Below are 56,042 nucleotides of genomic sequence, written 5' to 3'. Positions count from 1 at the left end.
TACAAGGAAACCTTGCAGCTGGCCGGAGCCTTCGAGACGCTCGTGAACAAACGCTGGTACTGGCGCGAATTCATCGAGATCAGTGACTGGGCGGTGAAAGCCGCCGAAGCGGACCGGGACGCGAAACCCGCGCAGCTCGCGCGGGCACTGATGATGCGGGGCAAGGCCCGCTACATGGCTCGCTGGTTCCCCGCCGCGCTGGAGGATCTCGACAGGGCGGCGACGACCCTGTCCGGCCCGGCGGCGGGGTTCGCGGAGAACAGATGGCGCAAGCTCCAGGCGTCGCTGGCGGAGTTCCGGGGGCGTTTCCACGAAGAGCGCGCGGATCTGCTCGTCCACCGGCGAGCCGGTGAAGCGGAAATCAAGCGAGAACTCGCCGAGGCCGCACGTCAGCTCCGTCTCGCGTGCGCCCTCAGCACGGAACTCGCCGACGGCCCCGCTCTGGCCATCCACCCCCGGATGCTCGCGAACGTCCTGATCAAACTCGGTGAACCGGCCGAGGCGATCGCGGTCCTCGCCGCGATGATCGCCGCCGGACGCAATCAGGCCAGGGTCGAGATGGTCTACGCCAACGCGTATCTGGCGCTCGGCGAACTCGCCGAGGCGCGGGTGCGGTTCGACTCCGCGTGGCATCAGATGGCCGCCCAGAGAGCCACTCAATACGTCTGGGAACTCAGGGAACTCCAGGCGCGGCTCATGACCGCCGAAGGTGACCCCGGCGCGATCGACGTATGGGGACAGCTGGCTTACGACGCCACCCAGATCGGCCACCCGCGGGCCGACCGGTACTTCAGCGCACTCGAATCGTGACCGCCCGATCGCCGACCTCGAGCAGTTCGGTCGGCGACAACCGGCCGAGGTAGGCGAGGGAAGCGGCGATCAGCGGGTCGATCGATCGGACTGCCAGCGTCAGTTCCCGCTGGACACCGTCGCGGGTACGGACCAGGCAGGTGCTCCTGCCGACCGTCGCCGCGGCCACCATGGCGTCCGGCCACTGCCGGAGGATTTCCTCCGACCACCGGGGAAAGCGTTCGCTGTCCTGCTCCTCCAGTCCGATGTAGACGATCGCGGCACTGGACAGCTGCCGCACCGTCGCCCGGGTTTCGTGCGCCACCAGGTGTTTGCCCGCCAGATCGTGCCGTCGGCCGGTGCTCGGGAACCGCACGATCTTCACGGCGGGCCCGGTCTCCTCCGCGCCGACGACGAAGGCGGCGACGTCCTGCGGTTCGACGTCGGGCACCTCGTGGGGCGGGAACGTGGCTTCGGTGGCGGGTTCGGAAAGATCCATCAGCCGGTACAGCTGTGGCCGCAGCAGTCCTGCCGACATGTCCGCGGCGCCGACGGCCTGTTTGACGACGGCCGCGTGGTCACCGGGGGTGTGCCGTCGGATCGCGAGATCGATCTGGGGACCCAGCGCGTCGCCCGGATCGAGCCGCGCGGTCTGCGCGGCGAGCGCTTCGATGGGGGAACCGGGGACCATGGTCTCACCGCCGTCGCCGATGAGGAGCAATGGCCGGTCCACCGCGGCGGCGTACAGCGCCAGCGAACCGAAGTCCGAGATGACACACGAAGCGGCGGTGAGCGCGGCCTGCCAGCCTGCTTCGGGAGAAAGCACCTGGAGCCCCGCTTGCCGTGCCTCGGAGAGCCAGGCGTCGACCTGCCAAGGGCTGTGGGCCGCGGTGATCCCCGGATGGAGCACGGCACAGCAGCGATAACCGTCGTACTCCAGTTCGGACACCAGCCGCAGCGGGAGATCGGGCACGGTCCCCAGCAGGGAACCGGGGCCCCACGTGGAGGCGATGACGACCAGGGTGTGGCCGGGATCCCCGAAGGCCGCGCGGTAGGCGGAGGCACGGTGCATCCCCGCCCGCAGGCGGTCGTGGCACGGATCCCCGACCATCACCGCGCGGGCCGCCGCTTCGGGACCCGCTTCCCGCAGGTGGGCGCGCTGCTCGGCGTGGGAGAGCGCGACCATGGCGGGAACCACCCGGCCGTCGTGCACGAGCCGGGCCGGGTTCATCCCGGCGACCGTCCGGCTCCGCGGGTAGTACTTCTGGTAGCCGATTCCGTGGGGTACCAGGACGATCGGCGCGTCGAAGAGGTGGAGGTCGTCGTTCTCGCTCGCCGCGATCACCAGATCGAAGCGGCTTTCGAGGGCCTGCCGCCACGAAACGACCGAGGCGCGAAGTGTGCCGAGGAATTCGGGCACACCGGCGCTGAAGATCGCGGTGCTGTCCGCGTCGTAGGTGAAGACCAGCTGGATGCGGCGATCGCTTTCGATCAACGACAGGATGTCCAGGAGCCTGGTCAGCGTCGTGACCGTGCGGACGACCACCAGGACCTTGCGTTCGATTCCGATGGTGAGCCACTGATCGAACTCGGGGTCAACCGGGACTTTCGCCCAAAACGACGGGGGGGGGTACCTTTTTCGCGCACTACCTGTCCCGGCGTGCGATCCACGCCGCGGCCTGCGTTCGCCGCTGCATGCCCAGCTTCGCGAGGACGGACGTCACGTAGTTCTTCACCGTCTTCTCGGCGAGGAACAGGCGTTCCGCGATCTCGCGGTTGGACATGCCCTGCCCGATCAGGTCCAGTACTTCGCGCTCGCGTTCGGTGAGCGACCCGAGTTCGTCCTCGGGCGGATGCCGCAGCTTGTCCAGCACCCGCGCCGTCGACAGCGGGTCGAGCAACGACCGGCCCGCGGCGACCTCGCGGACCGCGTTGACGACGTCCTGACCGCGGACCTGTTTCAGCAGATACCCGGCCGCGCCCGCCATGATCGCACCGACCATGGCCTCCTCGTCGTCGAACGCGGTCAGCATCAGGCACTGCGGCGGGTTCGCCTTCGAGCGCAGTTCACGGCAGAGCGCGATACCGTCGCCGTCGCCGAGACGCACGTCGACCACCGCGACGTCCGGCTCGACGTGCATCGCCACGGCCAGGGCCTCGTCGACCCCGCTCGCCTCGGCGACGACCTCGATATCGGGCTCGTCGCTGAGGAGGTCACGCAGCCCGCGCCGCACCACCTCGTGGTCGTCGATGAGCAGCACCTGGATCGGCATACCCCCACGTTACTTCGTCGCCTTGGCGACCACCCGCTCCACCAGCGGAGACGGCAGATCGGCTCGTTCGGCCAGCCAGCACGCCCACTTCCGCAGCAGCGCCATCGCCACCGGGTCCCGCCAGTCACCGATCACGTCCAGGTAGTAGCCGATCCGGCCGGGGGAAACGCTGAATCGGGTGTCCGGCACCAGGCCGTCCATCCATTCGCCCGCCAGGTCTTCCACGGCCTCGGGATCGGGTTCGCCGCCGTAACGCTCGCTGTGCCACTCGAGGAACGGACGGGCCATTTCGGCCGGGTCGGAGTCGTCGAAGAGCGATCGGTACGGCGGGAGCGGCAGGTCCCGCTTCTTCAGCGCCGTTTCGAGGTCCTCGAACCGGCGTTGCGCGCGATACCAGTTGTCCAGTGCGTCGCGTGACTCGAAACCGATGACCTGGAAATCGCAGCTGGCCAGGCCGATCAGCCGTTCGGTATCGGTCACCGCCTTCGGCTCCGCGTCGCCGGCTTCGTCGCCGAGTTTCTTCCGCCACGCTTCGGTGGCTTGCTCGACGTCGTCATAGACGCGGCCGCCGGTCAGGGCAGGGATCCCGGACAGGTCGACGTCGAAGAGATACACACCGGGATAGGTGTACGTCGCGATCACCGCGAGGCGGGTGCCGTAGACGTCGCGCATCTCCCAGACTTCACCGGTCGACTTGATGTCCGAGAGGGATCGTGGCCAGTCCGACAGACTCTCGCTCTCGGACCCGACACGGGCGATCGCTGACCGCAGCGCCGGCTCCACACCGGGAGCCGCGATCGCGAGCAGGCCGTGCAGCAGCCGCCACAGTGCTTCCGTCGGCTCGGCCTTCGCCAGGGCGGACACCTCGGCGACCACAGCGGCGAAGAACAGGTCGAAGTCGAGACCGTAGTTTTCGTCGTCGATGGCGCGCTTCAGTTCGGCCCCGAGCAGCTCGCAGGTCGCCTGCTCGAGGTCGCGAGCCGTCTCGCAGGCCAGCAATCCGTCGACGCCGCCGAGGACGTTCTCGACTCCCTCCTCGAACCAGTCCGGGAAAGACACCGGTTCGGCGGTCAACGGCACCTTCGGCTTTGTCGCCTGCTTCTTGTTCTTCTTGGCCTTCTTCGGCTTCCGGCCACGGGAAACGGGGGACATGGCCGCCAAGCGTAGACCGTCCTGGTCAGCCGGCCGCCCAGAAAACCGCCTTGGCCACCTGTGCGTACAAGCCCTTCGGGTGATCGCGGAACAGCGGCTCGGTGCCGAACAGCACCACCCGTCCACCGAGCCCCGAGGTGCCGGAGACGACGGCTGCCTGTCCCGCCGCTTGCAGTGGCCCGCCCGTCCCGTCGTCCCGCGTCCGCCAATGCCCCGCGACCAGCGGATTCCCGCTCGCGTAGCGCTGTTCCACGCTGACCGAAGAGCCGAGATCGGTGAACCAGAACGGTCCGTAGACGAACGAGTCGGGCAGTGCTCCGGCACCGACCGGGCCGGTCCCGTTGACGACCGAAACGACGCCGTTGCCGTCCTCCCAGCCCGCGACCGGACGCGCTTCGAGAAGTCCCCCATCAGTGTTGAACCGCGCGCCTGTGGCGCCGCGGGTGACCACGCCACCGCGGGCGAGGAAGGCACGCAACGCGTCCTTCGCAGCGGGGGTGAGATCGGTGTACCGCAGTCCCGAAGAGACGAACAGCAGGTCGATCCGCGACCAGTCGAAGCCCGCGTTGAGCACCGCCGCCGACACCGGGCGGACGTCGAAGCCCATGTCCCGCAACGCTTTCAGCTCGTCCGGGCCGACGGCTCCGGCGATCGTCTTGCGGCTGAGCGGAGTCGAGGTCCCCCGTGCTTCGGTGAACCGGACGCCGTAGCGGTCCGCCACTTCGGCGGCGGCGGGGCGGGCCGAAGCGGGCACGACGATCGTGCCGTCGGCCGCGCGTCCCAGTGCGAATCCGCGGTTCAGCAGGTCGTTGGCGGCGCTGACGTCCTTGCCGTCGACGAGCTTCAGCGCGAGATCGCGACCCGGCGCCGCGTCGATGCCGCCGGTGGGTGACGCTGCGGCGACGTCGTGCGCCCGGACGTCGAGCCTGCCGTGGGCGACGATGTCGACCGAAGCGCCCCACAGCAGGCGATGACTCCAGCCGGAGATGTCGTACATGACCGGCACCTTCGCCGAGATGTCGCTGCCCTGCTCCAGCATCACGTTCGCCAGACCGCGTTTGGGCTGGTGCATGTCGACCAGATACGAACCGGCCGGATACCGCCGCCCGGCCAGCGAGAAGGCACGATCCGCCTGGCGGACGCGGACGTCGTTGGCCACCAGGTGGTCGACGAGCCGCGAAGCCGCGACGGCCGAACGCTGGTCCGCGCCGGCGGGGATGACGTACGCCCGCGGGAATTCGGTGCGGTAGCGGTCTTCCGGCCCGAAGCCGGGCACGAACCCGTCCGGGATCTCGCGCTGCGCCTCGCCCGCGCTGCCGCGGCGGAACATCTCGATCTGGTTCGCGATCAGCTCACCGCGATTGCGGTCGACGTAGCTCAGGGTGCTGCCGATGGTGGCCTCGACGACCTCGGTGTTGATCACCGAACGCCGCCGCAGTTCCTCGACGGGCCGCGTTTCGTAGTCCGCGTTGTTGACCCGCATCGGGATCTCGATCGTGAACGACACCGCGCCGTGGTACATCGCGTACTGGGCGGTGTAGATCGGCGCCCAGCCGTCCCAGCTGCCCGGTTCGTAGTCGCGGAACGGGATTTCGGGCTTCGCCGTCTCCGGCCGCCCGAGTGCCTTAACCGCCTGCTCCATCCCGAGACCGTTGGCGTACCCGTGCTTGAGGTAGAGGTCGAAGTCGTAGTTCTGGCCGTGTGGCGGCGTGGTCGGCTCGATGAGCGTGTTCGCGACGTAGCCGTGTTCGTCCAGCATCATCAGCGGTTGCTTGCCGATGGCGATCCCGCGCATGGCCCGCACTTCCGGCTGCGACGCGGTGACGAAGTCGCGGTTCGGGTCGAACCCCGCCGACGTCTGCCGGGTACCGGCGACGCGACCGTCCGGATTGGCCGTGACGTTGAAGTAGAAGCGGTTCCGCTTCAGCAGTTCGGCGGTCTTGGGATCGTTCGACGTCGCCAGCTTCTCGATGACACGGAGCGCGCCGTCGGTGCCTTCCCATTCGTTGCCGTGGATGTTGTTGTTGATCCACACCGGGGCTTTGTAGCCGTGGCGCAGGAACGGGTCGCGCGCGGCACGGGCCGGATCGTTCTCGATCAGCGAGCGCCACGCGTCCTGCCGCCGCGTCTCGAATCGGCTCTCCGGCGCGGTGAGCGTCACCAGGTAGAGGTCCCGTCCGAGACCGGATCGCCCGGCGATCTCGACCGAGATCCGGTCGCTGCGTGCCTGCAACGCGTTCAGCTTCGGCGCGATCGCGTGATACGGCGCGAGGCCGAGCTTGATCGACTTGTCGGCCGTGTTCTCCGGATGGACGCGCAGCTTCGTCTTGCGCGGATAACCGGAGTGGTCGCCCGCGACGTTCTCGCCCGCCGCGGCCCGCGCGGCGCTCATCGGCGGGTCGGTCGCGGCGATCTCGTTGCGTTCCGGCCCGTTGCCGGGGTCTCGATGCGTCGTCGGCGGTGGCGCCGCGTACGCGGGCGCGGTGACCGCGCTCAGGGAAAGCAGCAGAGCCAGGACCACGGTGCGAGCCGAACGCGACAAGGGCCACCTCCAGGGACGTCGGCACAGTGTTTCCGCTCGCCAAAGACGTCACAAGACCCGAAAGGCGGCTAGGCCGGGAACCGATGCTCGTTCCGGTCGATCTTGGCGTTCGCCGCCTCGATCAGGTCGACGCCGAGACTGTTCGCCAGCTGGAGGAGATACAGCGTGACGTCGGCGATTTCGTCGACGACGTTGTGCGCCAGCTCGGGGTCGGAACGCCACTTCGCGGACTCCTCCGGCGTGAGCCACTGGAACAGCGAAGTCAGCTCACCGACTTCGCCGGACAGTGCCATGACCAGGTTCTTCGGCGTGTGGAACGGTTCCCAGGCTCGTGCCGCGGCGAAGTCACGGAGGCGCTGGTTGAGGTCTTCGAGAGTCACGTGCCGTGCCTACCAGATCGTCACGGTGCGCAAACGGCCGTATGGCGGACGGGCGTTGACGTGCAATTTGCAACTTGCATAACGTCACACGGCGTCGGGAGACCGATCCGGAAGGAAAGCCTTGAGGTCCCAGCGAAGCATTCGCTCTCGCATGCTCTCCATCGCGTTCGTGCCGAGCGCGGCCCTGGTACTGGTCGCCTTGGTCATCGGCGGATTCCTCGTCCACCAGGCCGTCCGCATGCGCGACGACGCCGAAGACGGCGCGGTCGCCATGATCGACGCGAGCCGGGGCATCGCGGCGTTGCAGCGCGACCGGGCGATCGCGTTGAAGGCGCCGGGAAGCCGCTCCGCCACCTACACCGCGTATGCCGATCACATCGACACCTCGCTTTCCTCGTTGCGTGAGATCGCGCGGGCCGCCCCCGACGCCGAGATCGGCTACCAGCAGGCACTCGCCGTCGAACTGCTCACCGTCGCCGAAGGAATGACCCGCAGTGACTCCCTCGCGGTCGCCGGGATCGACGACGAGGGGCGGCGCGACTACGCCGCGGCCGTCGGCGCCTACCGGTCCAGGCTCGACGCCGTCGCTGGAAAACTCACGGAAAGTAGCCGTCAGATTTACCGGGATCTCGTCGGAAGCGCGGACTGGAGCCGGTTCGGCGCGGTCGAAACCGCGTTGAGCGCGGCCACGCCACCTCCCGTCGGCCAGGACGCCTGGCGCGTCGCGGCCGGGGTCGTCGGACGATCGCTCGGCGACCTCGCCGTCCGCCAGATCGAGTACTCGGCGCGGCTCGCGATCGACGGCGGACGCCGGGTGTTGAGCGGTGCTTTCGCCGCTACCGCGGCGATCTCGCTGCTCGCGGGGGTGGTGATGGCGGTCGTGATGCTGCTCGCCCGGCGGCTCCCGATCCCGGTCATCCGCTGCCCGGCACGTCTCGAAGCGGCGCCTTTGGGCTGGTCACACCGTGTGCACGACTACGCCGAAAAGAGCACGCTGTTGGCCCACACGCGTCGGCGAACCGGTCGGGCAGACTTGTCCGGTGAGTTCCACGACGGATCTGCGCCCCTACCTGCGCACCTTGGACGCGGAGACGCTGGCGGACCTGCTTCATGCCCACGCTGAGCGTGACCCTGTGTTACGCCAGGCCCTGGAGAGCCGCTTCGTCACCCAGGGGAGTGACCTCGCGGAGGCGCACCGCCTCCTCGACACCGCTGTCATGGCGGGCAACGTCGAGTACGCCGCGAAGGTCGGCTCCGTTCTCGACACGCTTCAACGCCTTCTCGACGCCGGCAGCCGGGCCGATCTGGCCCCGCTCGCCCGCCGGACCGTCGACGACATCAGCGAGATGCTGGAGCAGATCGACGACGCCTCGGGCGAGGTCGTGGACCGGCTGGACCGGGCCGTCGAGCTGTACGCGCGGGCCTGCGTCGCGCACCCGCCGGACCAAGAGAGCCTGGCCCGCTGGATCCTCGAAGTGGAGTTCGACGGACCAGGCTGGCCGGTCATCGAGCTGGCCGACTTCGCGTCCGCTTTGGGGGACAAGGGGATCGCGCTGATCAGGTCCACTGTGGACAGTGTGCTCGCGGAGCAGGTGTCCGGATCGAAACGCGAGACGGCCGAGCGGTTGCGCGAGGAACTGGCGGAGGTGTCCGGCGACGTCGACGCACTCGTCGCGATCCTCGCCGCCAAGCCGCCGCGGGTCGACGTCAGCCTCAAGATCGTGCGCGTGCTGCGTGCGGCGGGACGGCACAGTGAGGCCATCGCGCACGCGGCGCGGGCACTCACGCACGACAAGAAGGAAGAGGCGCCTCCGCTCGAAGAGGAGCCGGTTCCCTTGTCGCGCAAGGACTTCGACGAGCGACCCGGCGCCGCGTCGTATCTCGCGCTGCGCGAAGAGTCGTTGGAAACGGGGCGGTGGGTCGCGCAGCGGAAGACCGCGCTGGCCCGGTTGCGAGAACTCGCCGCCGAGAGCACGGATGCCGCCGACGAACTCGTCCGCGCCCTGCTCGGAGAGGATCGCGCCGACGAGGCATGGCGGGCGGCGGTGCGTTTCGAAGCCTCATTGCCGGTGCGCGTCGAACTCGCGGATTCGCGTTCCGTAGCCCATCCGGCCGAAACAATTCCCATCTACCGGGAGCATATCGAAGAATTGATCACACGGAAAGATCCGAACTCCTACCGTGAGGCCGCCCGGCAACTTCGCAAACTGCGCACCGTGCACAAAAAGGCTGGTACCGCTGAAGAATTCAGCTCGTACCTCGGCACATTGGTGGAAATACACAAACGCAAGACACGGCTGATCGCCGAGGTCAAGGCGGCGAGAGTCGCGATTCCGAAACCCGTCAAGGCGTAACCGCGCGCACCGCCGGTCGTTATTCGAAGTGAACCGAGGAAACCCGGCGGAGAAGGTCGAGCCACCCTGGCGGGCCGTTTGAAGTCGCGGTGGTCCTGAACCGGTGTCCGCCCGCGCCCTCCCCGCGACCGGGACACCGCGTGCCGCGCCCAGGGCCACCGCGACGAGCCCGTTCGGGGCCGCGTGGAAACATGTGATTCATGAGTCCGGTCCGGGAATCGTCGGCCCGCTACGCACCCGCAGCCCGTTCGGTGAAACCATGTGATTCATGAGTCCGGTGAGTCGTGCCCGCAAGAAGGCAGCCCAGCCCTCCACCCCGAGTGTGACGGGCCTCTTCAAGGACGTCCTGCGGGACTTCTCGACCCTCGGTGCCGAACCCGAAGTGCTCGACGTCGAGCTGCTGACCTCCGAGGTGCTCGGCCAGTGGTGGGACATCGAGGTCGAAGAGGACGAAACGTCGCTGGGCCTGGAGCTCATCGCGTTCGCCGCCAGGAAGATCACTCCCGCCGCGGCCGCGCTGCTCGCCGGACTGCGTGTGCTCGCCGAGACCGAAGAAGAGCGCGAGGCGGCGGCCGCCGCGCTCGACACCGTGCTGGGCCGCGGCATCCCGGAGCCGGAGTGGGCGGCGGACCTGGCCGCGGTGACCGTCGGGGACTGCTGGCGGACCGGTGACGTCTTCGGCGACGAGTCCTCCCTTCTCTGTGTCTTCTCCCGCGGCGGTGTCGAGCACGGCCTGCTCGCGCTGGTCGACTTCACCGAAGGCGGCCGGATCCGCGACGTCGTCGTGGTCGACAAGCCGCACGACGTGCTGTCCGAGATGCGGCAGCAGGCCGCCGACGACCCGGAGCTGGTCACGCTGGAGCGGGTGCTGCCCGAGCGCGCCCACCAGCTGCTCGCGGACGGGCTGGCCGCGACGGACGTCGTCGAGGAGCCCGACGTCAGCGAGGACTACGCGCGGTTCCACGCGATCGCGCTGGCCTGGATCCGGGCGCTCCCCACTCCCGAGCCCTCGCCCGAGATCACCGAGTGGCCCGAGCAGGTCCGCGAAGAGGTCGTCGCCGACTTCATCGGGTCCGGGCTCGTGGAGGACACCGAGGCGACGCGGTTCTACGCGCGCCTGCTCGTCGACTACGGCTGCGAGACCGAGCCGGGCAGCCCCTTGCGGGTCGGGCCCGAGAAGCTCGCCCGGTTCCTCGAATCGCTGCTCGACGGCGAGTTCGAGGTCGACGAGGCGTATGAGGACGCGCTGGAGCCCGCGCTGCTCGGCTGGGTCACCTGGGCGGCCGACCGCGCCGGGCTCCCCGAGGCCGCCCGCGTGGCGCTGCTGGAGAGCGCGACCGAGTTCCTGGAGGAGTTCGCGCAGGACGAGGACTCCACGCTCGACGTCTACTTCGACGGCTCCGAGGGGATCGAAGACCCGGCGGAACTCGCGGAGGCGCTCGAACGCCGGATGTTCGCCGTCCCGACGGTCTACGCGGAGATCGGCGACGAGGAGCTGGAACTCGAGCCCGCCGACCCCGAACAGCGCCGACTGCTGGTGATCGGCGAGCACCCCGAGTACCACGAGGCGCTGGCCGAGGAGACCTTCGACGGCGAGCCCCGGATGCGGCTCGCGCTCAAGACCACGATCGTCGACCAGCTCTGGGCCGATGAGCCCGCCGAGGTCTGGCAGGCCGTGCGGCGGCTGAGCGAGACCGGGCAGGAGCGCGACGAGATCTTCGAGCACCTCATCGACGCGCTGTCCGCCCAGCTCACCGAAGCCGGCGAGCACGAGATGGACTACGACCTCGACGACTACCGGAAGGCGCTCGGCGACCTCGCCTGACCGGCCGGAGGCCTGTCACCGGACTCAAGGTCGCTCGCCGAGCCGGGCGACCAGCGCCCTGGCCGCGTTCCGCAGTTGCCCGCGGCGCGTGCTGTCAGTGAGCCCTTGCAGGTGGAACGCCCACTGTGCCTCGACGAGGCCGGCGATGGCATAGGCCGTCTCGGCGACGCGATCGGCCGGTGCGGTGGCGTACGCCGCCTGGAGCTGCTCTTCGGCCGCGGGGAGCCACCGCCGCGTCCACAGTTCGTGCAGTTGGTGGCGGACGCCGGTGTCCCTTGCCGCGAGCGCCACCAGTTCGGTCCACACGACGAGGTCTTCGGCGTGCCGGTACGCCCCGGGCTCGAACAAGCGATCCAGCCGGTCCTCGACACTGTCCCCCTCCTCGCCCAAGACCATCCGTTCGCCGTAGGCGGCGACGGCTTCGGCGATGAACGCGGTCATCAGCTCGTCGCGGTCGCGGAAGTAGTGCAGCACCAGCGTTCGCTGCAGGCCGGCCGCCGCGGCGACGTTCATGATCGTCGTGCCCGCCAAGCCGTCCCTGGCGACGACCGAGGCCATCGCTTCGAGGATCTGCCTCCGTCGTTGACGGGTCATGGCCGGACGGCCTACTTTATTTACTGACATGACAGTAAATATACTAGGGGAGCGACCATGCGAGTACTGGCCCTCGGCGGTGCCGGGGCGATGGGGGTCCATGCGTGCCGCACCGTCGCCAAGGTCCACGAAGATGCCGAGCTGATCGTCGCCGACCTCGACGCCGAGCGGGCCGCCGAGGTCGCGGCGGGCCTCGGTGACCGGGCGAGGAGTATCGGCCTGGACGTCACCGATGCCGCGGCCCTCACCGAGGCGATACGCCGCGCCGACGTCGTGATGAACACGGTCGGGCCCTTCTTCCGGTTCGGCGTGCCGATCCTGCGTGCCGCGATCGAGCAGGGCCGCGACTACGTCGACATCTGCGACGACTGGGAGCCGACTGTCGAGATGCTCGGCCTGAACGAGGCCGCGAAGGCGGCCGGGAGCACCGCGTTGGTCGGGATGGGCGCGAGTCCGGGGGTGTCGAATCTGCTGGCCGTCTCGGCGGCACGTGAACTCGATCGGGTGGACGAGATCATCACCGGGTGGGATCTCACGACCGGTGGACTCGACGTCGCGTCGACACCGGGTGTGCCGAGTGCGGCTGTCGTCCACGCCATCGAGCAGATCACCGGAACGATCCGCGTCACCAGAGGCGGTCGCCCGGTCGACGAACCGGCCTTGCGGCGCACGCGCCTCGACTACCCGGGTGTCGGGCGGCGGACGGCTTGGACCTTCGGACATCCCGAAGCGCTCACGATGCCCGCGGCTTTCCCGTCGGTCACGACCAGCCTCAACGTGGCGTTCGGCGACCCCGCCACCATCGCCGGGTTGCGCGTCATCCGCGCGGCCGTCGACCGACGGCTCGTGTCGGCCCGTCGCGCCGCACTGATCGCCGAACGCGTCGATCGGTGGTCGTCCGCCAAGCCCGCGTTCCGGGGACGGCGGCTCCCGCCCCTGTTCGGCCTCGCGATCGGCGCCCGTCACGGCGAACCGGCATCGGTGGGCTGCGCCCTCGCCCAGATTCCCGGTGGCCTCACGATGGGCGAGGTCACCGGTATCCCCCTCGGTGTCGCGATCGGCCTGCTGGCCGGTGCACGACCAGGAGTCGGGACTCCGGAGACCCTTCTGGACCCCGGTGACGTCTACGCCGCGCTGGCTCCGCACTGCATCGGCGACCCGGACCCCGCGAGCATGGTCGTGACGACTCGATCCTGGGAGGCTCACGCCGCCGCCGACCTCCACGACGCACTCGACCGGGCGCGTGCCTTGCTCGTCTGAACCCGGCTCGACCGCCTGGCACGACGTCACGAGCCAACCTCTTGCAACTCCCCCCAATTCCATCTAGTCTGTCTAGATGGAAGCACCAACCTGGCAAGTACAGGACGCCAAGCAGCGGCTGAGTGAGCTGCTGCGCCGGGCCGCGGCCGAGGGGCCGCAGTTCGTCACCAAACATGGGGAGGAGGTGGCCGTAGTGCTGGACATCATGGATTACCGCAGGCTGGCCGGAGGCGGTGAAGCCGTCGATTTCAAACTCGTGCTCTCCGGCGAGCAGCACCATCCCGAATATGGGGAGGCGCTGGCCGACGTGCTGGAGGAGATCGCCGCCGAACGCGCGGAGGATCTGCCGAGGGATGCCGTGGAGGTGAGCGGGTGAGCTTTCTGCTGGACACGAACATCGTGTCCGAGGCCCGGCGCCGCACGCAGAACCCGGGTTTCGCCCGGTGGTGGGGCGGGGTGTCGTCGAGCAGGCTCTATCTGAGCGTGCTGACGGTGGGGGAGATCGAGAGAGGGATCGGCAAGCTCAGGCATCGAGGAGATCAAGACCGGGAGCGGGCGGACGCGCTGGCCGACTGGCTGGCCGGGCTCACCGCGCAGTTCTCGGAACGGATCCTTCCGGTGACCGCCGAGATCGCGGCCGAATGGGGCAGGCAGTACGCGCCGCGGAAAGTGCCGTCCGTCGACGGGCTGATCGCCGCGACCGCCCGGATCCACGAGCTGACCCTGGTCACCCGGAACCTCGCCGACATGGCCGGGCTCGGAGCGCAGGTGCACAACCCGTTCGACTGAGGAAGTGATCAAGACGTCCGGACGTCTTGATCGGCCGGGCTCAGTCCGGTGTCGCTCGGTCCGGTGTTCGGTGTCGGGTGTTCAGCCCAGCGGTGCGGCCGGGGTGCCCTTGCTGTCCGTGACTTCCGGCTTCTTCCGGCGACGGTCCCCACGGGCGTCGTCGAAGTCGACGACGAAGGCGCCGGCGGCCATGGCCACCAGGAGTGCGAGTCCGAGAATCGAGCCGACCCAGGTCAGGATGATCGAGAACATCGTGAGCCTCCTCCCTGCTCAAGGTCCTTTTCGAGACCTCTTGTTCCCCTGACACAAGGGTCGCCTCGGGGGCCTGTAGCCGGTATCGGCCAACCGGTTACACGTACTGAGCGTGGATCGGCCGATCGGCCGAGGAAACCCGCTCGCCGATCGCGGTACGCGACCGGCCGGTACCGCCGGCTCGCCGGTGGTGCGAAGGCTGGTGCTTGTGAGGGAACGGCCGGAATTCGCCCGGGTGATCGGCTTCCGGCGAAGTGATCTCGGTCGTCGTCGTGAAACGCTCGCCGTGAGTAGAGATCCCGTGAGGATCGGTTACCCAGTGTTTCGGTTTCGCGGACTATTGGCGGAGCTGAGATGCCCTGGAGAAGGCGACCAAACAGGTGGACCCGCCCCGGCCGAAGGCCCCGCTATCGCGGTGGCAGGGCGCCCTGATCGCCCATCACGACGTAGTCCACCCAGCGGCGCCCTGCCGACGTCGATCGCGGTCGCGGGTTCACTGACAGCAACTCAGAGCTTGCGGAGCCGGACCCGGTTGATCGTGTGGTCGGAGTCCTTGCGGAGGACGAGGGTCGCGCGCGGCCGCGTCGGCTTGATGTTCTCCATCAGGTTCGGCTCGTTGATCGTGCGCCACAGGTGGCGTGCCTCGGCCCGCGCCTCGTCGTCCGGGAGACCGGCGAAGTGGTGGAAGTGTGACGCCGGGTCAGCGAACGCGGTGTGCCGCAGCTTGAGGAACCGCTCGACGTACCAGCGCTCGATGTCGGTCGTCGGCGCGTCCACGTAGATCGAGAAGTCGAACAGATCGGAGACGGTGAGCCGGGGGCCGGGCTGGAGGACGTTGAGCCCTTCGAGGATCAGGATGTCGGGTTGCCGAACGACCTGTTCCTCGCCGGGAAGGATGTCGTAGGCGAGGTGCGAGTACACCGGCGCGCTGACCCGTTCCGCCCCGGACTTCACGTCGGTGACGAACCGCAGCAGGGCCCGCCGGTCGTAACTCTCCGGGAAACCCTTGCGGTGCATGATCCCGCGCCGGACGAGTTCCGCCCGTGGATGGAGGAACCCGTCGGTGGTGACCAGGTCGACCCTGGGGTGATCCGGCCAGCGGGCGAGCAGGGTGCGCAGGATGCGCGCGGTCGTCGACTTGCCGACGGCGACGCTTCCGGCGATCCCGATGATGTACGGCACCTTGGTGCCCCGACTGTCTTCACCGAGAAAGGTGGTGGTGGCTTCGTACAACCGTTGCCGGGCGGCGACCTGGAGATTGATCAGCCTGGAGAGCGGCAGGTAGACCTCGGCGACCTCGGCAAGGTCGACCTGCTCACCGAGACCGCGCAGCCGCAGTAGTTCCGCGGCGGTCAGCGGCAGGGGAGTAGCCCTGCGCAACTCGCGCCACTGCTCACGGTGCAGCTCGACGTAGGGACTGAGCTCACGGACCCGCGGCATCGCACACTCCTCGCCCGTCGCCTGCGCTGGCGCCGTACAAAAGCCGTGTTGACGAGTTCTCGGCGGGGATACGTGCCTCGAACCGGATGAAGCCGCTTTAACGGTAGGGCTTACGGCTCGTGAACGCGCTGCGATGTGATGTAGCCCGCTTCGGGGCGTCAGCGCCTGTAGCGAACCCGCGTCCGCGATCGGCGTCGGCAGGACGAGGCCTGGTCATTCACCTCGCCGATGCGGAGAAGACGCCCTGCCACCGCGATAGCGGGGCCTCGGCCGTGGCGGATTCACGCGTTCGGTCACTGTTGGTGGTACATCTCAGCTCCGCCACCAGGCTCTTACCGTCCGTTACGAGGGCGGCCGGGGGCGAAGACCTCGTTCCACGCCGCGGCGACCTGCCGGGCGCAGGTGGCGGGCGCGACCCCGCCGACGCCGGTACCGAGTCCGGGCATCGCGATCGTGTGCACCAGGTCACGGACCCGGCCCTGGTCGAGCCTTCCGTCACGCCACTGCCGGAACACCGCCCTGGCGGCCAGGTACGGATGCACGGTGTCGCGGGGAAGGAGCTCGCCGGGTTCCCGCATCGTCGGCGCGCTGATCAGCCAGGCGGGCTCCGCCTCGCCGGTGGGCACGATCACGGCTTCACCGATCGGGAGTTCGCCACCGTGGTAGGCGAGCACGGCGCTGCGCACGTTCTGCTCGACATCGGGGTAGGCGCGGGCGTAGACGGCGTCGATGCCGCCGCGCATCCAGCCGTAGGAGTTCGCGGGGCTGACGACGGCTTGTGCGACGACGTCGAGCACTGACCCGCGGTGCACGAAGATCCGTCCGTCCACAGTGTCCGCGACGGTGGTCCAGGCTTGCGCGAGCAGGTCATCGACGGCACACAGCACCAGCTCCGGGGTGGGATGGTCGGGCAGGGGAGCGAAAGAGGAGCCGACATCCTCGTGGCCGGTGTGCGTGCCCGATTCGGCGGTCACGCTCTAAGCATGGCAAAAAAAGGCACCCGGCGTAACCGGGGCGCGTACCGGCTGTCCGAGTGAAAGTCGCCACCCGCGGCGTGCGTAATCTGGCGGGGTGTCACGGATCGCCTACTTCGGCCCCCAGGGAACCTTCACCGAACAGGCCGCACGCCGGCTCGCCCCCGGCGAGGAGCTGATCCCCGCGGAGACCATCCCGGCGGCGCTGGCCGCGGTGCGCTCGGGTGAAGCCGACGCGGCCTGCGTGCCGATCGAGAACTCCGTCGAGGGCGCGGTCACCGCCACCCTCGACAGCCTGAGCGAGGCCGAGCCGCTCGTCGCCGTGGCGGAGGTGCTGCTTCCGGTCCACTTCAGCGTGCTGACCAGGCCGGGCACGACCGAGATCCGCACCGTGGCGAGCCATCCGCACGCGCTCGCGCAGGTCCGTCACTGGGTCGAGGCGAACCTCCCCGGCGCGCGTCCGGTCGCGACGTCGTCCACCGCCGCGGCCGCGGTCGCGGTCGACGCGGGCGAGTTCGACGCCGCCGTCACCGCGCCGGTCGCCGTCGAGCACTACCCGCTGGACGTGCTGGCCACCGAGGTCGCCGACGTATGCGACGCCAAGACCCGGTTCCTGCTGGTCCGGCTGCCCGGCGAGCTGCCGGAGCCGACCGGGGCCGACCGCACGTCGATCGTCGCCGCCGCGACGAACCGGACCGGCGCACTGGCGGAACTGCTCACCGAACTGGCGGTCCGCGGGATCAACCTGACCAAGCTGGACGCCCGCCCGACCAGGAACAACTTCGGCGAGTACCGCTTCTTCATCGACTTCGAGGGGCATGTGGCCGAGCCCCGGATCGGCGACGTGCTGGCCGCGTTGCGCCGCCGGTGCCGCAACGTGCGGTTCCTCGGTTCCCACCCACGGGCGGACGACGGCACGACCGCGGTCGAGCAGGGTGCCGCCAACGAGGATTTCACCGAAGCGATCGACTGGGTCGAGTCGATCCGGAAGGGAGCACAGGCGTGAAACTCCTTCTCGTCCGCCACGGTCAGACCGACGGCAACGTGCGGGGCGCGCTCGACACCGCGCTGCCCGGCCCGCCGCTCACCGAGCTGGGCCGCGAACAGGCCAAGGACCTCGCGGCGCGGCTCGACGGCGAGCCGATCGTCGCGGTCTACGCCTCACAGGCCGTCCGCGCACAGCAGACCGCCGCGCCGCTGGCCGCCAAGCTCGGCGTCGACGTCCAGGTCGTCGACGGGGTGCACGAGGTCGCCGCGGGTGACCTCGAAGGCAACACCGACAAGGACTCGATCACGACCTACATGAGCGTCGTGCGCCGGTGGACGCTCGGCGAACTCGATCCGCCGATCCCCGGCGGCGAGACCGGCACGCAGGTCCGCACCCGGATGCTCGACGCGGTCGCCCGGCTGCGCGCCAAGCACGAGCAGGCCGACCCCGATGGCACGGTGGTCCTGGTGAGCCACGGCGGCGCGATCCGGCTCGGTGGCGAATGGCTCGCCGGGAACGTCACCGCCGAGATCGCCAACCAGGGCCTCATCCCGAACACCGGCATCGTCGAACTCGCCGCGACCGCCGACGGCTGGACCTGCCTCACCTGGGCGGAAGTCCCCGTCGAACGCGCCTAGCCGCCCCCTCGCGTTTCGTCCTCTTGTCGCGGTCCTTGCATGCGCAACTACCGCAACCAGAGGACGAAACGCGGGCGTTTGCCTCCGCTCCCGCCGGGGAATACACCCCACGAGATCAATTAACACCTTGTGGGGAATTAACCGGGGGAGCGCAACCCCGGCAGCGGACAACACGTCTACTGATCGGTGGGTCACCCGGCTACAGGGAGGCGAATGACCATGGTTCGTTCGAAGATGATCTCCATCGGCGGTCTCATCGCGGGTACCGCCGGACTCCTGCTGCTCACCGCGTGCGGTTCGGAAACCGCCCCGGCGGCGCAGAGTTCGTCCACGACGCCGTCCAGTTCGGCGGCGGAGACCTCGGCCGCGCCCAGCGCGAGTTCGAGCCCGGCACCGGCACCGGCGCCGCAACCCGCACAGGGTTCGGACCCGGCTCCGAAGAACGACGGGCTCTGCAAGGCAGGCGACGTGAAGCTCTCGGTCGCGAACGGTGACGCGGCGGCCGGGACGGTGTACCGGAAGCTCGTCATCACCAACTCGAGCGGGCACGCGTGCACCATCCAGGGCTTCCCCGGCGTCTCCTACGTCACCGGCGCGGACGGCCACCAGGTCGGTGAAGCCGCGTTCCGTGACGGTGTCAAGGGCGGCCCGGTCAAGCTGAACAACGGCGAGAGCGCGTCCGCCGACATGGGCTTCGTGAACGTCCGCAACTACGACGAGGCGGCCTGCAAGCCCACCGAGACCCGTGGGCTGCGGGTCTACCTGCCGCAGGAGACGGCGTCGAACTTCGTGGCGGTGCAGGGGCTCGGCTGCGCGGGGAAGATCCCCGGCAACCAGCTGACCGTGAAGACGGTCCTCAAGGGGGCCTAGAGCTGGGTGCAGAGCTGTTCGGCCTGTGCCAGGTGCCGCTGGCCGGAGACCTGGTTGAAGTGCAGGCTGAACACCATCCGGCTGACACCGTCGATGTGTTCGGCCAGCGGCCGGTAGGTGCCGTTGGCGGCGGCCGCCGCGGCGGAGAGTTCGCGTGCGGCCGTCATCCGGTGCAGGATCTCGGGGGCCAGCACCGCCACGGTCCGGTCGCCGGGCGCGGCGTCGGTGGTGTCCGGGATCGTGCCGACCCTCGCCAGCGCCGAACACGCGTCCTGCGCGTCTTCGAGGGCTCCCGCGTTGACGCCTGACAGCGCCCACAGCATGCCGATCACGCTCGCGCCGATCACGAAACCGGCGACCGCGGTGAGCACCTGCGGGCGTCTGGAAGGCTCTTTCGTCCCCACGCCGGCCTCCGGCACCAGTGTCTGCTGCATCGCGGACCTCCTCGCCAGCTGGCGGTGATGCGCTATTTCAGCACCAAAGGTCCGATTTTTCACCGGTCTTGGTGGAGTACCCGCAAGGCCGTGGCCGATTCGTCACCTGAACCCGGCCGCAGAGCGACGAACGCGAAGCCCGCGACGCCGAACAGCAAAAGCCCGGACGTGAGAAACGTCCGGGCCGGGGAACCGAGGGCGTGGGTGAGCACGCCGCCGAGAAGTGCCCCGACCGGGATCGCCCCCCAGACCACGGTGCGCCACACCCCGAGGACGCGGCCGAGCAGTTCGCCGGGGACGAGTGTGTGCCGCGCCGTGCCCAGCACGATGTTCACCGCGACGACGGCCGCCGCGAACAGGCCGAACAGGGCCGCGCCCGCCACCGGCGAACTCGTCAGGCCCATGCCGGTGAACGCCGCGCCACAGCAGGCGGTGCCCCCGAGGAGCACCGCGCGACGGCTGGACGTCTTCACCAGCCGTGGGGCGATGGCCGCGCCGAGCAAACCGCCGATACCGCCGACGAACGCGAAGAGCCCGAAGGCCGCTTCGCTGAGACGCAGGTACTCGATCGCGTACAGCACCAACTGCGCCTGGGCGAGTTCGCTGACCAGGCTGATCAGCCCGGCGACGACGACCAGGCGCAGCATCAGCCGATTGCCCTTCAACCAGCGGAAACCCTCCGCCAGTTCGGCGCGGAGGTCGGTGGCCGGGCTCTCGGCGGCTCTAGGCCGGTAGCTTCCAGTGAGCCCGATCAGCACGGCCGCCGCGATCGCGAAGCCCGCCGAGTTGAGCAGGAACGGGAAGGTCGCGAAGAGCGCGAAGGTGGCGCTGCCGACCGGTCCGCCGAGGAAGGTCTGGCCGACGATCTCGCAGGCCTGGAGCTTGCTGTTCGCGCCGTCGAGCGAACCCTTGCCGACGACCGCCGGGATGAGCACGTTCGCGGCGCTGTCGGCGACCACCTCCGCGACGCCGATGAGCAGGGCGGCGGCGTAGACCACCCAGATCGTCACCCCGCCGGCCGCGACCAGGACGGCCATCCCGCCGACGACCACCGCGCGGGCGGCGTTCGCGAGGATCATCGCGCGCCGCCGGTCGATCCGGTCCAGCAGCGCGCCCGCCGGGAGCGCGAAGAGCAGCCACGGCAGGAACTGGGTCGCCGAGAGCCCGGCGATGAGCAGCGGATCGCGGGTCAGGGTGACCGCGAGGAGGGGGAACGCGACCTTGCCGATCCCGTCCCCGAGATTCGACGCCGCACTGGACGCGAGCAACCAGCGCAACCGCCGGTCGCTCCTCCCGCGTGCCGTCGACTCGGCCATGCACGCCTCCCCAGGCATTCGACGGCGCTTGCCGGCGAGTGAAAAGTTTAGCGGGGGTTGTCGCCCAAAGTTGTGGGCTTGTTACACCCAGTTAAGAATCCGAAGAACCCTTGGTGCCCGACGCACAAAAATCACCGACAGTCCCGCCTCCGGCGCGGAATCCGCCGGGAAGGGAGCAAGGGACCTTTGCTATCGCCTGTCCCGCGGCTCAGCCCCAGCCGAGTTCGTGCAGGCGCGCGTCGTCGATGCCGAAGTGGTGGCCGACCTCGTGGACCACCGTGATCAGCACCTCCTCGACGACGTCTTCCTCGGTGTCGCACATCTGGAGCAACGGCCGCCGGTAGATCGAGATCCGGTCCGGCAGCACCCCGCCGTACTCGTGGGTCCGTTCGGTCAGCGCGATCCCGTGGTAGAGCCCGAGGATCGTGGGCGACTCCTCGTTGAACTCCTCCACGAGTACCACGACGTTGTCCATGGCGTCCGCGAATTCGGGCGGAAGCTCGTCCAGCGCCTCCGACACCAGTTCTTCGAACCGCTGCTGGGTCATCTCGACGGGCACGGGCTCACCCGCCGGTCTTCGGAGCCGAGGAAGACGGCGGCTGGCTCGCCTTGCCGCTCTCGGAAGGCGGGGCCTCGCCGTTGCCGACCTTGACGCTCCCGGTGATCGGGGCGAGCCCCTTGTTGTCCGGCAGGGCCGCCGCCACCTTGCAGTTCACCAGCGTCGAGCCGGCGTCCCAGCTCTCCTGCTCACGGACGTCCCAGCTGAGGATGACCCCCTTCGCGGCCAGATCCGCGTTGCCGGTGTAGTCCTGCGAGGCCGTCGAGCACGCGGTGTCCAGCCAGGTGTTCTGCTCTTCCTGCGACGGGTAGGCGTCCTTGAACTTCGTCTTGAGGTCGAGCGTCGCGATCATCTCGTAGGAGTGCGGCTGGGCGCAGTCGATGGGGTCGCCGAAGCTGTTGTTAAGCAGCGCGAGGCAGGTGCCGGGCTCCCACACCGCGGACTGGTTCTGCTCCTTCGCCTGCCCCTTGGTCGGTTGCAGTTTGCCGCCCTGGCCTGCCCATTGCAGGCCGCACCGCAGCTGCCGGTCGCCGTTCTCCCACTGTGCGGGAGTCGGCCGGAGCAGATTCATGCTCAACTTTCCGTACGGATCCAGCGTGCGGCCGAGGTACGGCTTGACGTCGACGGTGCAGCGTGACCGGGAGATCTCCTGCCACTGCTCCAGGTTCGGGCTCGGCACGCCCGCCGGATACTGCGCCCCGATGTCGACGATGCTGGTGACCTCGAACAGATGTGACTCCGCGCACGGCACGCGCCGCGCGTCGTTGGCGTCCGGGTTGTTCCAGGTCAGACAGGTGCCAGGGGGAGAATGGAACGCTTCGACCGCCGCGGGTGACAGCTTGGGGGCGCCGCCGCCCGCACCGCCCTCCGGGCCCACGTTCCACGAGAACGCCACACTCAGCGAAAGCGCGATGATCGCGCCCACGAACACACCGGCCATGACGAGCCGGGTGCGCAGGGTGCTCAGCGCGTTTCGCGGATCACGGAACCGCTCGGCCTGTTGAGACATCCACTCCATGATGCCCGCGCCGCACGTAAGGTGCGCATACCGGGTGGTTAGTGTTGGACACGGGTTCGGGCCGGCGGGCGATTACGGAGCTTCGATGACGCAGGATGACAACCAGGGGGCACAGCCGCCCCAGGAGCCGCCAAAGCGCGGCTCGATGCGCTTTCAGGACGGCGGCACGCAGGCGCGGCAGCCGTCGTTGGCCGAGCAGCGGGCACGGCAGCAGGCACTGGCGGAGCAGGAACGCCAGGAAGTACTCGACGCCGAAGCCGCTCGCGCCGCCGAGAAGAAGTCTTCGACCAAGAAGAAGATCCTGATCGGCACCGGGGTGACCGTCGGCCTGGTCGGCTTGGTCGCGACGTTCTACACCGTCGCGAAGCCGGAAGAGGTCACGGCGGTCTGCGCCGCCAAAGACACCGACATCATCAACGAAGACCAGAACTGCGACGAGAACTACGTCCGATCGCATGGCGGGTACTCGGCCGGTGGGTTCTTCTTCCTCCCGATCGGTGGTTTCGGCGGCGGCTACAACAGCTACCGCTACAACTACGGCGGCTCAGGCGCGATCGGGCAGCGGGTGTCCGGCGGTTCGTACACCGCGCCGTCGGGGGCGAACGTCAGCACCAAGTCGGGCAAGTCCGTCCAGCGCGGCGGGTTCGGCATCAGCGGCAAGAGCGGTACCTCCGGCGGTACCGGCAAGAGCGGGGGCTCGTAGTTGTATCGGGATTCCAAGCCGCCCCGGCGGGACTGGCAGAACATCGTCGAGGAGCAGGGCCTGGTCTTCGGCACCCCCGCCCGTGACGGTTCCGGCAAGTCCCGGCCTTACTGGGACGAGTCGGTCCACTACGTCTTCGACATGGACGAGATCCTGTCTGTCGAGGCGGACGTGGAACTGCTGCACTCGATGTGCCTCGAAGCCGTCGACAACGTGGTGACCACCGAGCAGTACCACCGCTTCGGCATCCCCGAGTGGGTCTGGCCGCATATCGCCGAGTCGTGGAAGCGGCAGGATCCGCACGTCTACGGCCGGTTCGACCTGCGCTACGACGGCAAGAGCCCGGCGAAGCTGCTCGAGTACAACGCCGACACCCCGACCTCGCTGCTCGAGGCCGCGGTGCTCCAGTGGCATTGGAAGACCTCGGTCTTCCCGGAGGACGACCAGTGGAACTCGATCCACGAGAAGCTGGTCGAGCGCTGGGGCGAACTCGCCGACAAGCTGCCCTCCAACGAACTGCACTTCACCTGGTCTTCCGCCGATCCGTCCGGTGAGGACCACGTGACGACGGCGTACTTGCAGGAGACGGCGGCCGAGGCCGGACTCGACACCGTCGGCCTGTCGATCGAGGAGATCGGCTGGGACCCGGTGCTCAAGCGGTTCGTCGACCTCGAAGAGCAGCAGATGGCGACCGTGGTGAAGCTTTACCCGTGGGAATGGGTGGTCGACGAGGAGTTCGGCCGCTTCGCCGTCGAGACCATGCCTCGCACGCTGTGGGTCGAGCCGCTGTGGAAGATGATCCTCTCCAACAAGACGCTGCTCGCGATCCTGTGGGAGAACTACCCGGGGCACCCGAACCTGCTGCCCGCCTTCGCCGACGACCCCGGCCTGCTGACGGAATACGTCCGCAAGCCGAAACTCGGCCGTGAGGGCGCGAACGTGCAGATCGTCGCCACCGGGTACGAGACGCAGACCGACGGCGTCTACGGCGCCGAAGGCTACGTCTATCAGGCGTTCGACCCGCTCCCCGAGTTCCAGGGGTACCGGCCCGCGCTCGGCGCGTGGATCGTCGGCGACCAAGCCGCCGGCCTCGGTATCCGCGAGACCGCGGGTCTCGTTACGGACGACGGTGCGGCATTCGTCCCGCATCGCATCGTCGAGTCGTGATAGAAGCAACCCGCACAAACCTGACATTTTCGACCTGTACCTCTGGAGAACCCCTGTGACCACCACCCTTGCGCTGTCCGACACGTTCGGCTCCGACCTCGTGCGAGGGATCGGCGCGATCCTGCTGTACGGCGTCGTCGGCCTGCTGCTGATGTTCGCCGGGTTCTGGGCGATCGACTGGACCACGCCCGGCAAGCTGTCACAGCTGGTCAGCCGCGGTCTGCCGAACGCGGTCATCGTCACCGCGTCGGGCCTGCTGTCGATGGCGTTCATCGTCGTCGTGGCGATCGCGAACTCCGCCAGCGACCTGACCGAGGGCCTCATCACCTCGCTGGTCTACGGCCTGCTGGGCATCGTCGTGCAGGTCCTGGCGGTCCGGCTGCTGGAGTGGGCGACCCGCATCGACGTCCGCTCGACCATCGAGAGCGACAAGTTCGCCCCGGTCAGCGTCGTGGTCGCCGCCGCGCACCTCGCCCTCGGCCTGGTCGTGGCCGTCGGCATCTCGTGATTTTCCCTACCCTCTGAAAACGGCAAAGGCGCACGAACCCCACTAACGTGGGAGTCGTGCGCCTTTTGAGGACACCGGACGACCGGTTCTCGGACCTGCCCGATTTCGACTTCGAGCCGCGCTACGCGGAACTCGTCGACCTTCACGGCGGCGTGATCAGAGTGGGTTACGTGGAGGCCGGACCCGCGGATGGGCCGCCCGTTCTCCTCCTGCACGGCGAGCCCACCTGGTCCTACCTCTATCGCAAGGTCATCCCGGTGCTCGCCGACGCCGGACTGCGCGCCATCGCGCCCGACCTGGTCGGCTTCGGCCGCTCCGACAAACCCGGCGACATGGTCGACCACACCTTTCAGCGGCACGTCGAGTGGATGCGTGCGTTCGCCTTCGACGTGCTCGACCTGACCGAAGTCACCCTGGTCGGCCAGGACTGGGGCGGACTGATCGGCCTGCGACTGGTCGCCGAGAACCCCGATCGCTTCTCCCGCGTCGTCGCGGCCAACACCGGCCTCCCCACCGGCGACACCGACATGCCGGAGATCTGGCACAAATTCCGCCAGACCATCGAGAACACCCAGGTCCTCGACGTCGGCCGGTTCGTCCAGTCCGGGTGTCAGACCAAGCTGTCCGAGGAGGTCCGCGCCGCCTACGACGCGCCCTTCCCGAACGAGATGTACAAGGCCGCGCCGCGCGCGATGCCGTCGCTGGTGCCGATCACCCCGGACGACCCGGCCTCGGCCGCCAACCGGGCCGCGCTGAAGGTGCTCGCCGAGCTGAACAAGCCGTTCCTGGTCTCGTTCTCCGACGGCGACCCGATCACCGCGCCGTGGGGCCTCGAACTGCGGGGCTCGATGCGCGGCGCCCGCGAACTCGAGCATCCGACGATCACCGGGGCCGGTCACTTCCTCCAGGAGGACGCCGGTACCCGCCTTGGCGAGGTCATCGCGCGCTTCGTGAAGTCCTGACCGGGAGTGTTATAAACGGTCCGTTCATAACAAATCCTGTTATGAACGGACCGTTCATAACAGGTCAGGAGATGGCGGCCAGCGCGTCCGTGATGATCCCGAGCCCCTCCGCCGCCTCATCGGCCGTGAGGGTCATCGGCGGCGCGATCCGCAGGACGTTGCCGTGCAGCCCGCCCTTGCCGATCAGCAGCCCGCGCGCCTTGGTCTCCTCCATCATCCGCGCCGCGGCCGCCGGGTTCGGCGTAATGCCGCCCGGTTCGACCAGTTCGACGCCGATCATCAGGCCCTTGCCGCGCACGTCCCCGATCAGTGGGTTCCCCGCCGCGCGCAGGCCGTCGAGTAGTTCGTTGCCCCGCGCGAGCGCGTTGGCCTGGAGGTCGTGGTCGGCGATGTGGTCGAGTACCGCGGCCGCGCCCGCCATCGCGACCGGGTTGCCGCCGAAGGTCGAGATCGAGTTCGCGGTCAGGCAGTCGACGAGGTCGCCGCGCGCCACGAGACCGCCGATCGCGAGACCGTTGCCGAGGCCCTTCGCGAAGGTCATCGCATCGGGGACGACGTCGTGCGCCTGGATCCCCCAGTAGTGTTCCCCGGTCCGTCCCCAGCCGGTCTGGACCTCGTCGGAGATGAACAGGATCCCGTACTGGTCGAGGACTTCCTTCATCGCCTTGAACAGGCCGTCCGGCGGTGAGCTGAAGCCGCCGACGCCCTGGATCGGCTCGGCGATCATGCAGGCGACGTCGCCAGAAGTGCCCGTCTCCAGGACGTCGACCAGGTCCGCGACGCACGCGTCGATGTACTCCGTGTCCGACAGCGCCCGGAATGGGCTGCGGTACCGGTAGCCGCCGTGGACGTAGCTCACCTTCACCGGGCTGAGCGACGACGCCGACCAGCCGCGGTTGCCCGTGATGCCGACCGTCGCGAACGACCGCCCGTGGTACGAGTTCCGCATCGCCAGCACCTGGTTGCTGCGCCGGTACTGCGTGGCGAGCATCAGCGCGGTGTCGTTGGCTTCGGTCCCGGAGTTGGTGAAGAACACCTTCGCGTCCGGGATGCCGGAGAGCTTCGCGACGCGCTCGGCCAGTTCGACCTGCGAGCGGATCAGGTACAGCGTCGAGGTGTGCAGGATCCCGGTGTCGAGCTGCTTCCGGACGGCGTCGCTGATCGCCGAGACGTCGTAGCCCATCGAGTTCGTCAGGATGCCCGCGAAGAAGTCGAGGTAGCTGCGCCCGGTCGAGTCGATGACCCGGCGGTCCTGCGCGTGCACGATCTCGATCGGCTCGTCGTAGTAGAGCGCGAGCCACGACGGGAGAACCGCCTTGTGCCGCGCCAGCAGGTCCGCATCGGTCATCGGTTTTCTCCGTCCGCAGCAGGGAGATCTCAGTATGGGGATGGCCCGAAACGGGCGGCAACGATCAGACTGTCGGGTTATCCGCGCGGACCCGCACATTTTGTGCGGCTCGCACGGACTACTCTCAGCACTCGTGATTGACCCCAGGACTCTGCGCGATGACCCGGACGTCGTGCGCGCTTCGCAGCGCGCCCGTGGCGAGGACGAAGGAGTGGTCGACAAGCTGCTCTCCCTCGACTCCCGCCGCCGGTCTTCGATCGCCGCCGCCAACACGCTGCGTGCCGAGCAGAAGTCGCTGGGCAAGCTCGTCCCGAAGGCGCAGGGCGACGAACGGGCCGCGCTGCTCGCCAAGGCGAAGGACCTCGCCGCGCAGGTGAAGGCCGCCGAGGTCGAGCAGACCGAGGCGTCGGAGGAGTTCGAGCAGCTGCACCGCGTGGTGCCGAACCTGGTCCACCCCGAAGCCCCCGAAGGCGGCGAGGACGACTACGTCGTGCTCAAGCACGTCGGTGAGCCGAAGAAGTTCGACTTCAAACCGAAGGACCACCTCGAACTCTGCGAGGGCCTCGGCGCGCTCGACATGGAGCGTGGCGCGAAGGTCTCGGGCTCGCGGTTCTACTTCCTCACCGGCATCGGCGCCCAGCTGCAACTCGGCCTGCTGAACATGGCCATCGCGCAGGCGACGGCGAACGGCTTCACGCCGATGATCACGCCCACCCTGGTGCGGCCGGAGATCATGGCCGGCACCGGTTTCCTCGGCGCGCACTCGTCGGAGGTCTACCGGCTGCGCGACGACGACCTGTACCTCGTCGGCACCTCCGAGGTCCCGCTCGCCGGCTACCACGCCGACGAGATCCTCGACCTCGGCAAGGGCCCGAAGCGCTACGCGGGCTGGTCGTCCTGCTACCGCCGCGAGGCCGGTTCGTACGGCAAGGACACCCGAGGCATCATCCGCGTCCACCAGTTCGACAAGGTCGAGATGTTCGTCTACACGCGTCCCGAGGACGCCGAGGCCGAGCACGCGCGCCTGCTGGACTGGGAAGAGCAGATGCTCGCCAAGATCGAGGTCCCCTACCGGGTGATCGACACCGCCACCGGCGACCTCGGCACGTCCGCGTACCGGAAGTTCGACTGCGAGGCGTGGGTGCCGTCGCAGGACACCTATCGCGAGCTGACCTCGACGTCGAACTGCACGACGTTCCAGGCCCGCCGCCTCGGCATCCGCTACCGCGACGGCGACGGCCGCCCGCAGACCGTCGCCACGCTGAACGGCACCCTCGCCACCACCCGGTGGATCGTCGCGATCCTGGAGAACCACCAGCTCGAAGACGGTTCGGTCCGGGTGCCGGAAGCGCTCCGTCCCTTCCTCGGCGGAACCGAGGTGCTCGCGCCGACATCGAAGTAGGGTGCGAGCCGACGAGGAGGGGACGCATGCGGTTTCGGAATTCGGTCGCGGCCGGGCTGGCGGTGCTGGCGCTCGGCGGCTGCACGTCGACGATCGGCGGAACGGCCGCGCCGGTACCCGGACAGGGGCCGGTGATCACGAAGGCCGAGCCGTGCGGGCTGCTGACGCAGCAGCAGGCGGACTCCCTCGGTGTCATGTACCCGGGCAAGGAACGTCCGGCGAAGCCCGAACAGAAGATCCCCGGGGTCTGCCGGTTCCAGGAGCTGGAGGACGCGCCGGACGGCGTCGCGCTGGAGATCTCGCAGAGCAAGGACCTGTCCGCTGTCGACTATTACGCCGGTGCCCTGCCCGGTGAGAAGTTCGGCATCGGCGGGTTCACCTGGACGAGGTACGCGACCATCCTCGGCCCGGGCTACTGCTCGCTGGCCACCGAACTCGACGCGAAGACGTTCATCGAGGTCTCCAGCGACGCCCCTGGCGACGACAACAGCAAGGCATGCGACCTGGCGAAGGCCGCGATCCCCGCGGTCGCCTCGCATCTGCCCGGTGGGCAGCAGGATCCGCAGATCACCGCGCCGCCGGGGCAGAAGCCGATCGAGCCGTCCGGGCCGCTGGTGAGCGTCGACCCGTGCACCCTGCTGAAGCCCGAGCAGGCAGCCCAGTTCAACCTCATGGCCGCGCGGCCGATGAACGGTTCGTCCAACGACCCGAAGAACGGCTGCCAGTGGGACGACACCGACGGTGACAAGGGCAAGAAGGCGCTCGACCTCTGGGTCTACACGGCGACGAAGACCGAGGACGTTCCCGGTCTCGAAGGCACTCCCGCCGAGCAGGTGGTGAACGGCAAGAAGTGGCTCGTCTACTCGTCCCCGGACAGCCCGCTCTGCGTCGCGCTCTACCCGGTCACCCCGACCTCGGCGATCAAGCTCGACACCGGCGACCTCAGTGACAACGCGAAGGCCTGCGAGATCCCGCAGGCCGTGATGCCGCTCGTGACCGCGAACGCACCCGCGGCCTAGGTGTCTCTCGATTCACAAAGTGTCCTTCAGCCGCAGTGACCAGTAGGGCAAAGGTGGCGTCCTACATGCTCGCGCCCGGGTGCTGATCTGGGTGTCGCGAAAGCCACTTTCGGGACATCCGATGTCCCGAAAGTGGCTTTCGCGACATGCCTGGTCCTGGGCTAAAGCGTCCTTCAGCCGCACTGACCTGGGAGACGCGGCCTAGTCCGACACCTCGTCGGCGATGTGCTTCGCGATCTCCAGCGCGCTGGTCGCCGCCGGTGAGGGCGCGTTGAGGACGTGCACCTGGTTCCGCGCGGTCTCGATCAGGAAGTCGTCGACGAGCGCGCCGTCTGGGCGCAGCGCCTGCGCACGGACACCGGAGCCGTGCCGCACGATGTCGTCCTCGGTGACGGCGGGCACGAGCCGGGCGAGGCTTTCGGCGAAGCGGCGGCGGGAGAACGATCGGCGGACCTCGTCGAGCCCGGTCGGGTAGGCGTACTTGCGCGCGAGCCGCCAGACGCCGGGGAAGCGGGCGACTTCGGCGAGGTCCCTGGCGGAGACGTCGCGCCAGGTGTAGCCCTCGCGGCGCAGCGCGAGCACGGCGTTGGGTCCGGCGTGCACGCTGCCGTCGAGCATCCGGGTCAGGTGCACGCCGAGGAACGGCAGTGACGCGTCCGGGACCGGGTAGATCAGGCCTCGCACCAGGTGGCGGCGTTCGGGCTTGAGTTCGTAGTACTCGCCGCGGAACGGCACGATCCGCGCGCTCGGGGTGAGCCCGGCGAGCCGCGCGACGCGGTCCGCGTGCAGGCCCGCGCAGTTGACGAGCGCGTCCGCGTGGATCACGTCGTCGCCGGTCGCCACCTCGACGCCACCGGTGCGGCCCGGGCGGATGCCCAGGGCGGGCGTGCCGAGGCGCAGGTCGGCGTCGGACTCGTCGAGCAGGCGGACCAACGCGGCGCAGACGGCGGGGAAGTCGATGATGCCGGTGGACTCCACCCGCAGCGCGGCGACGCACGAGACCTCGGGCTCGTACTCGCGGGCCTCGCTCGGGGTGATCAGCTTGGCCGGGACGCCGTTGGCTTCGGCCCGTTCGGCGAGCACCTTCAGCGCCGGAAGTTCCGCTTCGGAGGTGGCGACGACGAGTTTGCCGCAGACCTCCACCGGCACCCCGTACTGCCGCGCGAAGTCCACAATGGACCGGTTGCCCGCGCCTGCCATCCTCGCCTTGAAGGAACCAGGCTTGTAGTAGAGCCCCGCGTGCACGACGTTCGAGTTGTGCCCGGTCTGGTGGGCCGCCCAGCGGTCCTCCTTCTCGAGCACCGTGACGTCCAGGCCCCGCTTGGTCAGCTCCCAGGCCGTGGCGAGACCCACGATCCCGCCCCCGATGACTACGACTGTACGCACGATCGACCAGGTTACCCGGAGCGCTACCTGACAGCTGTCAGGTTAGGTGGTAGCGTACCTAACCGATGTCAGGTAAGCGGTTGAGCAGGGACGAACGCCGGGAGCGGATCCTGGCCGCGGCGGCGCGCGTGTTCGCCGCGTCCGGGTACGACGCGGCCGGGATGCGCGAGGTCGCGACGGCGGCCGGGATCAGCACACCGGTGCTCTACGACCATTTCCCGTCCAAGGCGCGGCTGTACGCCGGACTGCTGGAGTCCGAAGTGGACAGTCTGCTGGCGGGCTGGGACGCGCTGCCGCCGTCGGACACCGCCGAGGAACTGCTGCGTGGCCGGGTCGCCGCGATCTTCGCCTGGATGGAGACGAACGAACGCGGCTGGCGGATGATCTTCGCCGAGACACCGTCTGATCCGGCCGTCGCCGAGGTGCACCGGCGCGGGCAGGCCAGGGCCACCGGGCAGCTGACCGGGGTCTTCGCGCAGGTCCCCGGCCTGGCGCTGACCGCGGACCTGCCGCGCGACCGCGCGAACGAAGCGCTCGCCGAAGCGGCGAAGAGCGCGCTGAACGCCATCGCCACCTGGTGGTGGAGCAACCGCGACATCCCGCGGGAACAAGTCGTCGCGCTCACGACGGATCTGTTGTGGCGCGGTCTGGGGAACCTGATCCAGGAGGACACATGAGCACGCAGACCACCGAGCGGTATCGCCGGGCCGCCGAGACCCAGGACGTCGAACTCGCGCTGAGCGCCTTCGCGCCGGACGCGGTGGTGCATTCGCCGCTGACCGGCCGGGTCCGGTTCACCGGGCACGCGGAACTCGGGCCGCTGCTGGAAGTCGCGTACTCGCATCTGCGCGACCTCCGCTTCCACACCGACACCGGTGACGCGTCGACGCGGGTCGTCGTCTACACCGCGCGCATCGGCGGCGAGGAGATCGAGGAGACGGCGGTGCTGAAGCTCGACGAAGACGGCCTCATCGCCGAAGCGACGCTGTTCGTGCGGCCGCTGCCCGGGCTCGTCGCGCTGATGGACGCCTTCGGCCCGGACATCGCACGCCGCAACGGCCGTCCCTTCGCGGCGCGGTTGCTCGCCGTGGCCGCGAAACCCTTGTTGGCCATGGTCCGGTCGGGCGACCGCCGTGCCGTCCCGCTGGCCGGACCCCGCACCGATCCCGCGTGAAGGCCCCTTTCCCTCGGCTCAGCCGAGGGAAAGGGGGCCTTCATGCGCCATCAGACTCCAGCGGAGGCGGGCGAAGCAGCCGAAACGGCGTCGTCCTCTTCGGGGTCTTCAAGGACCTTCGGGACTCCGCGCAGCGTGAACAGCGCACTGACCGCCAGCAACGCCATCAGCCCGGCCGAGGCCAGCATCGTCACCTGCATCCCGTCGACGAAAGCCACCTTCGCGCTGTCCAGCACCACCGCGCCTTGCGACGGCGGCAGCTGCGCCGCGACCTGGACCGCGCCGCCGAGGGTGTCCTCGATCGCCCCAGCCGCCTCGGGCGGCACACCCGCCGGGATGACGAGTTCGCTCCGGTATAGCGCGCCGAGCACGCTGCCGAGGACCGCGATCCCCAGCGCCCCGCCGAGTTCGGTCGCCGTTTCGGAGATCGCCGACGCCGCGCCCGCCCTGGCCTTCGGCACGACGCCGAGCACCGTGTCCGTCGCGGTCGCGAGGATCAGTGCCAGCCCGACGCCGAAGATGATCATCGCCGCGAGCAGGTCCGTGTACACGATCGTCACGCTGATACCCGAGTACAACGCGAAGCCGACCGCCGAAAGACCGCATCCCAGCGCGATCGTGACCGCCCGGCCGAACGCCTTGATCGCCAGCGGCGCGAGCACGCCGCCGACGATCGCGCCGCCCATCCCCGGCAGCCCGGCGAGCCCGGACTTCAGCGGCGACCAGCCCGCCACCAGCTGAAGATATTGCGCGAACATCAGGGAGACCGCGAGCTGCGCGAACATCGCCAGGATCGTGGTGGCGACGGTCGCCGAGAACGCCCGCTGCGCGAACAGTTTCAGGTCCATCAGCGGTTCGGCCAGCCGTGGCTGCCGCAGGACGAACGCCAGCAGGCCGCCGAGGCCGAGCACCGCGGCGACCGCGATGTCCCAATGCCCCCAGCCCTTGTACGCGACTTCCTTGATCGTGTAGACGATCCCGACCATGCCGACGACGGACAGCAGCACGCTGAGCACGTCGATCCGGCCCGGTGCCGGGTTCTTCGATTCGGGCAGGATCAGCGCGCCCGCGATCACCAGCACGATCACCACCGGCACGTTGACCAGGAACACCGAACCCCACCAGAAATGGTCGAGCAGGACACCGCCGACGAGCGGCCCCATGCCGAAACCGAGGATCGTCAGCCCGCTCGACACCCCGATCGCGGCCGCGCGTTCCTTGCCGGTGAACACGTTCCGGATGATCGACAACGTCGACGGCATCAGCGTCGCGGCGGCGATCCCGAGCAGCGCGCGGGCGGCGATCAGCAGTTCCGCGGTCGGCGCGTACGCCGTGATCACCGAAGCGACGCCGAACAGCGACGCCCCGATCAGCAGCAGCTTCTTCCGGCCGACACGATCACCGATGTTGCCCATCGTGATCAGCAGCCCGGCGAGCGCGAACCCGTACGCGTCGGCGATCCACAGCATTTCCGTCGTCGACGGGTGCATCTGCTCCGAAAGCGACGGCAGCACCAGGTGCAGCACGGTCAGATCGATCGCGATCAGCAACTGTGCGAGGACACAGACCGCGAGCGTGCCGATCTTGCGGCCCTTGCCGATCTCCACATCGCTCACCGCGACACCCCGAAGGTGAGTTCCGGCGAGTGCCGCGCGGTGCCGTTTTCGCCGTCGCCGAGGTAGAACCGCGTGCTCATGGTGCGGGCCGCCGGGTCGAAGACGCTGCGCCACAACGTCCGCCACGGCGCGCCCGGCTCGATCGCGAAGGACACCGCGTCGAGCGCGTCGCGCGGTCCGGCGTCCGCTTCCTTGGTGATGGTGCGCAGCCGCTGGTAGGTGAGCATGGTGTCCGGTGTGTCCTCGGGCAGCGCGTCGAGGTCCGGATGGCGGTGCAGCAGGTGGTTCGTGACGCACAGCGGCCCGTCGGCGACCTCGACGAAGTACTCGATGTCGTGCTCCCCGCGCTCGTGGACGAAGCCGCGGCCGGAAGCGTCGGCGACGATGTAATGGCAGGGCGCGCCGTGCGTGTACTGCTTGGCGAGCATCAGCGCTTCCTTGGCCTCGTCGACGTTTTCACAGGTGTCCAGCAGATACCGGCACACCTGCAAAACCGAGAGGCCCGCCTGCGGACCGGGATCGTCCACCAGCGGCGCGGCCGTTTCGACTTCGGCCATCAGCAGTGTGACGACCAGCCCCGCTTCGTTGACCCCTTCCGTCGCACCGTCCATTGTGGACATCGACAGGGACGTCGAGGCGATGCCGTCGTCGGGGATCGTGGTCAGGACGTAAGGCCGCGACGCCATCGGCACCGTCCCGTCGTCGACGGGTTCCTCACCCGCCATCACCGCACCCAGCTGGGTCCAGCTCATGGTGAAGAAGTCGTAGTTCCGGCCGAGCGTGCTCCCCGTCCACAACGCCGAACAGCCCGATCCGGCGGGTAGGGCGCTCGCGTTGTCGAACGAGACCTCCGCGTCGGCCGGAAGCCCGTAGGCCTCGGCGAACCCGGCCGTCCGTTCGGCGTACTGCGGCCAGTTCCGCGCGAACCAGGTGCGCCGCGCCCTGGCCACGATCGGGTCGATCGGCGGTGGCGACCAGTCCGAACGCGCCTTCGCTTCGGCGCCGAGCGCGTGGCCGATCTCGGCCTGGGTACCGCGCAGCGTCAGATGCCGCACGGCGAGGAAGTCTTCGGGTGATCCCGCGATGTAGGTCATGGCGGGAGCTTGGCCACGAGCGCTGACGACCCACGCACCAACGGCTGACAGCTTGCAGTGTTTGTCATCGGAATGTCATGTGCCCCGCGCGAAAGTGGTCTCACCAAGGCAACGACAAGCGAGGGAAGCCATGCTCAGCAACAAGGTGTACATCATCGCCGGGGGCGTCATCAGCGTCCTGTTCGTCGCGCTCGCGATGGTCGAGTTCTCCACCGGCTACCCGGACGACGGCCTGCAGGACCTGATCTACGCCGCGGTGAGCGCCGGCGCCGGTGTGCTGCTGTACGTCCTCGACCGTCGTCAGCGTGAGCGCCGCGCGGCCGCAACGCAGCGTGATGCCCGATGAGGAACATCGACGGCGGCTTCCTCGCCGCACCGGACCAGGCCGCGCTCGACCAGCGCGAGCGGAACGTCCGCAAGGGCAAACTGGCGCTGATGCTGACCGTCGTCGGCGCGTTCGTCGCACTGATCGCCGGTTACAACGTCGTCGCGGACTTCTCCCCGGGCTCGCTGGTGGTGACGATGATCGCGCTCGCCGTCGCCGTCGGTGGCGGCGTACTCACCAAACAGCTGATGCGCGCCGTGCGGTTCCGGGTGCACAAACCGAACGCGGGCCTGGTCGGCGCCGCGAAACTGACCGGAATGGTCGTGGTCGTTCTCGGGTTCATCGCCCTGGTCGGCTCGTTGGACGGGCCGGGCGTGCTGCGGATCATCGCGATCGCCGTCGGCTGCGCCGCCATCGGATACGTGAAGTCGCTGCACGACCAGCAGTGGGTGCTCTTCGAACTGGACTCGGTCGGCGTCCGGATCGAGCGGACGGTCGTGCCATGGCGTGACGTCACCCGGCTCACCACCGACCCCGTCGGCCCCGGCATGACCCGGCTCGGCGCGGTCCCGGTCAACGCGGAGCCGCTCTACGTCGCCGTCCAGGACAGCGAACTCGACCCGCGCCTGCTGGCCGAAGCCGTCGGCCGCTTCGCACCGCAGGGGATCATGCTGACCGGTGTTCACGGCCCCGCCAATTGAGCGGCACCGCGCAGGCCGAGCCCTCGGCGGTAGGCCTGGTCGAAGTCTTCACCGAGCCGCTCCCGCACGGTCGTCCGGAGCAGGGCGGCGTCCAGATCGACGGCGAACGGGGTGCCCCGGATGGTCACCGCGGCGCCGATCAGGACCGCCGCCCGCTCAGGGTCGTCCCGGAGCAGCGCGACCCCGGCGAGGCCTTCGACGGCGTAGGCCACGGTGGTGCTGTCGTGCCACTGATCCGCCGACAGGAGCGCTTGCCGGTGCAGTTCCTCGGCCTGGTCGATGTCGCCTTCGGCGGCCACGACCCAGCCGAGCGAGATCCTCGCCCCGGCACGGACCCCGTCGGCCGCGAACGAGCCGCCGTGGCATTCCGCGAGCGCGAGTTCGCTCAGCGCGCGGGCCGTGGCCAGATCGCCCTCGTGCCGGGCGAGGAGCGCGAGCCCGACGTACCCGGTCGCCCGGCTTTCCGGCATCCCGGCACGGCGCGCGATCTCGACGGCGAGTTCGAAATCCGCCCGCGCTCCCGGCGCGTCGCCGTGGAGCAGCTTGCTTTCGCCGCGACGGCACAGCAGATCCGCGTTGTCGTCGGACGCGCCGAGCTCCCGCATCAGCCGGAGCGCCTCGTTCATCATTTCGAGCGCTTCGGTCTGGCGGTTCGTCCAGACCAGGATCTGTGACAGGTGATCGAGGGCCATCGAAAGGCCCCAGCGTTCACCGATCTCCCGGAACGCCGCCGCCCCCTCGCGCAGGAACCCTTCCGCCGTTTCGAGTTCGCCCCGCATCAGCGCGCGGAGCCCGTAACCGGTCGGTGCGAGAGCGAGACTCCAGGCGTCGCTGTGCGCCAGCAGGGCCTGGCTGCGCTTGAGCAGCGCGTCGTCGTCGCCGGGCGGTCCGGCCACGACCCCCAGCAACAGCAGCAACGCCGGATTCCGGGGTGCCCGGACCATGTCCAGCATGAGGCCGGTCACCGGCGGCAAGTGCCGGTCCAGCGCCTCATGACCGCGGGCTCCGGCGGCGGCGTTGAGCACGGAGATCTGGTATTCCTCCTCGAGGTCTTCCGGCGGCCGCTGCCCGAGGTGCTTGACCACTTCCAGGCTCAGCATCGAGCCTTCGAACCGGCGCCCGCGCATCCACCAGTACGTCACCAGCGAGGCCGAAAGCCGGAGCGCGATCCGCTCGTCGGCCTCGGAAGCCCAGCGCAACGCGGCCAGGAGGTCGTCGTAGGCGGCGTCGATACGGTCGAGCCAGACCAGCTGTTCGCCGGTGCGCAGAAGCGGGTCTGCCTCTTCGGCGAGGGCGAGGAAGCACTCGGCGTGCGTACGCCGCATCTGCTCGGTCTCGCCTGCTTCGGTGAGTTTCTCGGCGAAGAAGGCCCGGATGGTTTCGAGCATCCGATACCGGTCTCCGGTGCGTTCGACCAGCGATCTGTCCACAAGGGACGGAAGCAGGTACTCGGTGTCCGGTACGGCGCACACCGTTTCGGCGTCGGCGAGGCTCGTGGGGCCGGCGAACACGGTCAACCGCCTCCCGAGCCGCCGTTCGTCCTCCTCCAGGAGATCCCAGCTCCATTCGACGACGCCGCGCAGGGTGCGGTGCCGGTTCTCGGCGGCCCGGCTTCCCCGCGAGAGCAAACGGAAACGGTCATCCAGCCTCGCGGCGATCTCGCCGACGGGCAGCGTCCGCACGCGCGCGGCGGCGAGTTCGATCGCCAGCGGCAGCCCGTCCAGCGCGGCGCAGATGCGCTGGACGTCGCCCGCGGTGGTGTCGTCGACCGCGAAGCCGGGGTCGTTGGCCTGCGCCCGGTCGGCGAACAGCCGCACGGCGGCGAACTCCAGCGACCGGCCGGGTGCCGTGCCCGGCGGCGGCACGGCGAGCCGCGGCAACGGGGAGACGACCTCGCCGGTGATGCCCAGCGGTTCGCGGCTGGTGGCGAGCACGCGCAACGCCGCGGCCGCGGCGAGCAGCCGGGCGGCCAGCTTCGCGGCGGCGTCGACCAGGTGCTCGCAGTTGTCGAGCACCAGCAGGACCGCCCGGTCGGCCAGCGCGTCGATCAGTCGTTCCAGCGGCGCGTTCTCCACCGGAGCGGTGACCGTGCCGAGCGGGACCGTCCGCAGCCCGAGCGCGGTCAGCACGGCGTGGGCGACGTCGGCGTCCTCGGTGTAGGGCGCGAGTTCGACGAAGACCACCGGGAGGCTCACCTCGGCGGCCGCTTCGACGGCCAGGCGGGTCTTGCCCGTCCCGCCGGGACCGGTCAGCGTCACCAGCCGGGAGCGGTCCAGCTGGGCGAGCACGTGCCGGAGGTCGCCTTCGCGGCCGATGAAGCTGGTGAGCTGCGCGGGAAGGGCCGCGGTCGCGGCCTTGGCGGGCGGTGTCTCGCCGCGCAACACGGCCAGATGCGCGGCGGCGAGATCCGGTCCGGGATCGGCGCCGAGCTCCTCGGCGAGGACACGCCGGGCGTCCTCGAACGCGGTGAGCGCGTCGGCCTGACGTCCTGCGGCGTGCAGCGCGCGGATCAGCAGCGCACGTGGCCGTTCCCGGAGCGGTTGGCCGTCGATGACCTCGCGAAGCTCGGCGAGGACGTCTTCGTGCCTTCCCAGCTTGAGTTCGGCTTCGACGCGGTCCTCGATCGCCGACGTCTTCAGTTCGGCGAGCCTGGTGACCTGGGGGTCGCGGAACGGCGCGTCGGTGATGTCCGCGAACGCCGGGCCACGCCAGAGACCGAGAGCGTCGCGAAGCAGTTCGGACGCCTTCGCGGCGTCTCCCGCCGCGAGAGTGCGTCGGCCTTCGGCGGCGAGCCGCTCGAAGCGGTGCACGTCGACGTCGTCGGGGTCCACGGCCAGCCGGTAACCCGCCGGGCTGAACTCGACGGGCGCGACGTCCTTCAACGCGCCGCGCAACCGCGAGACCTGCGATTGGAGCGCGTTCGCCACTCCTTCGGGTGGCTGCTCGCCGTAGAGACCGTCGATGAGCCGCTCCGCCGGGACGACCCGGCCCGCCTCCAGCGCGAGCAACGCGAACAGCGTCCGGACCCTGGGCCCGCCGACCGGGACGGCGGTGCCGTCCTCGCGGCGCACCTCCGTCGCCCCCAGAACGCCGAATCGCATGGGCTAGAGACTAGGCCTGGAAGCGCAGCTTCTCCGTTGAGGGCGGTGGCGGGGGCATGGATGGATAGAGCGTTGTTGACCTGGGCGGATCCAGCCCGCCCGAACTACGCCGATCGGCGTCTATACACTTCGCCGGGTCCCCACGCAATGGGAGAGGTATGTCTGAGCTCGAACCCGTGGTCCTCGGTCAGCCGACCGTCGGCGACGAAGAACTCGCCGCCGTGGCGGAGGTGTTCCGGTCCGGCTGGCTGGCCGGCGCCGGCCCCGCGTGCCGCCGCTTCGAAGAACGCTTCGCGAAGACCGTCGGCACCGCGCACGCCTTGACCACCAGCAACTGTGGCTCCGCACTCTTCCTCGGCCTGCGTGTACTCGGTGTGAAGCCGGGTGACGAGGTCATCGTCGGCGACTACACGTTCCCCGCCACCGGCCACGCCGTGCTCCAAGCGGGTGCGACGCCGGTGTTCGCCGACATTCGCCCGGACGCGTGGAGCGCCGACCCCGCGTCGATCGAAGCCCTGATCACCCCGCGCACCGTCGGCATCCTCGCCGTCGACGTCGCCGGGCAGCCGGGTGACTTCGACGAGTACCGCGCCATCGCCGACAAGCACGGCCTGTGGCTCTTCGAGGACGCCGCCTGCGCCGCGGGCGCGACCTACAAGACCCGCCCGGCTGGCAGCCTCGCCGACCTGGCCGCGTTCTCCTTCCACGGCCGCAAGGGCATCACCGCGGGCGAGGGCGGCGCTCTGGTCTCGGACCGCGAAGACCTCATCGCGCACGCGCGCAAGCTGCATACCTACGGCATCGAGCCCGCCATCACCCGGGAGGGTTCCGGCGCGTTGCCGATCCCGGAGTTCCACGAGCTGGGCTACAACTTCCGGCTCTCGGACGTGCAGGCCGCGATCATGAACGTCCAGCTGGACCGGCTCCCGGACCTGCTCTCGGCCCGTCGCTCGGTGGCCAAGCGCTACCACGAGGCGTTCGAGAACCTGCCCGGCCTCGACGTCCCGGTGGAACTGCCGGACCGCGAGCACCCGTGGCAGGCCTACATCCTCACGGTGGCCCCGGAGATCGACCGCGACGCGCTCGCGCTGCGGATCCGGGAGCAGGGCGTGCAGTGCAACTTCGGCACCTACGCCTCGCACCTCCAGCCCATCTACGGCAAGACGCAGACCTTGCCGGTTTCGGCGGACCTCTTCGCCCGTCACCTCGCCATCCCGATGCACGCCAACCTCACCGATGACCAGGTCGACCGGGTCATCGGGACCGTCAGCGCCGCACTGCCGAGCTAGGAGAGAAATGCCAGACAAGAAGGTCCTCTTCACCGGGGGCGGCGGTTTCATCGCCGCGCACGTCATCCCGATGCTGATCGAAGGCGGCTACACCGTCCGCGTCTTCGACAACATGACGCGCGGCGACCGCGCCAGGATCAACGAGTTCGTCGCCACCGGCAAGGTCGAACTGGTCGAGAAGGACGTGCGCTACGGCGGCGCCGTGCGTGAGGCCATGCGCGGCTGCACGCACGTGATCCACTTCGCCACCGTGTCGATCAACAAGTCGGTCGCGGACCCGCACGAGTCCATCGACATCAACATGGTCGGCAACCACAACGTCTTCGCCGCCGCGGCGGACGAGGGTGTCGAGCGGGTCGTGTTCGCGTCGACCGCGTCCGTCTACGGCGAACCGAAGCGGCTGCCGATGCACGAGGACGACGAGCTCAAGCCGCTCACGCCGTACTGCATCTCGAAGCGCGCGGGCGAGGACATGCTCGGCTTCTACGAGCGCACCAAGGGCTTGTCCTGGAACGCCCTGCGGTTCTTCAACGTGTACGGCCCCGGCCAGAAGATCGAGGCCTACTACACGTCGGTGATCAACCACTTCATCCAGCGCCTGCGCGCAGGCCAACCGCCGATCATCGACGGCCGCGGCGACCAGTCGATGGACTTCGTGCACGTCACGGACCTGGCCCGTGCCGTCGTCGCGGCGCTGGAGTCGGAGCAGGCAGGAGTGCCGATCAACATCGGCACCGGGATCGACACTTCGATCGCGACGCTGGCGAAGATCCTCATCGACGCCGTCGGCGTCAACGTCGAGCCGCTGTTCAACGAGCGCGACGTGCTCGTTTCGCGGCGTGCCGCGGACATCACCCGTGCCCGCGAGGTCCTCGGCTGGGAGCCGAAGATCTCCGTGGAAGAGGGTATGCACGAGCTGGTCAAGGCCTCGGAATGACTGCCGGGCCAGGGGAGAGCCGCCCTATGCGCATCGCTGTCGTCAACAACTTCTTCCCGCCGAGGGTGGGCGGAAGCGCGCACATGGCGGCGTCCCTGGCCGAGCAGTACGCGGCTCGCGGGCACGAGGTGCTCGCGATCACCGCGGCCTACGCCGACGCCCCGGCCGACGAGACGAAGGACGGCTACCGCGTCGTCCGCCTGCCCGCGGTGAAGATGCCGCAGCTGGGCCTGTCGATCGACTTCGACATGAGCTTCGCCTCGCTGCGGCCGGGGAACTGGCGGCGGCTGCGGAAGCTGCTGGACGAGTTCAAACCGGACGCGATCCACCTCCACGGGCAGTTCTTCGACCTGTCGTGGCTGGCCGGACGGTACGCGCGGCGGCACAAGCTGCCGATGCTGCTGACCATCCACACGCTGCTGATCAGCGACAACAAGCTGTACGGCGGCGTCTTCCGGTTCCTGGACACCGTTCTGGTGAACCCGATCCTGCGCTACCTGAAGCCGCGGTACGTCATCCTCGACAAGCTCGGGGTCGACTACTGCGTCGAGCGCTACGGCACCAGCGACGACAACTCGGACTACTTCCCGATCGCCGTCGACACCGGGAACTTCGAGAAGCCGCTCACGCTCGATGTGCGTGCCGAACACAAGCTGGGCGACGGCCCGGTGATCGTCTCGCTCGGGCACGTGATCCCGCTGCGCAACCGGCTCCCGCTGGTCGAGGCGCTGCCGTCCATTTTGGACAAGCACCCCGACGTGAAGGTGGTCGTCGTCGGCCGCGTGTACCACGACGTCTTCCTGAAGCGGGCGGAAGAACTCGGTGTCGCGGACGCCATCATCGTCACCGGCGCCGTGCCGAAGGCCGACGTGCCCGCGTACTTCGCCGCCGCCGACATCGTCACGCACGACCTCAACGGAGGCTGCGGCACCGCGTCGCTGGAGGCGATGCTCTCGGGCACCGCGACCATCGCGTCGGTCACCGAGGACAACTACCCCGGCATCGAACTTCGCAACGGCGAGAACATCCTGCTGGTGCGGCCGGACGACAGCGAGGCGGTGGCGAACACCGTCATCGAACTGCTCGACGACCCCCAGAAGCGGGCTTTGGTGGCACAGCGGGAAAGCGCGATGGTGCGGGCCAACTTCGGCCTCGACGTCGTCGCCGAGGAACACCTGCGCACCTTCGAGAAACTGGTGACCGAGGCCGATGTTCTTCGATGACGAGCGCAGCAACCGCCTGCGCCCGCAGATCCTGACCGAACTCGTCTCGCAGTACATGAACGACGCCGAGCGCGCTCGTTTCTACGGACTGCCGGAGTCGACACGGGTCCGCGAACGGGTCAAGATCATCAGCCCGGAGAACCTGAAGATCGGCGAACACTGCTGGATCGGCGAAGGCGCCGCGCTCGACGCGAGTGGCGGGCTGGAGATCGGCGAGCACACCAGCATCGGCCTGAACACGCTGATCTTCACGCATTCCAGCTGGCTCGCGAACATGACGTTGCAGAACCACTCCGGCAGCGACCTCATCGAACGCAAACCGGTGAAGATCGGCAAGGGCTGCTTCATCGGCGGCCTGGTGGTGATCATGGCGGGCGTGACGATCGGCGACTTCGCCACCGTGCAGCCGAACTCCGTGGTCGCCAAGGACGTCCCGCCGCGCACTCTAGTCGCGGGTAATCCTGCGCGCGTGTTCCAGAAGTACGACGACGAGTACATCCAGTCCGAAGTGGAGCGTGTGCGCGGCGAGAACGCGCGGCGGCGTGCTTTGGCGGAGGAACGCGGTGACACCCCGGGGTCGTGGGGCGCTCCGGCGGGCGACTTCACGGAGTAGTCAAAGGTGAAGAGCCCCGTGAACCTCGCCGACTGGGCGTCCATGCCCTTGAACCGAGCCGAAGTGGTCAGCGGTGTGCTGGTTCCGCCACCGCAGCTGGGCACTCACCATCAACTGGCCGTGGGGCGACTCGCGTATTGGCTGGACGAGCGGCTCACAGGCCGGTCCGCCTTCGCCGCAGTCGAATTGCTGCTCGCCGAGGAGTCGCTGACCATTCGCGTACCGGACGTCGTCGTCACGAGCCTGGCCGACCCGAACGTTCCCAGGTTGTCCCCTGAGGACGTAGGGCTCGTGATCGAGGTCCTGTCCGAAGGCACCGTTCGTACCGACCGGGTCACCAAGTTCTCCGAGTACGCCGAAGTCGGGATCGAGCACTACTGGATCGTCGACCTCGACGATCCGGCGAGCATGATCACCTATCGCCTCGTAGACGGTGATTACGAGAACTTCGGCGAGCACACCGGCAAGGTGTCACTCGACTTCGACGGCACCCCGCTCACTCTCGATCTCGACGCCCTCACCACGCGGCGCGCGCAGCGTCCCTGAGCTGAGCCGTCGCGACTCTTCCGTGCGGTCCTGAAGGCCACGGCAGCATCCCGGGTGTCGCGAAAGCCACTTTTGCGACGTCTGATGTCCCGAAAGTGGCTTTCGCGACATGGGTACCGGGAGCCGGCTGTGTCTTCACTGTCCACAAGGGACGCTCTCGGCGGCTAAATGTCCGGTTAGTTCCCATATCTACGGTTTTGTTGCTGCAGGAAAGGTCGAGCGGGGAATATTCAGGACGTTCAACGTCCTGAATCTTCCCCGCTCGGCTGTGCCGGGTGTGGTTCGAGCTTGATCAACGGAGGATTAGGGACACTCACTGTCCCTAATCCTCCGTTGATCAAGGTCCGGGAGACCCTTATGCCGGGCTGGCCGTTTCGCGTGACTGGTTGGACGGCACGTGTGAGCCGGTGGACGACACGTACGCGACCGGGCTACGCGGCGAGTCATCCCTCTGGACACGCGTGTCGTCCATCCCATCACGCGAGTTGCCCCGCTAGTCACGCGCAACCGCCACCGGCGCACCGCAATAGGCACCCTTGGCCCTAACCGTCCGTACCACTCACGAGGGTCCTGCCCAGCCGATCCGACGCCGGGAACCATCACCCCACCGAATCCGACTACTAAGCTCAGTGTGCGAGTTTCCCGGCCGGAGGGTATGTCCAGATGAGGTTCAAGCGGTTCGGCGCGTCGCTGCTGGTCGCCGGGGTCGCCCTGCTGGGTGCCGCGACTCCGGCGATGGCCCACTCGGAGCTGAAGAGCAGCGACCCCGCGAAGGGCGCTTCGCTGGCGACGCCCCCGACGCAGATCAAGCTGACCTTCTCCGGCCCGGTCACCCTCGCGGCCGATCCGATCCAGATCACCGGGCCCGAGAACGCGAAGTGGACCGTCGGCCGGGCGGACGTCGCCGGGTCCGTGATCACCGCGCCGGTCCAGGCCGTCGGGCCCGCGGGCGAGTACACGCTGCGCTACAAGGTGACCTTCGAGGACTCGCACGAGTCCAGCGGAACGGTGAAGTTCAACCTCAGCGCCCCGGCCGCGCCCCCGTCGTCCAGCAGCGCGGCGGCCCAAAAGAGCAGCGAGACCAGCGCGGCCCCGGTGCCGCAGGCCGACGAGACCACTCCCGAAGGCCTGGTGCCGGGCTGGGTGTGGATCGTCCTCGCGGTCGCCGTGGTCGTCGCCGGGCTCGTGGGCGCGCTCCGCATCGTCCGCCGCAAGAACGACCGGTCCTGACGTCAGCCGTGGCCGACGCCGGTGTTCCCCGCGGGCAGTTCCTTGCCGGAGGCGTCGAAGGCGGCCAGTTCCAGCGGGTCGGCGCCCGAGTCGAACCAGAACACGACGATGTTCGGGTCCACGCTCCACGGCGCCTGATGCGCGGTGACGTTCTTGCCGTCCACCTTCGCGGTGATCTTCACGGCCGGTCCCGCGTAGTAACCGAACGACGGGTAGCCGCTGATCCCACCGGACACCGCGTGGAAACCGGGTGCCTTGTCGGAGCCTTCGAACTCGTTGGCGGCGACGCCCGCGGTCACCTGGCCTCCGGCCGGACGGCGCCCCGCCATGATCCCGAAGGTCGTCCCCGGAAGCTGCTCGACGTCGACCTTCACGCCGTAGAACACCAGCTCACCGCCGTCGTCGTGGACACCGGTGCCGATGACGTCGCCCCACGGCGTGTCGGTCTGGACAGCCTGCGCGACGGCGGGCGCCGGAGCGGGGGCGGCGTTCGCCGTCAGTGCGCTCATGAGCACCACGGCCAGCACCGCGCCGCCTGCCAGGAGCGTCCGCTTCCCGGGTGATTTCATGGGTGTTCCTCCCCGTGGCCGAAGATCATTCAAGAACACCTACGGGAGAGCGCCCGAAAAGGTTGAGGCAACCTTTCAGGTGGTCAACCGTCGAACGGAGATGAGGACCAGGGTGGCTCGTGGCGATGACGAGTTCGTCGAGTTCGTGCGGAACTCGTCGAACCGTCTGCAACATGCCGCCTACCTGCTGACCAGCGACCGTCATCAGGCCGAGGACGCCGCGCAGACGGCGCTCGCCAAGACGTACGCGGCCTGGTCGCGGGTACGCCGCAAGGACGCCTACGCCTACGCGCGGCAGGTCCTCGTCAACCACATCATCGACGGCTGGCGGCGCCCGATCCGGGAGAACGCGACCGAGGAGATCCCCGAGCGGCCGAGCGGCGCGGACGTCGCCAGTGCCGTTGTCCAGCGGAAATGGCTGCTTGACGCGTTGCGTACGCTCACAGACCGGGAGAGGGCGGTCGTGGTGCTTCGGCATTTCTTCGATTTGAAGGAGTCCGATGTGGCCGGCGAGCTGGGTGTCTCGGTGGGCACCGTGAAGAGCACCAACTCCCGTGCCTTGACCAAGCTGCGGATCACCGCGGAGGACGGAACGGAACTGATCGGGGGGCTGGGCCGATGACCGATCTCGAGACGCTGCGCTCGGCACTGCGCGAAGAGCCTGCCGAGGAGTTCGCCGCGCCCGACCTCGGCGCGATCATGACCAAGGGCAGGCGTATCCGCCGTCGTCGCCGTCTCGCGACCGGCGCGGGCGGGATCGCCGCGGCCGCGGTGACGGTGCTGGTCATCGTCGGCGCGGTCGCGCTGAAAGAACCGCCGCCGGAGCACCAAGTCCTCCCGCCTGCCGCGAGTGCCCCGTCGTCCTCGCCGACGTCGCCGATCCCGACGGTCACCACAGCGCCGTACCCGCAGGCCGTGCCGCTGGGCGACGTGGTCCCCCTCGGCGTCAAGGGGGCGGGCAACCGGGAGCTGGTGCTCTACGCGTCCGCGTTCGACGAGCCGTCGCAGCCGGGCATCCAGTTCGGTCTTCATGTCGCCTACCGCAACGAGGACGGCACCTACGACGCGCTGCTGGCCACCAACGAGTACAAGGGCTCGGACCGGTCGTTCGGCTTCCACGCCACGGACGGCGGCGAGGTGATCCAGGGCACGTTCGTCCCCGTGTTCGGCTACTTCGCCGGCCCGGCGGCGCGGATCACCAGCACCATCCGGGGAAAGCCGGTCGAGGCGAAGACGGCCACCTGGTCCGAAGACCCGTCTGTCGTGATCTTCTGGTTCGAGGGCTCCGAAGTGGAGTCTTCAAATGTGCTTACCCCTCTCATCGCCTACGACGCGAAGGGCCAGCGCCTCACCAAATAACGCAATTCGGCACCTGGTTGCGATCCTTGCGTGTGCAAGTACCGCAACCAGGTGCCGAATTGCGAGAGAGAAGTCAGGCCGCGGCCTGGGTGAGCACCTGGTCGACGACGGCGTGCGAAGGCAGGATCAGGTCCCGCTCGGTGTCGACGTCGATCTTGCCCTCGAGCAGCTCGAGGAACCGGTCCAGCTGGGTCGCGAGGGGCTCCCGGGCGGTGACCAGTTCAGGGATCTCGATGACGGTCTGCTGCCGGTAGCCGAGGCCGTCCTCGGTGACCGAGTCGTGCGAGACGTGCCGGTAGATGGTGACGTCGCGGCGGAGCAGGTCGATCTCGATCATGCGGTCCAGTTCGGACACCCACAGCGAGCGGACCTTGCGCTGGCCGAGACGGGAGGCGGAAACCGTGGCGAGCCCGGACTCGAACGACAGCACCGTCTCGATGGTGTCCTCGGCGCCCTCGACCGAATTCGGGTGGAAGTAACCCGCGCCGGAGGCGACCCGCTGCGGGGTCGCGCCGCCGAAGAACTGGATCGCCAGGTCGACGTCGTGCACCAGCAGGTCCCACGCGACACCGGTCTTGATGCGCGGCGCGTACGGGCCGTGGCGGCGGGCCATCAGGTGGATCGGCTCGTTCACCAGTGCCCGCGCGGTCATCACGGCCGGGTTGTAGCGCTCCAGGAGCCCGCACATCAGCGGGACGTCCTTCTTCGCAGACAGCCCGACGATCTCCTTGGAGAATTCGAGGCTGTTGCATACCGGCTTCTCGACCAGCAACGGCTTGCCCTGGCCCAGGATCTCCTGCGCCAGCTCGTAATGCGCCTCGGTTGCCGAAGCGAGCACGACGGCGTCCACATCGGACAGCGAGCCGATTTCGGGCGTCCACTGGGTTTCGTAGCGCTCGGCGACCTTGCGGCCGGCCTCTTCGCGCGGGTCGATCACGCGGACGAGGTCCACGCGCTCGTTCGCGGCGAGGACACGGGCGTGCAGCGAGCCCATGTTCCCGGTGCCGATGAGGGCGATCTTGTGCGTCGTCATGCGCCGAGAACCTCGCGAACCGTTTCGATGATGGTGTCCAGGTCGGACTCGGAAAGGTGCGGGTGCACCGGCAGCGAAAGCGCCTGCGCGGCAACGGAAGCGGCCACCGGGAAGTCCGCGACCTTGGCGTCGGGGATCAGCGGGTCGTTCCGGTAGCAGTCGTAGTCGAAGACGATCTTCGGGTAGTAGATCCCGTTGCCGATACCGCGTTCGGTGAGGGCGGCGGCGAGTTCGTCGCGCGAGAGGAACGCGTGCGGGCCGACCAGCACGGTGTACTGGTGCCACACGTGTTCGCGGCCCGGCAGAACCTGCGGGAGGTCGAGACCGGGGGTGCCGGCGAGGCCTTCGGTGAGGCGCTTCGCGTTGGCCTGGCGGGCGGCGGTGAGCTGGTCCAGCTTCTCCAGCTGCGGGATGCCGACCGCGGCGTGCAGGTCGGTCATCCGGTAGTTGTGCCCGGCGACCTCGTACTGGTACCGGGCGCGCATGCCCTGGTTGCGCAGCACACGCAGCGCGTCGGCCAGCTTGTCGTCGTCCGTGGTGATCACGCCGCCCTCGGCGGTGGTCACGTTCTTGGTGGCGTACAAGGAGAAGCAGCCGATCCCGAAGGATCCCGACGGCTTGCCCTGGAACGACGCGCCGACGGCCTGCGCGGAGTCCTCGATGACCTTGAGGCCGTGCTCGGCGGCCAGCGGCGCGAGCTTGCCCATGTCCGCGGTCTGCCCGTAGAGGTGCACGGGCATGAGGACCTTGGTGCGGTCGGTGATCGCGGCGGCGACGGCGTCCGGGTCGATCGCGAAGTCGTCGCGCCGGATGTCGGCGAACCGGACGGTCGCGCCTGCTTCCAGGATCGCGTTCAGCGTCGCCACGAAGGTGAACGGCGAGGTGACGACCTCGTCGCCCGGCTGAAGGTCGAGCGCCTGAATGGCGGCGACCAGCGCGGTGGTGCCGTTGTTCACGGCGATCGCGTGCTTCGTGCCGGAAACGCTCGCGAACGCGTCCTCGAAGCGCTTGACCATCGGTCCCTGTGCGATGGCGCCGGATCGCAGCACCTCTACGACGAGGTCCTCCGCGTCACGGACGTCGACCACGGTAATGGGGATCATCTGCAAGTCTCTCTCGACTGGGCGTTCTGGTGCGTCCGGTACAGTGAGCCGCCGGTTCTGCGCCCGGCCGCCCTCTCTGGCGCGGGCCACACGTTACCGGGAACGCCGAAGCGCCCATTACCCCAGGCTGCCTCCAGCCACAACGAACGGATCTCACGTGGTGAACCGCATCCACCCGACAGCAGTCATCGGCGAGGGTGTCGAGCTCGGTGAAGACAACGTCATCGGCCCGTTCACCGTCATCGTGGGCCCCACGCGCCTCGGTGACGGCAACTGGATCGGCCCGCACGTGACCATCGGGACCCCGGGTGAGGACCGCGGCCGCGAGCACCCCGCCGCCTGGGAGTCCGCGCCGAACGGTGATCCCGATCACGACGGCCACGGTGTCATCATCGGCAGCCGCAACCGCGTTCGCGAATACGTCAGCGTCCACCAGGGCACCTGGCGCACGACCACCATCGGTGACGGCGGCTACTTCCTCCGCGGCTCCCACATCGCCCACGACTGCCTGGTCGAGGACGCCGTCACGGTGGCGTCGAACGTCATCACCGGCGGCCACTGCCACATCTGGTCCGGGGCGAACCTCGGCATGGGCGCGATCCTGCACCAGCGGGTCGTCATCGGCCCCGGCGCGATGGTCGGGATGAGCTCCGCGGTCCGCAAGGAGGTGGGCGCGTTCACCATCGCCGTCGGCAACCCCGCACGGGTGACAGGCGTCAATACGGTGGGGCTGTCCCGCCGAGGGCTGGACGACGCCACCATCGAGGCACTGGGACCGTGGCTGAAGGGTAAGGCCGGTCTCCCTGAGGACGGGCTGGCCGACCGGCTGCCCGGCGACCTCTCTACCTTGGTGAAGGCGTGGGACGCCCGTCCGCGCGAGGAGCACTAGGAGTCACAGATGGCGGAAGTCGCCGGCAAGCTGCGTGAGGTCTTCGTCGAGGCGCTGGACCTCGATGGCGAGGTCGACGTCGAAAACCTGAAGTACCGCGACATCGAGGCGTGGGACTCGGTGGGTCACATGGCGCTGGTCGCGGCCATCGAGGACGAGTTCGATGTGGAATTCGACACCGACCAGGTGATCGACATGTCCAGCTTCAAGGTCGCCGTCGACATGGTCACCGACCTCCAGAACAAGTGATGCTCGAAGGCAAGGTCGCCCTGGTCACCGGCGGTACGCGGGGGATCGGGCTGGCCACCGCGCGGGCGCTCGCCGAGGCGGGCGCCACCGTCGTGCTGACCGGCCGCGACGAGGCCAAGGCCAAGGAAGCGGCCACCGCGGCGGGGGCCGCGAGCGGGCTCGCGCTGGACGTCACCGACGCCAAAGCCGTGTCGACGCTGGTCCGCGGCGTGGCCAAGGAGCACGGCAAGCTCGACATCGTGGTCGCCAACGCCGGGATCATGGAGGACGCGCTCCTCGGCATGATCCGCGAGGAACTGGTCGACACCACGCTGAGCACGAACGTCGCCGGCACGCTGCACACCGTCCAGGCCGCGGCCAGGGCGATGATGCGCAAGAAGACCGGCGCCATCGTGGTGCTGGCTTCGATCGTCGGTGAGCACGGAAGCGCTGGTCAGACCGTGTACGCGGCCTCGAAGGCGGCGGTGGCGAACATCGCGCGTTCGGCCGCGAAGGAACTCGGCCGCTCCGGGATCCGGGTCAACGCGGTGGCGCCCGGCGTCATCGACACCGACCTGACCTCGGGCCTGACCGAGGACGCCAAGGCCGAGAACATCGGCAAGACGCCGCTCGGACGGCTCGGGACGCCCGAGGACGTGGCGAACGCGATCCGGTTCCTGGTCAGTGAGGACGCTTCGTTCATCACCGGGCAGGTGCTGGGTATCGATGGAGGATTAGTTCTCTGATGACCCTTTTGGGTGTGGGCGCACGACTGATCGACGTCACGAGCGGCAAGACGCTCGCGGGCGAGGAACTCGACACCGAGGTCACCCGCGTGGGGGCCGCGTTGTCGCTGCTGCCGCCCGGTGCGCTGTTCGCGCGGATGTCGGTGGACCTCGAAAGCGTGCTGAACTACCTCGGCGCGTTCGAGGCGGGCCGCGCGATCGCGCTGATCGATCCGGCGCTCGACGCCGACGTCCTGGCGGGGCTCATCGAGCGCTTCCGCCCGGCCGCCGTGCTGTCCGCGCCGGACGCGCCCGCACCCAAGGGGTACGGCGTCTCCGACGGATACTGGGTCCGGGAGTCCGCCGAAGGTGTCGAGCCCCATCCCCACCTCGCGGTCCTGTTGCCGACCAGCGGTTCCACCGGCAACCCGAAGCTGGTCCGCCTCTCGCGCGGTGCGGTGCTGGCCAACGCCGACGCGATCGCCGAAGTGCTCGGCATCGACCGGCACGAGATCGCGCCGACCAGTCTCCCGCTGCACTACAGCTACGGACTGTCCGTGCTGAACTCGCACCTCGTCCGCGGCGCGACCGTGGTCATCGAGCCCTCCGGAGTGCTCGGACGCGGGTTCTGGGACGCGGTCAACGAGCACAAGGTGACGTCGCTCGCCGGGGTTCCGTACCACTACGAGATGCTGCGGCGCCTCAAATTCGACCCGGCGAAGTACCCGACGCTGCGCACGCTGACCCAGGCGGGCGGCAAACTCCGCGACGACCTCGTCGCCCAGTTCAACGACAAGATCCGCGAGGTCGGCGGGCGGATGTTCGTGATGTACGGGCAGACCGAGGCCGCGCCGCGGATGACCACCGTCCCGGCGGATCGGCTCGCTGAGAAGCTCGGTTCGGCCGGGCCCGCACTGCCCGGCGGCTCGTTCGCCGTCCGGCGCGAGGACGGTTCCGAGACCAAGCACCCGAAGATCGTCGGCGAGGTCGTCTACCGCGGGCCCAACGTGATGATGGGGTACGCCGACGACGAGGCCGGGCTGGCCGCGGGCGACGAATGGGGCGGCGTGCTGCCCACCGGCGACCTCGGCTACCTCGACGAGGACGGGTTCCTCTTCATCACCGGACGGCTCAAGCGGATCGGCAAGGTTTTCGGCAACCGGGTCAACCTGGATGATCTCGAGCACGCCGTGCGTTCTGCTTCGGTGGGGATCGACGTCGTGGCCGCCGTCCCGGCCGGGGACAAGGTCGTCCTGTTCGCGGAAGGAGCCGACAAAGATATGTGCAAGGACGCCGCGAAGGCGCTGTCCGAGCGGCTGCACCTGCACACCAGCGGGTTCGACGTCCGCGCATGCGACACCGTGCCGCTGCTGGCCAGCGGCAAGATCGACTACCGGTCGCTGGAGGCCCAGGTATGAGCGTCTTTACGTTGTCTCAAGCCGAGCGTGAGAAGCACCTGCTTCCGCAGCTGGCCGAGCTGACCGCGCACCACCGCGAGAACTCCGAAGGGTACGACCGGATCCTTTCGTCGCTGGGTATCGCGCGGGACGCGTCGTTCGAGTCCATCGCGGACCTGCCCTGGCTGCCGGTGCGGATGTTCAAGACGCACGACCTGCGCAGCATCCCCGAGTCCGAGATCTTCAAGACGCTGACGTCGTCGGGCACCACCGGCGCGGGCGCGTCGCGGATCTACCTGGACAAAGCCGCCGCCGGCGCGCAGACCAAGCAGCTCGGCGCGACACTGCAAGAGGTCCTCGGCGGCGAGCGGCTGCCGATGCTGATGGTCGACACGATCGGCATCATCAAGAACCGCCGCTCGTTCTCCGCACGCGGCGCGGGTGTGCTGGGCATGGCGAACTTCGGCCGCAAGCACACATACGTGCTGGACGAGAACGACGAGCCGGACGTCGAGGCGGTCAAGACCTTCCTCGCGACCTACGGCGACAAGCCGTTCCTGATCTTCGGGTTCACCTTCATGGTGTGGCAGTACCTCTACGAGGTCGCGCGTGAGCACAAGCTGGACCTGTCGAACGGGATCCTGATCCACTCGGGCGGCTGGAAGAAGCTGATCGACCGCGCGGTCGACAACACCGAGTTCCGGCGTCGCTTCAAAGAGGACACCGGGCTCACCCGGATCCATAACTACTACGGGATGATCGAGCAGATCGGCACCGTGTTCCTCGAAGGACCGTCCGGGAACTCGTTGTACTGCCCCGATTTCGCCGACGTCGTGATCCGGAACCCGGAAACCTGGGAAGAGCAGCCGGTCGGCGAGCCCGGCGTGATCGAGGTCGTCAGCACGCTGCCGCACTCGTACCCGGGCCACGTCCTGCTCACCGAGGATCTCGGTGTCTACAACGGAATCGACGACGGCGACTGGCCTGGCAAGCACTTCTCGGTCATGGGCAGGCTGCCCAAGGCCGAAGCCCGCGGTTGCTCGGACACCTTCCAGGGAGCGGCGGCATGAGTCTCAACCAGCGTTTCCCGCTTTCGGAGGCCATCGAGGTCGACAAGCTCGTCGAAGAGCTGCGGGCCGAGCCCGTCGGCGGACGGCTTCGCGTCGGCGACCCGCGCGTCGTCGAGTTCCTGACGAAGTTCGCGCGCAAGCTCCTCGCGCCCGCGACGGCCCGCCGCTTCCCGGAGTTGGCGTCGCTCGGTTTCTTCCTGCGCAAGGGAGAGATCGCCAAAGCACTGTCCACTTTGGAGACTTCCGGCGACGCGCTTCGCTTCCCGCGCGGTCTCGTCTTCCACGTGCCGCCCGCGAACGTCGACACGATCTTCGTGTACTCGTGGGCGCTTTCGGCGCTGGCGGGCAACCACAACGTCGTCCGCGTGTCGTCGCGTTCGGCCGGTGCCGCCGAGACGGTGCTGGAGGCACTGAACGCCGCACTGTCCGAAGTGGACGCCGACACCGCCGCCGCGATCACCGCGACACAGCGCATGGTCACCTACGACCGCAGCGACGCGATCAGCGGTGCGCTCTCGGTCGCCGCGGATCTGCGGGTCATCTGGGGCGGCGACGCCTCGGTCGCGGCGCTGCGCAAGTACCCGCTGGCGCCGCACGCGCGTGACCTGACCTTCCCGGACCGGTCTTCGTTCGCGGTCGCGTCGGTGCGCGGCTGGCAGAACGCCTCCGAGACCGAGCGGCGCGGTGCCGCCGAAGGCTTCTACAACGACTCGTACTGGTTCGACCAGGCCGCCTGCTCGTCACCGCGCGCGGTGTTCTGGGTCGGCGACGAAGCCGGGGCCAAGGAAGCCGGACAGGAGTTCCGGACGCTGCTCGCCGAGGTGCTGGCGACGAAACAGCACGTCACCGAGCCCGCGATGGCCGTGCAGAAGCGGGTTTCGGCGTACGGCGCCGCTGTCGACGGGCTCGTCAACGGCATCGACTTCCAGGGCAACGGCCTGGCGACGCTGGAGCTGACCGATCCCGCGATCCTGCCGCGCGAGTGGCTCGGCGCGGGCACCTTCGCCAACGCGCGGGTCGACACGCTTTCCGACCTCGTGCCGATCGTCCTCCGCAAGGATCAAACCGTCGGTCAATTCGGCTTCACCAAAGAAGAATTGACGCAATTCGTGACGGAATTGGCGGGCCGCGGTGTCGACCGCGTCGTTCCCTTCGGATCGGCCCTGACGTTCTCCGCGATTTGGGACGGCTACGATCTGCTGACCGAGTTCAGTCGTCTGGTGACCGTACAGGCCTGACCTGCGGCGACAGAGTTTTGTGCGAGGAGGTTCAGTGACGATCGTCGAAATGCCCGAGGAGGAGTCTTCGGTTGCGGTAAAGCAGCCGAAATCCACGAAGGCGAAGATCCTCGACGTCGTCCGCTGGATCGCCATCCTCGCGGTCGTCGGTTTCGCGGCGAAGACCCTTGTCGCCAATTGGGGTGAATTCTGGCGGACGTTGTCCGACGTCGCCTGGGAATCCTCGACGTTGAGCCTGCTCGCGTTGATCGCCGCGATCATGGTGTCGACCTACGGCTGGCAGGTCATGGTCGACGACCTCGGCAAGCCGATCGGCTACGCCCGGGGCGCGCAGATCTGTCTCGTCGGCTCGCTCGGCAAGTACGTGCCGGGTTCGGTGTGGGCGTACCTGTTGCAGATGGAACTAGGGCGCAAGGCCGGGCTCGCGAGGGCCCGGATCTTCACCGGTTCGCTGATCCAGCTCGGCGTCGGCGTGGTGTCGGCGCTGGTCGTCTCGCTGCTCGCGGCCCCCGCGGTGTTCAGCAACAGTCCGCGCGCGATGTGGCTGTTCGTGCTCATCCCGGTCGGACTGGCGATGCTGCACCCGCGAGTGCTCACCTGGGGCACGTCGCTGGTGCTGCGGATCCTGCGCCGCCCGCCGCTCGACCACCGGCTGAGCTGGTCGGTCATCGGCAAGGTGTTCGGCTCGTCGACCGCCGCGTGGGCGTTGCAGGGCGTGCACCTGTGGCTGCTGGCGAACTCCGTCGGCACGCCCGGGTTCAGCGGATTCGTGCTGTGCGTCGGCGCGATGGCCGTCGCGATGACCGTCGGGACGTTCGCGTTCATCCTGCCCAGCGGGGTCGGCGTCCGCGAGGTCGCGCAGGTCGCCGTGCTGACCGCTTCGGGTCTCACCGTCGGCCAGGCGACCGCTTTCGCCATCGCTTCGCGGGTCATGTTCACCGTCGCGGACCTGATCACCGCCGGTGCCGCCGCCCTCTCCGCCCGCCTCGTAGACCGCACCCCCCGCAACTAGTCACCTACTTGCGATAGTTGCACGCGCAAGGACCGCAACCAGAGGACGAAACGCGGTCCGTCCCGTTGGTCGCGAGTGGCGATTCGGGTTCTCTTGAGGGGTAAGGCAAAGGTGGCGCCTTACGTGCTCGCCAGGGCGCTGATCTGGGTGTCGCGAAAGCCACTTTCGGGACATTAGATGTCCCGAAAGTGGCTTTCGCGACCTGTCCGGTGCGTGCGGTGTCGACCCGCCCGGCCCACGCAAGTAGTCCTCTGGTTGCGGTAGTTGCACGCGCAAGGACCGCAACTAGAGGACGAATTGCGTCAGGGGGTCAGGCGGTAGATGACGGCGTCGGAGTTGCGGTAGACCTCGGTCACGAAGCTCAGGCCGTCCAGATCGCGTAGCCCGGCCTGACGCAGGGCGCCCGGCGGGTAGCCGTACTGCCCGAGGATCACCCACCGCACGTTCAGCCGCTCCACCGCCGCCCGCACCTCGGCGTTCGACGGATACTCCCGGAACTGCCACTCCAGCAGCCGCGCGTCCGACGGCGAAAGCGTCTCGTCGAAATGCCCGGAAGTCGTGCGGACGCCGGAAAGCGCGTAAGTCCACACTGTCCCGTCCAGCCGGTCGTTCAACGCGCGCTCGCCGG

57 protein-coding genes (2 of these 57 only partly in view) are annotated in these 56,042 nt (G+C 68.7%); 35 read left to right on the top strand and 22 right to left on the bottom strand.

All coding sequences use genetic code 11. The features are described from left to right. Positions 1-810 carry the end of an AAA family ATPase gene (locus tag ACLARN_RS00850; protein ID WP_409489359.1) on the top strand. The gene continues 1,368 nt to the left of window position 1, outside the view, so only the last 810 of its 2,178 coding nucleotides appear in the window; the start codon falls outside the window, past its left edge; the stop codon is at positions 808-810. On the opposite strand, the gene ACLARN_RS00845 is transcribed toward ACLARN_RS00850, so the two are convergent. The 5 genes from ACLARN_RS00845 to ACLARN_RS00825 form a co-directional block, all read right to left on the bottom strand. Then, positions 791-2,335, bottom strand: coding sequence for a hypothetical protein (locus tag ACLARN_RS00845; RefSeq protein ID WP_409489358.1), 1,545 nt, complete (start codon positions 2,333-2,335; stop codon positions 791-793). The two genes, ACLARN_RS00850 and ACLARN_RS00845, sit on opposite strands and share 20 nt — an antisense overlap. Positions 2,336-2,435: 100 nt before the next feature. After that, positions 2,436-3,062 carry a response regulator gene (locus tag ACLARN_RS00840; protein ID WP_076164005.1) on the bottom strand — a complete coding sequence of 209 codons (627 nt, stop codon included), beginning with the start codon at positions 3,060-3,062 and terminating at the stop codon, positions 2,436-2,438. A 9-nt stretch (positions 3,063-3,071) separates the two neighbouring features. Then, a complete protein-coding gene (locus ACLARN_RS00835; RefSeq protein ID WP_409489357.1) occupies positions 3,072-4,214 on the bottom strand; it encodes a hypothetical protein in 1,143 nt (380 codons plus the stop codon). Positions 4,215-4,239: 25 nt separating this feature from the next. Beyond that, on the bottom strand, positions 4,240-6,735 hold the full coding sequence (locus tag ACLARN_RS00830) for a M14 family zinc carboxypeptidase (RefSeq protein ID WP_409489356.1): 2,496 nt from the start codon (positions 6,733-6,735) through the stop codon (positions 4,240-4,242). Positions 6,736-6,824: 89 nt separating this feature from the next. Continuing rightward, positions 6,825-7,136 carry a nucleotide pyrophosphohydrolase gene (locus ACLARN_RS00825; RefSeq protein ID WP_409489355.1) on the bottom strand — a complete coding sequence of 104 codons (312 nt, stop codon included), beginning with the start codon at positions 7,134-7,136 and terminating at the stop codon, positions 6,825-6,827. A 151-nt stretch (positions 7,137-7,287) separates the two neighbouring features. Here ACLARN_RS00825 and ACLARN_RS00820 point away from each other — a divergent pair, with 151 nt between their 5' ends. From ACLARN_RS00820 to ACLARN_RS00810, 3 genes are all read left to right on the top strand, one after another. Continuing rightward, positions 7,288-8,259 carry a nitrate- and nitrite sensing domain-containing protein gene (locus tag ACLARN_RS00820; protein ID WP_409489354.1) on the top strand — a complete coding sequence of 324 codons (972 nt, stop codon included), beginning with the start codon at positions 7,288-7,290 and terminating at the stop codon, positions 8,257-8,259. Beyond that, positions 8,177-9,490 (top strand): hypothetical protein, encoded by a 1,314-nt coding sequence (locus ACLARN_RS00815; RefSeq protein WP_409489353.1) that lies wholly within the window; start codon positions 8,177-8,179, stop codon positions 9,488-9,490. The genes ACLARN_RS00820 and ACLARN_RS00815 overlap by 83 nt, the downstream gene beginning before the upstream one ends. 268 nt (positions 9,491-9,758) lie before the next feature. After that, positions 9,759-11,315: a DUF1841 family protein gene (locus ACLARN_RS00810; protein WP_409489352.1), complete on the top strand. Its 1,557-nt coding sequence runs from the start codon at positions 9,759-9,761 to the stop codon at positions 11,313-11,315. Between the two features lie 24 nt (positions 11,316-11,339). Here ACLARN_RS00810 and ACLARN_RS00805 read toward each other — a convergent pair whose 3' ends face one another. Continuing rightward, complete coding sequence (locus ACLARN_RS00805; protein WP_409489351.1) at positions 11,340-11,909, bottom strand: TetR/AcrR family transcriptional regulator; 570 nt, start codon at positions 11,907-11,909, stop codon at positions 11,340-11,342. Between the two features lie 57 nt (positions 11,910-11,966). Here ACLARN_RS00805 and ACLARN_RS00800 point away from each other — a divergent pair, with 57 nt between their 5' ends. From ACLARN_RS00800 to ACLARN_RS00790, 3 genes are all read left to right on the top strand, one after another. Beyond that, positions 11,967-13,169 (top strand): saccharopine dehydrogenase family protein, encoded by a 1,203-nt coding sequence (locus ACLARN_RS00800; RefSeq protein WP_409489350.1) that lies wholly within the window; start codon positions 11,967-11,969, stop codon positions 13,167-13,169. A 76-nt stretch (positions 13,170-13,245) separates the two neighbouring features. After that, on the top strand, positions 13,246-13,545 hold the full coding sequence (locus ACLARN_RS00795; RefSeq protein WP_076164011.1) for a type II toxin-antitoxin system Phd/YefM family antitoxin: 300 nt from the start codon (positions 13,246-13,248) through the stop codon (positions 13,543-13,545). Further along, complete coding sequence (locus tag ACLARN_RS00790) at positions 13,542-13,958, top strand: type II toxin-antitoxin system VapC family toxin (protein WP_409489349.1); 417 nt, start codon at positions 13,542-13,544, stop codon at positions 13,956-13,958. Before ACLARN_RS00795 ends, ACLARN_RS00790 begins: the two co-directional genes overlap by 4 nt. A gap of 81 nt (positions 13,959-14,039) precedes the next feature. Here the strand turns inward: ACLARN_RS00790 and ACLARN_RS00785 are convergent, their stop codons facing one another. The 3 genes from ACLARN_RS00785 to ACLARN_RS00775 all read right to left on the bottom strand — a co-directional run bounded on the left by ACLARN_RS00785 (position 14,040) and on the right by ACLARN_RS00775 (position 16,624). Then, positions 14,040-14,210, bottom strand: coding sequence for a hypothetical protein (locus tag ACLARN_RS00785; protein WP_409489348.1), 171 nt, complete (start codon positions 14,208-14,210; stop codon positions 14,040-14,042). A 507-nt stretch (positions 14,211-14,717) separates the two neighbouring features. Beyond that, the gene (gene coaA, locus ACLARN_RS00780) at positions 14,718-15,650 is read right to left on the bottom strand and encodes a type I pantothenate kinase (RefSeq protein WP_409489347.1); all 933 of its coding nucleotides are present in this window, start codon (positions 15,648-15,650) and stop codon (positions 14,718-14,720) included. Positions 15,651-15,982: 332 nt separating this feature from the next. Then, the gene (locus ACLARN_RS00775) at positions 15,983-16,624 is read right to left on the bottom strand and encodes a macro domain-containing protein (RefSeq protein ID WP_409489346.1); all 642 of its coding nucleotides are present in this window, start codon (positions 16,622-16,624) and stop codon (positions 15,983-15,985) included. A 97-nt stretch (positions 16,625-16,721) separates the two neighbouring features. On the opposite strand from ACLARN_RS00775, the gene pheA reads away from it, so the two are divergent. From pheA to ACLARN_RS00760, 3 genes are all read left to right on the top strand, one after another. Beyond that, complete coding sequence (gene pheA, locus ACLARN_RS00770) at positions 16,722-17,630, top strand: prephenate dehydratase (protein ID WP_409489345.1); 909 nt, start codon at positions 16,722-16,724, stop codon at positions 17,628-17,630. After that, complete coding sequence (locus ACLARN_RS00765; protein ID WP_409489344.1) at positions 17,627-18,250, top strand: histidine phosphatase family protein; 624 nt, start codon at positions 17,627-17,629, stop codon at positions 18,248-18,250. Before pheA ends, ACLARN_RS00765 begins: the two co-directional genes overlap by 4 nt. 213 nt (positions 18,251-18,463) lie before the next feature. Beyond that, positions 18,464-19,120: a DUF4232 domain-containing protein gene (locus tag ACLARN_RS00760; protein WP_409489343.1), complete on the top strand. Its 657-nt coding sequence runs from the start codon at positions 18,464-18,466 to the stop codon at positions 19,118-19,120. On the opposite strand, the gene ACLARN_RS00755 is transcribed toward ACLARN_RS00760, so the two are convergent. The 4 genes from ACLARN_RS00755 to ACLARN_RS00740 all read right to left on the bottom strand — a co-directional run bounded on the left by ACLARN_RS00755 (position 19,117) and on the right by ACLARN_RS00740 (position 22,438). After that, positions 19,117-19,554 (bottom strand): hypothetical protein, encoded by a 438-nt coding sequence (locus ACLARN_RS00755; protein ID WP_409489342.1) that lies wholly within the window; start codon positions 19,552-19,554, stop codon positions 19,117-19,119. The two genes, ACLARN_RS00760 and ACLARN_RS00755, sit on opposite strands and share 4 nt — an antisense overlap. Positions 19,555-19,613: 59 nt before the next feature. Then, positions 19,614-20,870 carry an MFS transporter gene (locus ACLARN_RS00750; RefSeq protein ID WP_409489341.1) on the bottom strand — a complete coding sequence of 419 codons (1,257 nt, stop codon included), beginning with the start codon at positions 20,868-20,870 and terminating at the stop codon, positions 19,614-19,616. 208 nt (positions 20,871-21,078) lie between these two features. After that, positions 21,079-21,429, bottom strand: a complete 351-nt coding sequence (locus tag ACLARN_RS00745) for a metallopeptidase family protein (RefSeq protein WP_409489340.1) — start codon at positions 21,427-21,429, stop codon at positions 21,079-21,081. Between the two features lie 4 nt (positions 21,430-21,433). Further along, positions 21,434-22,438, bottom strand: coding sequence for a septum formation family protein (locus ACLARN_RS00740; protein ID WP_409489339.1), 1,005 nt, complete (start codon positions 22,436-22,438; stop codon positions 21,434-21,436). A gap of 94 nt (positions 22,439-22,532) precedes the next feature. On the opposite strand from ACLARN_RS00740, the gene ACLARN_RS00735 reads away from it, so the two are divergent. From ACLARN_RS00735 to ACLARN_RS00720, 4 genes are read left to right on the top strand one after another with little or no spacing between them, the layout of a single operon-like run. Continuing rightward, the gene (locus ACLARN_RS00735) at positions 22,533-23,150 is read left to right on the top strand and encodes a hypothetical protein (protein ID WP_409489338.1); all 618 of its coding nucleotides are present in this window, start codon (positions 22,533-22,535) and stop codon (positions 23,148-23,150) included. Then, positions 23,151-24,317 (top strand): glutathionylspermidine synthase family protein, encoded by a 1,167-nt coding sequence (locus tag ACLARN_RS00730; RefSeq protein WP_409489337.1) that lies wholly within the window; start codon positions 23,151-23,153, stop codon positions 24,315-24,317. Positions 24,318-24,372: 55 nt separating this feature from the next. Continuing rightward, positions 24,373-24,825: a DUF350 domain-containing protein gene (locus ACLARN_RS00725; protein ID WP_034309700.1), complete on the top strand. Its 453-nt coding sequence runs from the start codon at positions 24,373-24,375 to the stop codon at positions 24,823-24,825. 56 nt (positions 24,826-24,881) lie between these two features. Further along, complete coding sequence (locus tag ACLARN_RS00720; protein ID WP_409489336.1) at positions 24,882-25,787, top strand: haloalkane dehalogenase; 906 nt, start codon at positions 24,882-24,884, stop codon at positions 25,785-25,787. A gap of 64 nt (positions 25,788-25,851) precedes the next feature. Here ACLARN_RS00720 and ACLARN_RS00715 read toward each other — a convergent pair whose 3' ends face one another. Next, positions 25,852-27,135 (bottom strand): aspartate aminotransferase family protein, encoded by a 1,284-nt coding sequence (locus ACLARN_RS00715; RefSeq protein ID WP_409489335.1) that lies wholly within the window; start codon positions 27,133-27,135, stop codon positions 25,852-25,854. Positions 27,136-27,268: 133 nt separating this feature from the next. Between ACLARN_RS00715 and serS the strand changes: the two genes are divergently transcribed. Beyond that, positions 27,269-28,537, top strand: a complete 1,269-nt coding sequence (serS, locus tag ACLARN_RS00710) for a serine--tRNA ligase (protein WP_409489334.1) — start codon at positions 27,269-27,271, stop codon at positions 28,535-28,537. Positions 28,538-28,563: 26 nt separating this feature from the next. Continuing rightward, on the top strand, positions 28,564-29,556 hold the full coding sequence (locus ACLARN_RS00705) for a DUF3558 family protein (RefSeq protein WP_409489333.1): 993 nt from the start codon (positions 28,564-28,566) through the stop codon (positions 29,554-29,556). 201 nt (positions 29,557-29,757) lie between these two features. Here the strand turns inward: ACLARN_RS00705 and lhgO are convergent, their stop codons facing one another. Continuing rightward, complete coding sequence (lhgO, locus tag ACLARN_RS00700) at positions 29,758-30,942, bottom strand: L-2-hydroxyglutarate oxidase (RefSeq protein WP_409489332.1); 1,185 nt, start codon at positions 30,940-30,942, stop codon at positions 29,758-29,760. 80 nt (positions 30,943-31,022) lie between these two features. On the opposite strand from lhgO, the gene ACLARN_RS00695 reads away from it, so the two are divergent. Beyond that, entirely contained in the window at positions 31,023-31,619 is a 597-nt protein-coding gene (locus tag ACLARN_RS00695; protein ID WP_409489331.1) for a TetR/AcrR family transcriptional regulator, read from the top strand. Further along, positions 31,616-32,116: a nuclear transport factor 2 family protein gene (locus ACLARN_RS00690; protein WP_409489330.1), complete on the top strand. Its 501-nt coding sequence runs from the start codon at positions 31,616-31,618 to the stop codon at positions 32,114-32,116. Before ACLARN_RS00695 ends, ACLARN_RS00690 begins: the two co-directional genes overlap by 4 nt. Positions 32,117-32,166: 50 nt before the next feature. Here ACLARN_RS00690 and ACLARN_RS00685 read toward each other — a convergent pair whose 3' ends face one another. Together ACLARN_RS00685 and ACLARN_RS00680 are read right to left on the bottom strand one after the other, a co-directional pair. After that, positions 32,167-33,723 carry an MFS transporter gene (locus ACLARN_RS00685; protein ID WP_409489628.1) on the bottom strand — a complete coding sequence of 519 codons (1,557 nt, stop codon included), beginning with the start codon at positions 33,721-33,723 and terminating at the stop codon, positions 32,167-32,169. Positions 33,724-33,728: 5 nt separating this feature from the next. After that, positions 33,729-34,826: a C45 family autoproteolytic acyltransferase/hydolase gene (locus ACLARN_RS00680; RefSeq protein ID WP_409489329.1), complete on the bottom strand. Its 1,098-nt coding sequence runs from the start codon at positions 34,824-34,826 to the stop codon at positions 33,729-33,731. A 130-nt stretch (positions 34,827-34,956) separates the two neighbouring features. On the opposite strand from ACLARN_RS00680, the gene ACLARN_RS00675 reads away from it, so the two are divergent. Both ACLARN_RS00675 and ACLARN_RS00670 read left to right on the top strand, forming a co-directional pair. Beyond that, complete coding sequence (locus ACLARN_RS00675; protein ID WP_409489328.1) at positions 34,957-35,172, top strand: hypothetical protein; 216 nt, start codon at positions 34,957-34,959, stop codon at positions 35,170-35,172. Beyond that, complete coding sequence (locus ACLARN_RS00670; protein WP_409489327.1) at positions 35,169-35,852, top strand: hypothetical protein; 684 nt, start codon at positions 35,169-35,171, stop codon at positions 35,850-35,852. Before ACLARN_RS00675 ends, ACLARN_RS00670 begins: the two co-directional genes overlap by 4 nt. Here ACLARN_RS00670 and ACLARN_RS00665 read toward each other — a convergent pair. Continuing rightward, on the bottom strand, positions 35,834-38,953 hold the full coding sequence (locus tag ACLARN_RS00665) for a BTAD domain-containing putative transcriptional regulator (RefSeq protein ID WP_409489326.1): 3,120 nt from the start codon (positions 38,951-38,953) through the stop codon (positions 35,834-35,836). The two genes, ACLARN_RS00670 and ACLARN_RS00665, sit on opposite strands and share 19 nt — an antisense overlap. A 158-nt stretch (positions 38,954-39,111) precedes the next feature. Between ACLARN_RS00665 and ACLARN_RS00660 the strand changes: the two genes are divergently transcribed. The 6 genes from ACLARN_RS00660 to ACLARN_RS00635 all read left to right on the top strand — a co-directional run bounded on the left by ACLARN_RS00660 (position 39,112) and on the right by ACLARN_RS00635 (position 44,791). After that, positions 39,112-40,242 (top strand): DegT/DnrJ/EryC1/StrS family aminotransferase, encoded by a 1,131-nt coding sequence (locus tag ACLARN_RS00660; protein ID WP_409489325.1) that lies wholly within the window; start codon positions 39,112-39,114, stop codon positions 40,240-40,242. A gap of 7 nt (positions 40,243-40,249) precedes the next feature. Next, complete coding sequence (locus ACLARN_RS00655) at positions 40,250-41,179, top strand: NAD-dependent epimerase/dehydratase family protein (RefSeq protein ID WP_409489324.1); 930 nt, start codon at positions 40,250-40,252, stop codon at positions 41,177-41,179. A 26-nt stretch (positions 41,180-41,205) separates the two neighbouring features. Next, entirely contained in the window at positions 41,206-42,402 is a 1,197-nt protein-coding gene (locus tag ACLARN_RS00650; RefSeq protein ID WP_409489323.1) for a glycosyltransferase family 4 protein, read from the top strand. Beyond that, positions 42,389-43,015, top strand: coding sequence for an acyltransferase (locus ACLARN_RS00645; protein ID WP_076164038.1), 627 nt, complete (start codon positions 42,389-42,391; stop codon positions 43,013-43,015). The genes ACLARN_RS00650 and ACLARN_RS00645 overlap by 14 nt, the downstream gene beginning before the upstream one ends. A 6-nt stretch (positions 43,016-43,021) precedes the next feature. Continuing rightward, the gene (locus ACLARN_RS00640) at positions 43,022-43,561 is read left to right on the top strand and encodes a Uma2 family endonuclease (protein ID WP_409489322.1); all 540 of its coding nucleotides are present in this window, start codon (positions 43,022-43,024) and stop codon (positions 43,559-43,561) included. Positions 43,562-44,224: 663 nt separating this feature from the next. After that, the gene (locus ACLARN_RS00635; protein ID WP_409489321.1) at positions 44,225-44,791 is read left to right on the top strand and encodes a copper resistance protein CopC; all 567 of its coding nucleotides are present in this window, start codon (positions 44,225-44,227) and stop codon (positions 44,789-44,791) included. Positions 44,792-44,793: 2 nt separating this feature from the next. Here ACLARN_RS00635 and ACLARN_RS00630 read toward each other — a convergent pair whose 3' ends face one another. Next, on the bottom strand, positions 44,794-45,360 hold the full coding sequence (locus ACLARN_RS00630; RefSeq protein WP_409489320.1) for a hypothetical protein: 567 nt from the start codon (positions 45,358-45,360) through the stop codon (positions 44,794-44,796). Positions 45,361-45,472: 112 nt separating this feature from the next. Between ACLARN_RS00630 and ACLARN_RS00625 the strand changes: the two genes are divergently transcribed. Together ACLARN_RS00625 and ACLARN_RS00620 are read left to right on the top strand one after the other, a co-directional pair. Then, the gene (locus ACLARN_RS00625; protein WP_409489319.1) at positions 45,473-45,982 is read left to right on the top strand and encodes a SigE family RNA polymerase sigma factor; all 510 of its coding nucleotides are present in this window, start codon (positions 45,473-45,475) and stop codon (positions 45,980-45,982) included. After that, positions 45,979-46,719 (top strand): hypothetical protein, encoded by a 741-nt coding sequence (locus ACLARN_RS00620; protein ID WP_409489318.1) that lies wholly within the window; start codon positions 45,979-45,981, stop codon positions 46,717-46,719. The genes ACLARN_RS00625 and ACLARN_RS00620 overlap by 4 nt, the downstream gene beginning before the upstream one ends. A 73-nt stretch (positions 46,720-46,792) precedes the next feature. Here the strand turns inward: ACLARN_RS00620 and ACLARN_RS00615 are convergent, their stop codons facing one another. Together ACLARN_RS00615 and ACLARN_RS00610 are read right to left on the bottom strand one after the other, a co-directional pair. Beyond that, entirely contained in the window at positions 46,793-47,752 is a 960-nt protein-coding gene (locus ACLARN_RS00615) for a Gfo/Idh/MocA family protein (RefSeq protein WP_409489317.1), read from the bottom strand. Beyond that, positions 47,749-48,855, bottom strand: a complete 1,107-nt coding sequence (locus ACLARN_RS00610; protein WP_409489316.1) for a DegT/DnrJ/EryC1/StrS family aminotransferase — start codon at positions 48,853-48,855, stop codon at positions 47,749-47,751. The genes ACLARN_RS00615 and ACLARN_RS00610 overlap by 4 nt, the downstream gene beginning before the upstream one ends. 157 nt (positions 48,856-49,012) lie before the next feature. Here ACLARN_RS00610 and ACLARN_RS00605 point away from each other — a divergent pair, with 157 nt between their 5' ends. From ACLARN_RS00605 to ACLARN_RS00575, 7 genes are read left to right on the top strand one after another with little or no spacing between them, the layout of a single operon-like run. Further along, the gene (locus tag ACLARN_RS00605) at positions 49,013-49,744 is read left to right on the top strand and encodes a UDP-N-acetylglucosamine acyltransferase (protein ID WP_409489315.1); all 732 of its coding nucleotides are present in this window, start codon (positions 49,013-49,015) and stop codon (positions 49,742-49,744) included. Positions 49,745-49,753: 9 nt separating this feature from the next. Further along, positions 49,754-49,993, top strand: coding sequence for an acyl carrier protein (locus ACLARN_RS00600; protein ID WP_037333479.1), 240 nt, complete (start codon positions 49,754-49,756; stop codon positions 49,991-49,993). Beyond that, on the top strand, positions 49,993-50,718 hold the full coding sequence (locus tag ACLARN_RS00595; protein WP_409489314.1) for an SDR family NAD(P)-dependent oxidoreductase: 726 nt from the start codon (positions 49,993-49,995) through the stop codon (positions 50,716-50,718). Before ACLARN_RS00600 ends, ACLARN_RS00595 begins: the two co-directional genes overlap by 1 nt. Next, positions 50,718-52,115, top strand: coding sequence for an AMP-binding protein (locus tag ACLARN_RS00590; protein ID WP_409489313.1), 1,398 nt, complete (start codon positions 50,718-50,720; stop codon positions 52,113-52,115). Before ACLARN_RS00595 ends, ACLARN_RS00590 begins: the two co-directional genes overlap by 1 nt. Then, positions 52,112-53,164: an acyl-protein synthetase gene (locus ACLARN_RS00585; RefSeq protein ID WP_409489312.1), complete on the top strand. Its 1,053-nt coding sequence runs from the start codon at positions 52,112-52,114 to the stop codon at positions 53,162-53,164. Before ACLARN_RS00590 ends, ACLARN_RS00585 begins: the two co-directional genes overlap by 4 nt. After that, a complete protein-coding gene (locus ACLARN_RS00580) occupies positions 53,161-54,402 on the top strand; it encodes an acyl-CoA reductase (protein WP_409489311.1) in 1,242 nt (413 codons plus the stop codon). Before ACLARN_RS00585 ends, ACLARN_RS00580 begins: the two co-directional genes overlap by 4 nt. A gap of 34 nt (positions 54,403-54,436) precedes the next feature. Further along, a complete protein-coding gene (locus tag ACLARN_RS00575) occupies positions 54,437-55,414 on the top strand; it encodes a lysylphosphatidylglycerol synthase transmembrane domain-containing protein (RefSeq protein WP_409489310.1) in 978 nt (325 codons plus the stop codon). 302 nt (positions 55,415-55,716) lie between these two features. Here the strand turns inward: ACLARN_RS00575 and ACLARN_RS00570 are convergent, their stop codons facing one another. Beyond that, positions 55,717-56,042 carry the 3' portion of a DUF6541 family protein gene (locus ACLARN_RS00570; RefSeq protein ID WP_409489309.1) on the bottom strand. The gene runs 1,612 nt beyond the window's last position, so 326 of the gene's 1,938 nt are visible here — the last part of the coding sequence; the start codon falls outside the window, past its right edge — the gene reads right to left on this strand; it ends in the stop codon at positions 55,717-55,719.

It is taken from the genome of Amycolatopsis sp. cmx-11-12 (assembly GCF_046269425.1).
Taxonomy (GTDB): domain Bacteria; phylum Actinomycetota; class Actinomycetes; order Mycobacteriales; family Pseudonocardiaceae; genus Amycolatopsis.
The sequence above is the reverse complement of the archived record's forward strand: the minus strand, read 5'-3'. Positions and strand labels throughout refer to the sequence as shown.

Coding starts and splice junctions, on each gene's coding strand:
- ACLARN_RS00840 (WP_076164005.1), bottom strand. CDS start 3,062: ATGCCGATCCAGGTGCTGCTCATCGACGACCACGAGGTGGTGCGGCGC.
- ACLARN_RS00835 (WP_409489357.1), bottom strand. CDS start 4,214: ATGTCCCCCGTTTCCCGTGGCCGGAAGCCGAAGAAGGCCAAGAAGAAC.
- ACLARN_RS00820 (WP_409489354.1), top strand. CDS start 7,288: ATGCTCTCCATCGCGTTCGTGCCGAGCGCGGCCCTGGTACTGGTCGCC.
- ACLARN_RS00810 (WP_409489352.1), top strand. CDS start 9,759: ATGAGTCCGGTGAGTCGTGCCCGCAAGAAGGCAGCCCAGCCCTCCACC.
- ACLARN_RS00805 (WP_409489351.1), bottom strand. CDS start 11,909: ATGACCCGTCAACGACGGAGGCAGATCCTCGAAGCGATGGCCTCGGTC.
- ACLARN_RS00800 (WP_409489350.1), top strand. CDS start 11,967: ATGCGAGTACTGGCCCTCGGCGGTGCCGGGGCGATGGGGGTCCATGCG.
- ACLARN_RS00795 (WP_076164011.1), top strand. CDS start 13,246: ATGGAAGCACCAACCTGGCAAGTACAGGACGCCAAGCAGCGGCTGAGT.
- ACLARN_RS00785 (WP_409489348.1), bottom strand. CDS start 14,210: ATGTTCTCGATCATCCTGACCTGGGTCGGCTCGATTCTCGGACTCGCA.
- coaA (WP_409489347.1), bottom strand. CDS start 15,650: ATGCCGCGGGTCCGTGAGCTCAGTCCCTACGTCGAGCTGCACCGTGAG.
- ACLARN_RS00760 (WP_409489343.1), top strand. CDS start 18,464: ATGACCATGGTTCGTTCGAAGATGATCTCCATCGGCGGTCTCATCGCG.
- ACLARN_RS00755 (WP_409489342.1), bottom strand. CDS start 19,554: ATGCAGCAGACACTGGTGCCGGAGGCCGGCGTGGGGACGAAAGAGCCT.
- ACLARN_RS00750 (WP_409489341.1), bottom strand. CDS start 20,870: ATGGCCGAGTCGACGGCACGCGGGAGGAGCGACCGGCGGTTGCGCTGG.
- ACLARN_RS00740 (WP_409489339.1), bottom strand. CDS start 22,438: ATGTCTCAACAGGCCGAGCGGTTCCGTGATCCGCGAAACGCGCTGAGC.
- ACLARN_RS00735 (WP_409489338.1), top strand. CDS start 22,533: ATGACGCAGGATGACAACCAGGGGGCACAGCCGCCCCAGGAGCCGCCA.
- ACLARN_RS00715 (WP_409489335.1), bottom strand. CDS start 27,135: ATGACCGATGCGGACCTGCTGGCGCGGCACAAGGCGGTTCTCCCGTCG.
- ACLARN_RS00705 (WP_409489333.1), top strand. CDS start 28,564: ATGCGGTTTCGGAATTCGGTCGCGGCCGGGCTGGCGGTGCTGGCGCTC.
- ACLARN_RS00690 (WP_409489330.1), top strand. CDS start 31,616: ATGAGCACGCAGACCACCGAGCGGTATCGCCGGGCCGCCGAGACCCAG.
- ACLARN_RS00680 (WP_409489329.1), bottom strand. CDS start 34,826: ATGACCTACATCGCGGGATCACCCGAAGACTTCCTCGCCGTGCGGCAT.
- ACLARN_RS00675 (WP_409489328.1), top strand. CDS start 34,957: ATGCTCAGCAACAAGGTGTACATCATCGCCGGGGGCGTCATCAGCGTC.
- ACLARN_RS00670 (WP_409489327.1), top strand. CDS start 35,169: ATGAGGAACATCGACGGCGGCTTCCTCGCCGCACCGGACCAGGCCGCG.
- ACLARN_RS00665 (WP_409489326.1), bottom strand. CDS start 38,953: ATGCGATTCGGCGTTCTGGGGGCGACGGAGGTGCGCCGCGAGGACGGC.
- ACLARN_RS00660 (WP_409489325.1), top strand. CDS start 39,112: ATGTCTGAGCTCGAACCCGTGGTCCTCGGTCAGCCGACCGTCGGCGAC.
- ACLARN_RS00655 (WP_409489324.1), top strand. CDS start 40,250: ATGCCAGACAAGAAGGTCCTCTTCACCGGGGGCGGCGGTTTCATCGCC.
- ACLARN_RS00650 (WP_409489323.1), top strand. CDS start 41,206: ATGCGCATCGCTGTCGTCAACAACTTCTTCCCGCCGAGGGTGGGCGGA.
- ACLARN_RS00645 (WP_076164038.1), top strand. CDS start 42,389: ATGTTCTTCGATGACGAGCGCAGCAACCGCCTGCGCCCGCAGATCCTG.
- ACLARN_RS00635 (WP_409489321.1), top strand. CDS start 44,225: ATGAGGTTCAAGCGGTTCGGCGCGTCGCTGCTGGTCGCCGGGGTCGCC.
- ACLARN_RS00630 (WP_409489320.1), bottom strand. CDS start 45,360: ATGAAATCACCCGGGAAGCGGACGCTCCTGGCAGGCGGCGCGGTGCTG.
- ACLARN_RS00620 (WP_409489318.1), top strand. CDS start 45,979: ATGACCGATCTCGAGACGCTGCGCTCGGCACTGCGCGAAGAGCCTGCC.
- ACLARN_RS00615 (WP_409489317.1), bottom strand. CDS start 47,752: ATGACGACGCACAAGATCGCCCTCATCGGCACCGGGAACATGGGCTCG.
- ACLARN_RS00610 (WP_409489316.1), bottom strand. CDS start 48,855: ATGATCCCCATTACCGTGGTCGACGTCCGTGACGCGGAGGACCTCGTC.
- ACLARN_RS00600 (WP_037333479.1), top strand. CDS start 49,754: ATGGCGGAAGTCGCCGGCAAGCTGCGTGAGGTCTTCGTCGAGGCGCTG.
- ACLARN_RS00595 (WP_409489314.1), top strand. CDS start 49,993: ATGCTCGAAGGCAAGGTCGCCCTGGTCACCGGCGGTACGCGGGGGATC.
- ACLARN_RS00590 (WP_409489313.1), top strand. CDS start 50,718: ATGACCCTTTTGGGTGTGGGCGCACGACTGATCGACGTCACGAGCGGC.
- ACLARN_RS00585 (WP_409489312.1), top strand. CDS start 52,112: ATGAGCGTCTTTACGTTGTCTCAAGCCGAGCGTGAGAAGCACCTGCTT.
- ACLARN_RS00580 (WP_409489311.1), top strand. CDS start 53,161: ATGAGTCTCAACCAGCGTTTCCCGCTTTCGGAGGCCATCGAGGTCGAC.